Genomic DNA, 54,452 nt, shown 5'->3' with positions numbered 1-54,452 from the left:
GACCATGGAGCAGCTGGAGCAGCGCCAGGCCGAACTGGCCCAGGCCCTGGCCGCCGAGCGCGAGTTGGGCGAGCTCAAGTCGCGCTTCGTGAGCATGGCCTCGCACGAGTTCCGGACCCCGCTCACGGCCGTGCTCACCTCGGCCGCCCTCATCGGCAAGTACCCCGGCACCGACCAGCAGGCCCAGCGCCTGCGCCACCTGGGGCGCATCGAAACCTCCGTCAACCACCTGAACGCCATCCTGGAGGAGTTTCTCTCCGTCGGCCGCATCGAGGAAGGCGTCATGGCGGCGCAGGCCACCACTTTCGATCTGGCCGCGCTACTCACCGAAACCCTGGCCGACGTGGAGAGCCTGCGCAAGCCCGGCCAAACCATTGTGCGGCGGCTGGAGTGCCCCGCCCCGGTGCACCTCGATGCGTCGCTGCTGCGCAAAATCGTGGTCAACCTGCTCTCCAACGCCCTCAAGTATTCGGGCGACAACGCGGTGGTCACGGTCCGGGCCAACTGCCCCGGCCAGCAGCTGGTGCTGAGCGTGGAAGACCAGGGCGTGGGCATTTCCGAGGAAGACCAGACGCATTTGTTCGAGCGGTTTTTCCGGGCCCGCAGCGTTAGTACCGTGCCCGGCACCGGGCTGGGCCTCTACATTATTGCCAAGTACCTGGAGCTGATGGGGGGCACCATTGCCTTGCGCAGCACTTTGGGTCAGGGCACCACCGTCACTGTCACCATTCCCTATGAAAACGATTCTGCTCATTGAGGACGATGCCTTCATCCGCGAGAACACGGCCGAGCTGCTCACGCTCACCGGCTACACCGTGCGTACGGCCGTTAACGGTAAAACGGGGGTGGAAAACGCCCTGGCCGACCGCCCCGACCTGGTTATCTGCGACATCATGATGCCGGTGCTCGACGGCTTCGGGGTGCTGCACATCTTCAACCAGAACCCGCAGCTAGCGGGCGTCCCGTTCATTTTCCTGACGGCCAAAACCGAGCGCGCCGATCAGCGCCGGGGTATGGAGCTGGGCGCCGACGACTACCTGACCAAGCCGTTCAGCGAGAACGAGCTGCTCAGCGCCGTCAGCGGCCGCCTCGACCGGTTCCAGCACCTGCAACCCGACTACGACCTGCAAGCGGGCGGCCTGCACGCGTTTCTGGATGATGCCCGCGCCGTGGGCAGTCTGGATGGCCTGACGGTGGAGCGCAAGGCCCATCCGGTGCGCCGCAAGCAGGATATTTACCTGGAAGGCGATGAGCCCGCGCGGGTGTATTTCGTGCAGAGCGGCCGCGTGAAAACCGTGAAAACCACGGAGGCCGGCAAGGAGCTGATTACCGGTTTCTACGGCCCCGGCGAGTTCTTCGGCTACCTGGCCCTGCTGGGCCAGACGCTGCACACCGACTCGGCCGTGGCGTCGACGATTCGGAGCTGGTTTATATCGCGCCGGACGATTTTTCGCAGCTGCTACTGCGCAACGCCGCCGTGGGCGAGCAGTTCATCCGGCTGCTGGCGGGCCGTGTGAGCGAGCGGGAGCAGCAGCTGCTGGTGATGGCCTACAGCTCGCTGCGCCGCCGCGTGGCCGAAACCCTGCTGCGCCTATATGAGCCCACGGCCAACGATCCGGAAGCCACCATCCAACTCTCCCGCGAGGACATGGCGGCCATGGTGGGCACGGCCCCCGAGTCGCTGATCCGTACCCTGAGTGAGTTCAACCAGAGTGGCCTGATAGAGCTGACCCCGGGCAACATCCGGGTGGTGCAACCCGAAAAGCTCCGCTGTGCGCATTGGTAAGCGTTGCGCGTTGGAACGTGCGGCGGCAGAGCCGAAAGCAAGCCTAAAATAGCCCAATACGTGCCGGAAGAGGCGGCTCGTGCTGGCAGAATTTGCGCATTTGCCAGGTGTTGGCCAAGCCGGGCCAGGCGTTGGCTAGGGGCAAATCCCGAGCGTATTACTTTGCGCGCCTGGCACCGCATCAGGCCAGAGGCGCGTAGTTATGGGCAGTGGATGAGGCGCTTAATCAAGCCCTGTGATTTGCATACGCCTTTTGGCGTTTTTACTTCCCACGCGCGTAATGCGGTGCTCAAAATCTTTGGGGTCGTTCAGCGTTTTATAAAATTCGTCTAGGTAGCGGGTGGCAAAGCTTTTTTCGTCCGGATCGAGGTAAAGACACGACAAGTACACGTTATAAAACGCCGGCCGGCGGGCATTGAACAGGTCCCGAACTTCGGTGTAAGTCGCCGGCGGGAAGTCGAGGCCCCGATACAGCCGGTCCCGCACCGATCTGATGCCCAGTTGTTCGGGGGGCACGGCATACGGAGCCATTACCAGACCGCTATAATCGAAATCGTAAGGAACCGGCAACAAGGAAGTTAACGGGTTCGGGGCCATTACGCGGATGTTGTGCCGGTAAGGAACCGACCAATCAGTGTTGCCAATCATATACTGAAAAATAGCCATCGTGGCCGTTGCCTTGGCATCCATGCTTTCCATGCCAATAAAAAGCTTCTTTGAAATAGTCGTGGCCTGGTTGCGTAGCGCTACGGCCTCGGTGTTTTCCAGGAAAAAGGCGTAGCGCATAGTTGCCCGGCCCTTAGCCCGCGTATCGCGGTACTGGACCCGGCATAGCCTAACCCGGTAGCTAAAGTCAGTTAGTTGGTTGTAAAGCTTATACACGAAGTACTCGCGCAGCGTATGCGTATCGTCAAGGCAATGGGTTACGAGTTTGAGCGTTGTCACTTCGCCGAAAAGGGAGCTTTGCCTGCTGTCGGGCGGAAACAGTATCAGCAGTGGCGGAAACCCGCACACGGTGGGGTCTTTGCGCCGGTTGCCCCGCACCTGTACCTGCACGGCCAGGTGCTGGGTGGCCGCGGCGGCATCCCGATAAGTCAGAACGGCGGGGTGGGGTTGGGGCGAAGCGCCGCGGTCGGTGAGGACGTCGTTGAGCGGTAGCGAAAGAGTGAGTTCAACAATGCCTTCCTGCGCGAAAAAACTATTGCCGCCGGTGCGGCTAAATACCGGCTCCGGCTGCCCGGTCAGCGCCGTCGGGGGCTGGAAGAGCAGCAGGCCCAAGTTGGCCAGTACCATGGCAAGGTAGTGCATCACCGCAGTAGGGCGGCTCGGCGCCGCCGTTTAGGAGTGGCCGGTCTGGCGAAGCGCCCCGCACCGGTGCGGGAAACGGAAAGCCCGTTCGCAGGAATTACTGCTTGTTGTTACTGCAGTTGATTATCAGCGCTTGAATAAGGTGGTCATTACCTTGCCCTGGGCCTGGTCGAAGGGCAGCCCCAGCAAAAAAGCGGCCGTGGCCGGCACGTCTACCAGCGTGTGCGTATCGGTAACGGTACGGCCTTTTTTAAAATCAGGCCCCAGGGCCAGCAGGCTCACATGCCGGCACCCCTCGCAGTCGTCGCCGTGGTCGACGTACCCCGTGCTGATGCCGTCGAGGTGGCGGCCGTGGTCATTGGTGATGAAGAGCGTGGTGTTTTTTCGGTAGGCTTTGTTCTTGCTTAAAAAATCGTAGAGCTGCCGCACGTAGCGGTCGTCGCGCGCGATGCCGCGGAGGTAGAAGGGCCAGTTGGCGGCATGGGCGAAGCCGTCGGGCTCCATGAAGTTGATGAGCATCAGGTGGGGTTGATGCTGGGTCAGGATGCGCTTGGCAGCCTCCAAGGTCAGCGAGTCGGCGCGGTAGCCTGTGCCGGGGCCGTTCACGCCGCAGTCCGTCGAGGGCTGGTATTGGTCGTGCCATTCCGGGTTCAGGGTGTTGGCCAGGATGTGCAGTTTGTCTTTGCTGGCAACAATCCAGGCGGCGGTAGCAGGCTGGCCCGTGGCTTTGCGCCACCGCTGAAACAGCGAGGGTTGCTGTGGCAACTCCTGGCCGAAATTATCGATGGGCTGGTTGATGCCCGTAGTCAGGGCTACATGGCCGGAGTTGGTGTACGTGTAGGCGTTGTTGTAAAAGCTCGAAAAGAACACTCCCTTGGACTTGAGCGTGGTAGCCATGTTAGGAATCAAGCTCGGACTACCCCACGTTTCGGAATAGCGGGGCCCATCGATGACTACAATAATGATGTTCTTGGTTCGAAAAGACTTTTTGGTCGGCGGCGCAAAGGAAGTGAGCCCAACAAGCCAAAAACCAAGAACGTATTGCAGCCACCAGGGGCCAAGTGCCCTGCGGTGCCACCACTCGAAATTCGCAGGAGAATTCATGGCGTTTCATGGTGAAATGACCGGTTGCGGATGCATTGTTTCGTATAATTGATATGGAATATCTATGATAATTTACTAAAAATCAAAGACATTAAAAAGTGTTTCTACTTTGCGTAGCGTATTGTCCTTGCCCAAGTCCAGCAACCGGCAGGCCTAGGCAGGTTAGTAGCTACGATTGATTTAGCCCGCCGGAACTGCAGCAGGAGTGGGGGCGGGCAGCAGCTCGTTGGGCGGCGTCTGGCCGTCGAGCCAATAGCCCAGGGTCGCCAGGGCGGTGGAGGCTATATTGGTCAGGGCCTCGTGGGTGAGGAAGCCCTGGTGGCCGGTGACCAGCACATTGGGGCAGGCCAGCAACCGGGTCAGCAGGGCATCCTGGGGCGGCTGCTGGGAGTGGTCGTTGAAAAACAGGCCCTTCTCGTGCTCGTACACATCCAGGCCCAGATAGCCGAGCTGGCCCGCCTCTATAGCAGCCAGCGCCGCCTGCGTATCGAGCAGCGCCCCGCGGCTGGTGTTGATGAGCATCGCGCCCGGCTTCATTTTCGCCAGCTGCGCCCTGTTGATGAGTTGGCGGGTGGCGGGCGTGAGCGGGGCATGCAACGAAATAACGTCGGACTGGGCGCAGAGCGTATCCAGGGGCACGTATTCCAGCCCGTAGCGCCAGGTCAGCGCCGGGTCGGTCTGGATATCGTGGCCCAGCAGCCGGCAGCCGAAACCGTGCAGCAGGCCCGCCAGCGTAGCGCCGATGGTGCCGCAGCCAACGATGCCCACGGTTTTGCCGTGCAGGTCGAAGCCCACCACGTTGTCCAACCGGAAATCCCCGCGGATCATTTGTGCTCTGGCCTGCCGCAGCCGGCGGTTGAGGGCCAGCATGAGGGCCAGCGCGTGCTCGGCAATGGCGTAGGGCGAATAGTGTGGCACATTGGCTACGCGCAGGCCCAACTGGCGGGCGGCCGCCAAGTCTACCTGGTCGTGGCCGGCGGCGCGCACCAACAGGTAGCGCACGCCCACTTCCCACAGGCGCGCCAGCACTGGCGCGGAAGCATCATCGTTGACAAAAATGGCCACGGCGGAGCTGCCCGCAGCCTCTCCGGCCGTGGCCAGGGTTAGGGGAAGGGCCACGAAATGCAGCGCGTGGTGGCCCGTTGCGGCCGCCTGCGTGAGGTAAGGACGCTCGAATCCGTAAGCACTGAAAACGGTGATATCCATGAATAAGGGCGTAACGCTACCAGTCCCTAGGGGGGCAGTAGCGGTGGTTGGGCAGGGCCGCTAGGCGCAAGCCCGGCTGGCCCACTAGCAGGAGCAAGGTTACGGCAAAAAGGCCACCCGGCCTATGATAAAAATCAGGCGGCCACCTGAGCTTGCGCATGGGCCAAGCCGGGGCGCGTGTGGTTCTTGCTGTCACCATTTCGGCTTTGCTATGATGTCTACTCTGCTTGTACTCACCGACTTTTTCAGGGCCGCCGACCGTGCCCTCGACTACGCCACCAACCTGGCCCAGCCCCTTGGCGCCCGCCTGGTGCTGCTGCACGTGCGCCGCGACGCTCTGCTCGACCCCGAGCGGTTTACCGGCGGCCTCTCCAACCTCAGCCAGGAAGCCATTGATTTAGTGATGAACCAGCTGGCCGGCAACCTGGCCGTGCCCGTAGTAGCCGAAGTGGGCCACGGCCGGGTATCCGACGCGGTGGCCGATGCTGCCGGCCGCCACCACCCGGTGCTGATTGTGCTGGGCCGCCCCGACTACTCGGGCACGCCCGACGAGCTGGTAAACACCACCGCCCTCGACATTCTGCGCACCAGCCCGCGCCCCCTGCTGGTGGTTCCCCACAACGTGAATAGTAGTAGCAGCAGTAGCAGCCCCCGGCGGGTGCTATTGGCCGCCGATGGTGAGCCCTTCGGCCTGGGGCCCTACGCTGGCCCGGCCCGGCAGGTACTGGCAGCTCTGCACGCCGCGCTGACCGTGTTGCACGTGGCCCCCGACTCCGATGCCGCCGCCTTGGCCGCTGCCCTGGAGTCGGTGGTCCGCACCGGCCTGGAGGTAGAGCTGCCGACGCCCGTGCTTTCCATCAGCAAAGTGGCTGCGGACCCCGCCGAAGGCATCCTGCAAGTGGCCCAGCCCGCCGACTACGACCTCGTGGTGCTCATCGCCCGCCCGCGCAGCTTTCTGGGGAAGCTGTTTCACCGCAGCGTAACGGCCCGCGTGCTGCTGCACAGCACCGTACCCGTCCTGATTCTGCCCGCTACCGACTGACCAGCCCGAACTTCTTGCTGCGCAACCTGGCCTTGCTAATCGGCGGGCGGCTTGGGGGGCGTGGGGGTTTCCTGTTGGGCGGCTTGTGCTTGCTGCCGTTCTTCTTGCCTTTCAGCCTGCTTCTGCTGGGCCTTGCGCTTCTTTTTCTCCTGGCGCCGGAAATAGCCCCGCAGCAGGAAATTGTGTTGGAGCGCCTCCATGCTTTGGCGCAGGCTGGCCGTGCTTTGTTGCACATTGCGCAGGCTGAGGCGCACCTGGCGGGCAGCCGCGGTATCGGCCAGCAGCGTGTTCAGCGGCCCCGCGCCGGACTGCACCTGCCGTTGCAGGTCGGTGAGCGTGGCGGCCAGCGTATCGGAGGTGCCAGCCAGCTGCCGGGCAGCGTGGTCTACCTGGCCGGCAAAGTCCTGGTCGGTGAGCAGGTAGCCGAGAGGGCCGCGGCCCTGCTGGATGCCGCGGGCGAGCTGCTTCGCGTCGTGGGTGAGTTGCTGCACGTCTTGGGCAGCCGTGGCCAGCCGGGCCGAGGTCAGGGCGGCGCCCCGGGCGCTTTGGCTCACGTTGGCGGCTAGTTCCTCGTTGCTAAGGAGCTTCCAAAGCGCCTCGCTGCCATTGATTTTGTCGGTGATTTCGCGCAGCCCTTTGGTAATGCCAACCAGGTTTTTGTTGGATTTTTCGAGCGTGCCGAGCATAGCGTCCAGGCCCGGAGGCGTGGCGGTTTGCAGGATGTCGCCGGGCTGTACGGGCGCGGCCGGGCCGGGCCGGGCGTTCAGGTTGATGATGGTGTTGCCCACCAGCCCATCGGTGCCGATGGCGGCCACGGCATTTTTGCGCACAAAAGCCCGCACGTCGCTGTTCAGGTTCATTTCCACCCGCACGGTGGTGTCGTTGAGGATGCTGATTTTCTTGACGGTGCCCACCGTGATGCCGCCCAGCCGCACGTTGTTGCCCGTGAGCAGCCCGGCCACGGTGCGGAAATCGGCCCGCACCATCATGCTGTGGCTGAACAGGTTCTGCTGGCGGCCCAGCAGAAACAGCACGAACAGCACGCAGCCTAGCCCCGCCATCACAAACAGGCCGAGGCGTACATTATTACGGGTGGAGTCGGCGGGCATAACGCAGAGGAAAAACGGAGAGAAACAGGGGCGGAGCCACCGGCAAGCAGCCGCTGGTTCCGCCAGTCAAATGAAAAACTCGTTCACGCGCGGGTCGGGATGCTGCTGCAGCTGCTCGTAGGTGCCCTCGGCGTAGCAGCGGCCTTCCGCCAGCAGCGCCACCCGGTCGGCGGTCAGGCGCACGCAGTCCATGTCGTGGGAGATGATGAGGGCGGCGGTGTTATACTTCTGCTGCACGTCCCGGATGAGGTGGTCGATTTCGCGGCCCGTCACCGGGTCGAGGCCAGTGGTAGGCTCGTCGTAGAGAATGATTTCGGGGCGCAGGATGAGGGTGCGGGCCAGGGCAATGCGCTTGCGCATGCCGCCCGAGAGCTCGGCCGGCATCTTGTCGGCCGTGTCGCCCAGGCCCACATCGTCGAGGGCCTGTTGCACCAGCGTCTCTTCCTCGGAGCGGCCGTGGGCCATCCATTGGCGGCGCAGCGGAAAGAGCAGGTTCTCGCGCACGGTCATCGAATCGTACAGCGCGTTGCTTTGGAACAGGAAGCCCAGGCGGGCCCGTAGCTGGTCGAGCGCATCGTGGGGGAGGGAGGCCACATCATGCCCCAGCACCGTAATGCGGCCGGCATCGGGCCGTAGCAGCCCAATAATGCACTTTACCAGCACCGACTTGCCGGAGCCCGATTTGCCCAGCACCACCACGTTCTGGCCCGGCTGCACCAGCAGCGAAAAGTCTCGCAGCACGTGGTTGTTGCCAAACGATTTGGCTACGTGCTCCAGCCGCACCACTGCCTCGGCGGCGGGGCCGGAACCAGGGGCGGCGTCGGCGTCGGGTTGGGTGCGGGAGTCGGGGAGCATGGCCGCGCGTCAGATAAGGCCCAGCAGGCCGGTGATCTGCACGGCCAGCAGGTCGAGCAGGAAGATGACCAGCGACGAAACCACCACCGCCGTGTTGGCGGCCTGGCCCACACCCTCGGTGCCCTTGTTGGCGTGGTAGCCCTTGTAGCAGCCAATCAGGCCAATGGCAAACCCAAAAAAGAAGGTTTTGAGCACGGCCGGCAGCACGTCGCCGAAGGTGAGCCCGCTCAGCACGTTGTTGGTAAACAGGGCCAGCGTGGTCACGCCCTTGGTATTGATGCCCAGATAAGAGGCGTACAGAGCCAGCGCATCGGCCAGAATGGTGAGCAGCGGCAGCATGAGCGTGGTGGCCAGCACCCGCGTCACGACGAGGTACTTGAACGGGTTGGTGCCCGATACTTCCATGGCGTCAATCTGTTCCGTCACGCGCATCGAGCCCAGCTCGGCCCCGATGCTGGAACCGATTTTGCCGGCGAAAATCAGCGCCGTGATGATAGGCCCCATTTCCCGGATGATGGTCAGGCTCACCATTGTCGGAATCCAGGATTCGGCCCCAAACTGGGCCATGGTGGGGTGGCTTTGCAGCGTGAGCACCAAGCCCATAATAAAGCCCGTGATGCCCACCAGCGGCAGCGACTGGTAGCCAATAACGTAGCATTGGCGCAGGAACTCTGGCAGCTCGTAGCGCGGGCGCAACCCCTCGCGCAGAAACCGCCCGGCGAAGCGCGTCATCGCGCCGGTTTCGGCCAGAATCGGGCTATCGGATAGAGACATGGGGGTAGAAGTGGCGCGTAGCCGGCTGCAGGGGCCGGAGCCGGGTTCAGCACGAACCGGCTACCCGCAAATAACCACTTCGCCCAGGGCCGCCGCCATGACCAGCATTACCCGCCGGCATGAGGAAGATCATGGTGGTGCGGGCCGGCGTAGGCACCTGGTTTATTTGCCTATAGCTGAATAGGAATTGTTGATTCGGGGCCACCAGCGTTTCGGTGGCCAAGTCCCGCTATTGTCTACGCTGCGAAGCATAATGCAGGAGTGAAGCTAAGCGCCGCCCACCAATCACCCGTTCGAAACGCCCGGCTGCCAGGCCGGGTAGTCGGGCGTTTCTTTGATTGGTTTGGCTGGCACGCCCAGCCGAGCAGTGGTACTAGGCCACCGTGGCAAGAAAAAATAAAACCCCGAAGGCGGGTCGGCCTTCGGGGTTTTAAGTGAGGGGGAGAGAAGGACCAATAGTGCGCTGTTTGAGTCAACAAGGCTGCTTCAAACAGCGCATTTACAACTTCATACTTTCACGTCGTAGCGGTCGAGCATCATCACCTTATCCCAGGCCTTCACGAACTGCTTCACGAAGCGCTTCTGGCCATCGTTGCCGGCGTACACTTCCGCCACGGCGCGTAGTTGGCTGTTGGAGCCGAACACGAGGTCGGCGCGCGTTGCCGTAAAGCGTTGCTTGCCCGTCTTGCGGTCGTCGAGCGAGAAGGCCATGCCCTTACCGTCGGTCTTTGTCCAATCAAAGTCTGTGCTCGTTAGCACGGTGAAGAAGTCGTTCGTGAGCACGCCCACCCGGTCGGTGAAGATGCCGTGCTGGCAGCCGTCGTGGTTGGCGTTCATGGCCCGCAGGCCACCCACCAGGGCCACCCACTCGGGCGAGGTGAGCGTGAGCAGCTGGGCCTTGTCGAGGAAGAGCTCCTCCGGGGCTACGTCCTGCGCAATGGCCTCAAACTTCGGGTCGAGGTAGTTGCGGAAGCCATCGGCTACCGGCTTGAGCCAAGTGAACATCTCGATGTCGGTTAGCTCCTGGGTGGTATCGCGGCGGCCCGGCGTGAAGGGCACAGCGGTGGTAAAGCCCGCATCGGCGGCCGCTTTTTCGAGCGCGGCGCAACCGCCAAGTACGATCAAATCAGCCAGCGACACCTTCTTGTCACCCTTTTGCTCGCCGTTAAATTTGTCCATTACCGAGCGCAGCGCCGCGATAACCGGCACCGTGCGGCGGTTAATTGCCCAGTCTTTCTGCGGGGCCAGCGCGAGGCGCCCACCATTGGCACCCCCGCGCTTGTCGCTGTTGCGGTGCGTAACGGCGGCGGAGAAGGCGGTGTACACCAAGTCTGAAACGGAGATACCCGCTGCCATAATCGACTCTTTCAGCGCCGTGATATCGGCCGCGTCCACCAGCGTATAGTCGGCCACGGGAATCGGGTCCTGCCAGAGCAAGTCGTTCTGATTCACCTTTTCGGGGCCGAGGTAACGTTCCAGCGGGCCCATGTCGCGGTGGGTTAGCTTGTACCAGGCCTTGGAAAAGGCCTGGGTAAAGGCATCGAAGTCGTTGAGGAATTTCTCGCACACCGCCCGGTATTCGGGGTCCACCTTCAGGGCGATGTCGGTCGTCATCATCATCAGGTCGTTCATTTGGCCTTCGATGTGGGCGTCGGGCGTTTTGGGGGCGTTCTTGTCCACTGGAGTCCACTGCAACGCGCCGGCCGGACTCTTGGTCTGCTCCCATTCAAATTTGAACAGGTTGATGAGGTAGTCGTTGTCCCACTGCGTTGGGTTCGGCGTCCAGCTACCCTCAATGCCGTTGGTCATCGTGTTTTCGGCGTTGCCCGAGCCCTTGGGGTTGTGCCAGCCCATGCCCATGGCCTCCATCGGCGCAATTTCGGGGGGCATCCCGATTTCGGCCGCCGGCACCATGCCGTGGCTCTTGCCAAAGGCGTGGCCACCGGCAATCAGGGCCACGGTCTCTTCATCGTTCATGGCCATGCGGGTGAATGTAACCCGAATATCCCGGGCCGAGCCCATGGCGTCGCCTTTCCCATAGGGGCCTTCGGGATTCACATAAATCAGGGATTGAAAGGAAGCTGCCAGCGGGTTTTCCAGGTCGTAGTCGGCGTCGCCGTTCTGGCCGCGCCAGCGCTTGTCGCGCGTCACCATGGCATCGGGCGTGTTCTCTTTTTTGGCGTCCCATACCTCCGGGCCCCAGTAGGTAGCGTTGTCGGCCTCCCAGGCATCGTGGCGGCCGCCGGCGAATCCGTAGGTGGGGAAGCCCATGATTTCGAGTGCACAGTTGCCGGTCAGCACGATCAAATCGGCCCAGGAGAGGGCGCTGCCGTACTTTTGCTTGATGGGCCAGATGAGGCGGCGCGACTTGTCGGTGTTGCCGTTATCCCACCAGCTGTTGATGGGCGCGAAGCGCTGCAGCGCCTCCCCGGCGCCGCCCCGGCCATCGGCAATGCGGTAGGTACCGGCCGAGTGCCAGGCCATGCGAACCATCTGCGGGCCGTAATTGCCGTAGTCGGAGGGCCACCAGTCGACCGAAGAGGTCAAAAAGCCCTTGATTTCCTGCTTGAGTGCCTCCAGGTCGATGGCGTTGAACGCCTCGGCGTAGTCGAAATCTTCGCCGAGCGGATTGGCGCCCGCGGCGTTGTGGTGCAATAGCTCCACCCGCAGCCGGTTGGGGTACCAGTCGGAAAGGGTGGGCGAGTCGCCTTCCACGCCGCCGATCCGGTCGCCGCCGAAGGGACATTTGCCCTCCATTTTAAACGTTTCGGTATTGGTTTTGTCGTTGCTTATGTGGTGCATCTCGCTCGTGTTATTCGTGGTGATTTCCATTCAGGTTAGCGGCTCCAGTGAGCCGTCGGAAGCGTTGCGCAATAGCACCGCCATGGGTTAATTAGTCTGCCGGGCATTGTATAGTCTCCATCGAGGGGCTGCATGACATGGCAAGCCTGGAAGAATGGTTGCCGGCATGCCGTTGCGAAACGGTTCAGCTTTATAGTAACCCCGCAACCTGCAACTAGTTAACTATTCCGGTGCCTGCCTACGCCTAATAACCGGCCGGCCGGCCTTTCTTATGCCGTTATTGCTCATGAGCATCACGTTATAAAATTTCGGCCACCAGGATAAAAGCCCGCGTAACAACCTGCTATACTGCATCAAGGCTAGCAGCGGTGCTTTGGCTGCTTTGAGCGGCATCGGCCCACAAGGTAGCGGCCGATAGCAGCGGTTCTATCCGCCGCCTTTACCCGACGGGGCAGCAGCTACAGTCGCTGTAAGCGGTAGCTGACCACACCACCACCACCACCGTACGCGGCAGCCCCGCCCAGATTGGCGCGGCTACCAAGTGACAGCATGATATGAGCAGCGCTACACTGGTTCGCCCGCTCAGGCCCGCCCCAGCCGGACGCGGAACGTGGCCCCTTCGCCCTCCGCGCTGTCAACTTCAATACTGCCCCCTGAAGCCTGTACGATGCGGTTCACTAGGTATAGCCCCACGCCCGAGCCGGCGGTATGGTCGTGAAAACGGCGAAAGAGCTGAAACAACTCCGGCCCGTAGCGGGCGGCATCGAATCCCAGGCCGTTGTCTTCGACTACGAGCACGGGCTGGCCATGGTCGAGCCACAGCGAGAGATGGATGCGCGCCGGCCGCTCAGGGTCGGCATACTTGAGGGCGTTGCTGAGCAGGTTGAGCAGAATGGTGCGCAGGTTCATCCGGGCAAAGGCCACGGTTGGCCGCACCGCAAAATCGACCGTAATGCGGGCCCGCGCCGCCCGCACCTGGGGCTCCAGCGCGTTCACGACTTCCTCCGTCAAATCGGCCAGCGAAACTTCTTCCGCCGCTGCTTCGCCGGCTTGCTGGGCTTGCCCCAGGGCGGCGAGGTCGTCGATGGTGCAACCCAAATGCTGGAGCGTATCCTGCACCAGAGGCACGAGCAGATCTTCCTCGGTGGGGTCGATAAACGTAATGCTGCGGCGCAGCTCGTCAAACAGGCCCACCAGGTTGTTGACGGGCTGCTTCAGATCGTGCGAGGCCGCGTACACGAAGTTGTCCAGGTCCTGGTTGGTACGGGTCAGGCGTTCGTTGGTCTGCTTGAGTTCGGTAATATCGATGGCAGAACCCACGTAGCCATACAAGTCGCCGTTGGGATAATAGCTGGGGGCACCCTGGGCCTGTAGCCAGCGGTACTGGCCGTCGTGGCGCCGCATGCGGTGCTCCAGCAAGTATATCGTACGGGTTCGAATAGCCGTTTCCAGCGTAGCTTGGGCATGCGCAAGCTCCTCGGCCGGCAAAAAAGCCGCCCAGCCCGTGGCCACATATTGCTCCAAACTTACGCCCACAAAATCGAGAAAGGCCTGGTTGGCGTAGCGGATAGTCGAATCCGGATTGACCGCCCACACCTGGTTGGGCGCGGCGTCGGCCATGATGCGGAAGCGGGCTTCGCTTTCCTGCAGCTCGGCCGTGCGCTCCCGCACCCGGGCTTCCAGCTCCAGATTTATCTGCTCTATCTGCTGGCGGGCCTGCACCTGCTCAGTTACTTCAATGCCCACGGTGATGATGCCAGTGACCTGGCCCTGGGCGTCGTGCAGCGGCTGGTAAGTGAAGCTATAGTACCCAAGTGTGGGCTGGCTGTCGGTACCACGCGCCAGCTGTGTGGGCCGTTCCTGGAAGGCCAGGGGCTTACCGGTTCGCAAGGTCGTTGCCAGCAGTTCTTCCAGCCCCTGGCCCGCCATGTCGGGTAAGGCCTCAAACAGCGGCCGGCCCAAAGCCGGAGCCACCGGCCGCCCCCAGACGGCCGCGAGCAACGGATTGGCCAGCTCCACCACAAAATCGGGCCCCCGCAGAATAGCAATGGGCACTGGCGCCTGCTCGAAGGCTCGCCCTAGGGCGGCACGCTGTTCTTCAGCATCGGCGCGGGCGGCTTTTTCGCGAGCCTGGCTTTCGCGCAGGGCCTGCTCCACGGGCGAGCGGGGCTGGTCGGCCGTGTCGGTGAAACTTACCAGCAACCCCTCGCCCGAGCGGCGGGCAGCCAGGCGGTAGTAGTTGTCGTGGCCATCGGTTTGGTGGTTGACGTTGTGCTCCCGAGGCTGGCCACTGACAAATGCCTCCACATGGAAGGCGAAGGTGCCGTGGGCCCTGCTATGGGGCCACTGCTGGTTGTGCGTTAGCGTCGGCTCCTCCGGCATGCGCATCATGCGCTGCGCCGCCGGATTCAGGTAAGTAAAGGTGAAATCGATAATCTCGCCCGAATCGGTCGGGTTGTAAATGGGCGTGTAATAGATGACGCCGGTCAGCGAAACGCCGAGCAGGTCGCCGAGTAGCTCCTCAGCGGGCAGCGAGCGAAGAGAAAAGGGCACCGGCGTGGCTGGCATGTTAGAGCAGGTTCGGGAATGGAGGTAGCTGCACAGGGCCGCCAACCATCAGGTTGCAGGCCTAAGCACTACGGCGCGTTTGGGTTCTACAGTTGGCCGATGCCCAAACGTACTGTGGTGCTTGGGCCTGATGGTGAGGACCCAGCTATTGGTTTAGCCCACTGTTGAGCGGCTTTGGACCTCTCCGATGAAGCTGGTAGAATACTGCTGCAAAGAAGAGAAAAAAAAGGAAGTCGTTGAGGCCATAAACTGAATAGAAGACTCCGGCGAATAAATCCTGGTCATACACGGCTGCTACGTCGTGGGTCGTAATCCAACGAAACCAGACCACCGCATACACCAGTTTCTCGACTACGAACGCGCCCACTACCCATTTCACGTGCTGGTAGCTGGGGGCAACCGCCAGAAAAACCAGCCCCCAGACAACAATCATCAGCAAGCCAAAATTGGACATCACCACCGGGTCAGTTTCGGGGATAACGGCATTGGTAAAGGCCCGCGACAATAGCAGTACGGCCAGAATATTCACGAGCCCAGCGGCGATGAATCCGTTGCGGATAAAGGTGTTGCTCATAGATGGTGGGTGGTTGTTCTTGGATGCCGCCAGTAGTGTCGCCCATGCGAGCAGCAAGTCTGCTGCTTTAGGCATTCCCAAGGTATCTGGATAGCATCGAAAAGCATGGAGCACCCGTACTTCCCGGACAGCTGACTCTTGCTGGGGGCATTGCGCAGAGAAAGTAGATGCCTTTACAGTACTACTCAGAGCAGAAGTAAGCCCCCCAGTCTAGGTAAGCCGATGTATGGTCCAGGGGCAGTTAATAGAAAGCGTCCTCCTAGCTGTTTTTGGTTTCTCAAAGTAGGCTTGAGGGCAAGGCCAGCAGGCCAGCGGCAGCCACGGTAACCGCTGGGCAGGTGCATCAACAGACGGTTTGTTTTATGCGGCCCTGATGCGCCGCCGGAGTCTTTTAATGCACGACGCCCCCCCCAAAAAAACAGTGCGGCCTGCCCAGTAGCAGTTAGGCTACCGCGCAGGCCGCGCTGGCATCGTCAATTACCTGCCGCTTACACGGCCGGTATAAGGTACTTAATTGTGGTCACCGGCATTGGAGCCGATAATACCGGGCTCATTTACGCCCCGGATGAAGCCTTGACTATCGCGCGGTACCATGGCTTCGTCAACGTTCTGCTGCTGCTCCTCCGTCATGTACTCATTGGTAACGGAACTGGCATCCTCATTTTTTGCGGCCACCTCGGCTTCTGCCTGAGCATGGTGCAGCGTGAAAAGCGGATCACCTTCTTTCGGCACGGCTATTTTGTTGGGCTCGTTGGCCTGGTTGTCCTTCTTCTGGTTATCTTTTTTTGCATTATCGCTCATAAATATCAGCGGGCCGACCGGGATGTAAACGGCCACCTGCTACCTTTTACTACGGCACGGACGGGCCGCAGGTTAAGGGTAGGTGCATAGTTGTGGGAGGGCATGGCATATCCTCTTCTGACTTACGAGCCACTTTATGGAACAAATAATCCATGGCAGCACCCGCCCGACTTCGGTTATCCATCGCGCCGTCTAGGCCAATTAGGAAAGCTCAACCAAACTGGAGAACTCAACCCTAAAACGATAGCCAAAGGCGTGCCCGTGCTACCACTACCAATGCGCCCATGGGGCGGCCTAAGCCCGCACCCGAGAGGCGTTGAACGAGGCCGAACAACTGGGCCCTGCGCCGTTAGCTGGCTCCGAAAGTGGCAGTTGCTTTGGGAGAGGTGGATGTGGTTGCGGGAATGGTAAGAGCGTAAGAAAAAGTGAAAAAATTATTGTATACCGTGTAGTCTAAAGCCAAACGCTCACAGTTGGGTAAATCTATTGGTATGCTTATGAGCTATATCGTATTCGATGGTTAAATCCAATAAGTAAGCCTAACAGTGGTAGAACGACAACCATCGTATTTACCAGTGCATTGGATGGATACAAATTTTTAATTAGCCAAAGAGTACAGAAGAAAGTGATGCCCCCCAACGTAATACCCATCAGTGCCTGTACCACCTGCTTAACAAAGGCTATTTCTCGTTTATGCTCCCGCAAATACCGGTATCCAACAGCAAAAATACCTCCAATCATACATATTAAGCCAGTGATTAAAGAGTATAGAATAGAAGCATAGAGATCCACCAACGGCTCAATATTGCCTATTATGAGAGCTGCAACAAGTGCTCCACCTAATCCGGCGACGAGTCCAATAATAGCTTCACGCAGTGCTAAAAATACCACGTCTACTCTAGCTGCATTAGTCATACTATCTGGATTATAAATTAACGAAAGAGCTTTTTATTCCTCGTAGGTTTACTCGTTTAGTAAGCCAAAATATATAGAAAAAAGGAACCCGGTCAATCAAAACCGGGCTCCGTTATTTTATAATACTTCAACCGTATCCTGCTCTCTACTTTATACCCCCAACCGGTTCCGCTTCCAGGCTGAGCCGGTGGCAGCGGGCGTTTCGGAAGCGGCGGCCGTAGCACCCGGCTTTTTCTCCGTCAGGAGCATGGCGGCCAGCACGGCGGCTACCTCGGCGGTGGCCTGGTCGGGGGCAGCGGGCTTCAGGGCGTCGGCCGGGAAATGGTCGCGGATGAAATTGGTGTCGAAATTGCCGCTCACGAAGGCGGGGTGGTTGAGCACATAGGTCCCGAAGGCCAGCGTGGTTTCGATGCCGGTAATCTGGTACTCGGCGATGGCGCGCAGCATGCGGGCAATGGCCTCGTCGCGGGTCGCACCGTGCACTACGAGTTTGGCAATCATGGGGTCGTAGTAAATCGGGATGTCCATGCCCTGCTCGAAGCCGTCGTCCACGCGCACACCGGGGCCCTGGGGGCGCACGTAGGTGGTCAGCGTCCCGATGTCGGGCAGGAAGTTGTTCTGCGGGTCTTCGGCGTACACGCGCAGCTCCAGCGAGTGGCCGGTTATCGTCAGGTCTTCCTGGCGGAAGGGCAGGGGCTGGCCCTCGGCCACCCGAATCTGCTCCTTTACCAGGTCGAGGCCCGTGATTTGCTCCGTCACGGGGTGCTCCACCTGCAGGCGGGTGTTCATTTCCAGGAAGTAGAAGTTATGCTTATCGTCGAGCAGAAACTCCACGGTGCCGGCTCCGGCGTAGTTGCAGGCCCGGGCCACGTCAACGGCGCAACGGCCCATTTCGGCCCGCAGCTCGGGTGTGAGTACTGAGGAAGGCGCTTCCTCAATCACCTTCTGGTGTCGGCGCTGAATGCTGCATTCGCGCTCAAAAAGGTGCACGATGTTGCCGTGCTCGTCGCCCAAAACCTGAATTTCGATGTGGCGCGGCCCAGTCACGAACTTCTCGATGAACACGGCCCCGTTGCCGAAGGCCGACACGGCCTCGTTGATGGCCAGTTGCATCTGCTCCTCAAACTCGGCGTCGGAGTTCACGATGCGCATGCCCTTGCCACCGCCGCCGGCCGAGGCCTTAATCAGAATAGGGAACCCCACCTCGGCGGCAATGCGCCGGGCTTCCTGCACGTCGGAAATGGCCTCGGCGGTGCCAGGCACCAACGGGATATTGTAAGCCTGTACGGCTTGCTTGGCCGAGAGCTTGTCGCCCATGATGTTCATGGCCTCGGGCGAGGGACCCACGAAAATCAGCCCGGCCTCCGTGACCTGGCGGGCGAATTCGGCGTTTTCACTCAGAAAACCGTAGCCCGGGTGAATGGCATCGACGCCCAGCTGGCGGCAGACTTCCAGGATTTTGTCGCCCCGCAGGTAGCTGTCTTTGCTGGCGGGTGGGCCCACGCACACGGCCTCGTCGGCGTAGCGCACGTGCAAAGCATTGCGGTCGGCTTCCGAGAAAATGGCCACGGTGGCAATGCCCATTTCCTTGGCCGAACGCAGCACGCGCAGGGCAATTTCGCCACGGTTGGCAACGAGCAGCTTCTTGATTTTTGTCATGGGTGGGATGGAGGCAGGGTAGGATGAAATCCGAACGTCATGCTGAGCGGAGCGGAGTCGAAGCATGACTACCGCTAACTAATCAATTATGATTGCAACGAAGCGGTAGAGATGCTTCGCTGCGCTCAGCATGACACGTTTTTTGTGGGGCTTTTTAGCGTTTCTTTCGCCCAAAGAAACGCCATTCCGACGGCATCAAAAAACGGCCGGCGCCAATTCGTGGGTGGTTGGATACCGGGCGGGCAAGAATTACCTTTGCGGATTGCCATAACTTTGTACATTAAGCAGTGGTTATGAGCTCAAGCTACAACTGCTGTTTCTGTTTCACATTCAACCCGTCCCCTCGTGGATCTATTTGAAAAGATTGCCGCCAACCGCGGCCCGCTGGGCACCCACGCGCATTATGCGCATGGTTACTTCGCTTTCCCTAAGCTGGAAGGCGAAATCAAGCCCCGCATGATTTTCCGCGGTAAAGAGGTGCTCACCTGGAGCCTGAACAATTACCTGGGCCTGGCCAACCACCCCGAAGTGCGGAAGGCTGACGCCGACGCGGCCGCCGAATTCGGCATGGCCCTGCCCATGGGCGCCCGCATGATGAGCGGCAACTCCAACCTGCACGAGCAGCTGGAAAGCGAGCTGGCCGAGTTCGTGATGAAGCCCGACTGCATGCTGCTCAACTTCGGCTACCAGGGCGTGGTATCGATTATTGATGCTATGGTGGGCCGCCACGATGTTATCGTGTATGATGCCGAGTCGCACGCCTGCATCATCGATGGTGTACGCTTGCACGCGGGCAAGCGCTTCGTGTACGTGCACAACGACATGGCGGGCCTCGAAAAGCAACTGGAGCGGGCCCAGCGCATCATCAACGAAACCGGCGGCGGCATTCTCGTGATAACCGAGGGCGTCTTCGGCATGTCGGGCAACCAGGGCGACCTGCAAGGGGTGCTCAAGCTGAAGGAGAAATTCCAGTTCCGGTTGTTCGTTGATGATGCCCACGGATTCGGCACAATGGGCGCTACGGGGGCCGGAACGGGCGAAGAACAAGGCGTGCAGGATGGTATCGACCTTTATTTTTCGACCTTCGCCAAGAGCATGGCCAGCATCGGCGCGTTCGTGGCGGGCCCCGAGAACGTAATTGAATATTTGCGTTACAACATGCGCAGCCAGATTTTCGCCAAAAGCCTGCCCATGCCGCTTGTGGTGGGCGCTTTGAAGCGACTGGAGCTGCTGCGCAACCAGCCCGAGCTGAAGGAAAACCTTTGGACCGTGGTGCGGGCCCTGCAAAGTGGCCTGCGCGAAAAAGGCTTCAATATCGGTACCACCACCTCCTGCGTAACGCCAGTGCTGCTGAGCGGTCAGCTAACCGACGCGGCCCAAGTAACCTTCGATTTACGCGAGAATCACGGTATTTTCTGCTCTATCGTGGTATATCCGGTGGTGCCCAAAGACGTGATTATGCTGCGCCTCATCCCGACGGCCGTGCATACGCTCGACGACGTGGCCCAGACCATTAAGGCCTTCGTAATTGTGCAGGATAAGCTGGCTAAGGGCCTTTATGCCAAAGCTGAAGTGCCTGCGGTGCTGCTAGGCTAGATTGGCCCCGCAGAAGTACAAAAGCCAGCTCTCGACCCGGGGGCTGGCTTTGTGTTTTAGGATTATTTGATGCCGGGCGCAACGGGTGTTAGCTTGGTAAGCAGGCAAAGGGGAGTAAAAACGGGCTCATTATGCTGGAAAGGGGGATTGATAAAAATAATTGATTAATTGCTTGTATTTGAAATCCCTGTATATTGGTGCCAGATAAAATCTTTTCCACACCCTTTACCCCCTCCCTAATGAGCAATTTTAGCCAATTGAAGGACCTCGTGATGTCGCTGGAAGGTGACTTCGAGAAGTTCTATGACAAGCAGAACTCGGCCGCTGGTACCCGCGTGCGCAAAGGCATGCAGGAGCTAAAGAACATGGCCCAGACCATCCGCACCGAGGTGCAGAACCAGAAGAACGAAGCCGCTCCAGCTGCTCCGGCTAAAGCTGCTCCGGCCGCTAAAAAAGCTGCTCCTGCCAAGAAAAAGTAGTTGGTCGGGCCGCTTTTAGCGGTCCATTCCAATCCTAAATAAAGAGACCCTGCCGGCTACCGGCAGGGTCTCTTTGCGTTCGGGCATCGGGGCCGGGGCCGGAGTGCCTACACCAGCTTCAGCAGGAAGTAGTTCTTCTTGCCCTTCTGGGCCACCACATACTTGTCTAGCAACAGGGCCACATCAGTAGCCTGCTGGTCGAGGGTGGCTTTTTCGCGGTTCAGGCTCACGCCCCCGGCCTGAATCATCTTCTTGGCTTCGCCCTTCGAAGGAAAGATGACCCCGCCGGTAGCCTCGCTCAGCAGGCTGATGACGGTGTGCTCGGCCAGTTCCGCACGCGGTACCTCTACCTGGGGCACGCCGGCAAATACGTCGAGCAGGGTGGCTTCGTCGAGGGAGGTCAGCTCGCCGCCGCCGAACAAAACCTGGGAGGCCGCCTGCGCCGCCTCATAGGCCTGCGGGCCGTGCACGCGGGTAGTCACGTCCTGGGCCAGGGCCTGCTGGAGAGTGCGCCGGTGGGGAGCCAGGGCATGCTCAGCTTCCAGGGCTTCAATTTCGGCCTGGCTTAGCAGCGTGAACACCCGGATGAGGCGGGGCACGTCGGCGTCGGCGGCGTTAAGGAAGAACTGGTAGAATTGGTAGGGGCTGGTCAGGGCGCCGTCGAGCCAAACGGTGCCGGTTTCACTCTTGCCGTACTTGGTGCCGTCGGCCTTGGTGATGAGCTGGCCAGTGAGGGCGTAGGCTTTGGCTGGTTGTTGGTTGCTGGTTGTTGGTTGTTGGGCCGCTTCATCCAATTCACTGCCCATGCGGCGGATGAGTTCGGTGCCGGTCGTGATGTTGCCCCACTGGTCGGAGGCGCCCATTTGCAGGGTGCAGCCGTAGGTGCGGAACAAGTGCACGAAGTCGTAGCCTTGGAGCAACTGGTAGCTGAACTCAGTGTAGCTGATGCCGTCGGCCCCGGAATCTTCGGAGCCGCCGATCCGGCGCTTCACCGAATCCTTGGCCATCATATAGTTCACCGTCAGGTGCTTGCCTACTTCGCGCAGGAAGCCCAGGAAGCCGAAGTTCTTGAACCAGTCGTAGTTATTGACCACCTGCGCTCCGGTGGGCGAATCGTCGAAGACCAGGAATTTTTCCAGCTGGGCCTGAATGCCGGCTTGGTTGCGGCGCAGCGCGTCCTCATCGAGCAAGTTGCGCTCGGCCGATTTTCCCGAGGGGTCGCCGATCATGCCGGTAGCGCCGCCCACCAGGGCCAAAGGCCGGTGACCGGCCCGCTGCAGGTGCACCAGCAACATAATGGTGGCCAGGTTGCCGATGTGCAGGGAAGGCGCAGTGGGGTCGAAGCCGATGTAGCCGGTGATGGGCGCACTTTTCAGCAAATGCTCTTCGGTGCCGGGCATCATGTCGTGAAACATCCCGCGCCAGCGCAGTTCGTCGATTAGGTTCAAGGTCAATTAAGAATTAAGAAGTAAGAATTAAGAATTGAACCGGGCACTGCGGTTTGCCCGCTCTGCGGAGTAAGGGTGGCAACCCGCAGTGCCCGGTTCAATTCTTCCCAAGCGGTTCGGCAAAGGTAAGCGGCAGCCCGTACCTTTGAGCGGGAAGAGTTACCGGCCAGGTTTCACCACCAAGGCCGGTCAATTCTTACTTCTTACTTCATACTTCGTAATTCCGAATTGACTCTCTCTCCCGACGAAATCCTGGCCCAACTCAAGCAGCGACAGTTCGCGCCCGTGTATTTTCTGCAAGGGGAAGAGCCCTACTACATCGACCTGATTGCCGGGTTGCTGGAGAAAAACGTGCTCCAGGAGCAGGAAAAAGGTTTCAACCAGGTCGTGCTCTACGGTAAGGACACCGACGTGGCCGGCATCCTGGGCCAGGCCAAGCGGTTTCCAATGATGGCCGAGCGCTCCGTCGTCATTGTTAAGGAAGCCCAGGCCGTGGCCGATCTGGAAAACGACAAGGTCTGGCCGTTTCTGGAAGCTTACCTGCTGCGGCCGCTGCAAAGCACCGTGCTCGTATTCTGCTACAAGCACAAAACCCTCGATGCCCGCCGCAAGCTCGGCAAACTGCTGGTCGGTGATAAAAAGACGCCCGCGCCCGCCGGCACCGTGCTGCTCACCAGCAAGAAGCTTTACGACAACCAGGTAGCCGGCTGGCTCACGGCCTACGTGCGCTCCAAGGGTCAGCAAATTACGCCCCAGGCTACCAATATGCTGGCCGAATACATTGGCGGCGAGCTGAGCCGGCTCACCAATGAGGTGGATAAGATGCTGCTCAACCTGCTGCCCGGCCACTCCATCGATGAGGACCTGGTGCAGCGGATGGTGGGCATCAGCAAGGAGTACAACATCTTCGAGCTGCAGACGGCCTTGATTCGGCGCGACGTGCTTAAGGCCAACCGCATTCTGCTCTACTTCGAGGCCAACCCCAAAAACAACCCGCTCATCCCCAACCTCACGCTGCTCTTCAACTACTTCTCGCGGCTGCTGGCGTTGCACCAGAACCCCAACCCCAGCGAGGCCGACTGGCTGAAGCTGGGCCTGCGTAGCGCCTTCCAGCGCCGCGACTACCAGACGGGCCTCAAAGTGTTTGACTTCGGCCGCTGCCGCGACATCGTGCACCTCATCCGCCGCGCCGACGCCCAAAGCAAGGGCATCGACTCGGGCTCGATGGGCGACGGCGAAATCCTGCGCGAACTGATCTGGCTGATTCTGCACCCGGTGCCGCTGCACGCCGTAACGGGGTAAGGGGGCGTAGCTGTGCCCGCCGCGGTAAAAAGTGCCAAGCTGGGAAACGGAAACCCAGGAGAAATGAATGACCAAGCCAGCAAGCCGTTGGGCGGGGGCGGAGCGCACGACAAGCGCTGCTGCCCCCGCCCAACGGCTTGCTGGCGTACGGCTTGCCATATGGATTGAGCGCTATGGGGTAAAAGTGAAAAAAGAGGGCCAGCGTTGGGTTATCAGAAACAATGTTGCTACATTTGATGTAGTTACATCGATTAGTTATTCAGCGCTTCCCCAGGGCGGCTATGATGCACGTTCGGTGGCTACCGGATTCTTTGCCATAACCCATTTCCCCTCTTTCATTATGCACATTCTAAACGTCATTTCCAGCCCCCGCGGCGGCGCGTCGTACAGCATCAAGCTCGGCGACGCCATCGTAGAGAAACTTCAGGCCGCCAACCCCGACAGCACCGTAACGGTGCGCGACCTGGCCACCAACCCCTTCCCGCACCTGGAGGAGGCCAAGCTGAAGTCCCTGTTCACGCCAGCGCCCGCCCGCACGCCCAAGCAGCAGGAGGCTGCCCGCCACTCCGACGACGCCATTGCTGACCTGCAGGCCGCTGATGTTATCGTGATTGGCGCCCCGCTCTACAACTTCGGCATCCCCTCTACCCTCAAAGCCTGGATCGACCACATTGCCCGGGCTGGCATCACGTTCAAGTACACCGAAAAAGGCCCCGAAGGCCTGGTAACGGGCAAGAAGGTGTACGTAGCCATGGCCAGCGGCGGAGTGTACTCCGAAGGCCCCTACGCCGCCTACGATTTCGTGGCTCCCTACCTGAAAGCCGTCCTCGGCTTCCTGGGCATGACCGATGTAACGATTTTGCGCGTGGAGGGTACCTCGATTCCCGGCCAGGAAGAAATTGCGCTCCAGAAAGGTATCGACAGCATCAGCGTATAAGGCAGCATGCTCTGTGAAAAGCGGCTGCCCGGCAATGGGTAGCCGCTTTTTTGTGTCGTATGATTGAGTGCCTAGCGGGCGTGGGCAGGGAGTAGTGGGCTGGCGTTTGAACTGCGGGAAAAATTTCCGCTTTAGAGAGAAAAATTTCCCTAACTTCGTTTCATTAAACCGCTGTCCGGATGTCTGCTGCTGCCCAACAACCCAAAATAACGGTGCCCATGCCGGCCGCCCTGCGCAAAAGGTGGGCGGCCTGGGGCGTGACCGGGCAGGATGCCTATGCCCTGGTGATGGCTGCCCGCAAGGGCGTGCCGGCTGCCACCGCCTTCGAGGTGGCCGAGGCCTACCAGTTGCAGGCCCCCGAGCTGGAGGCCATCTACGAATTGTCGACCAAAACGCTGCGCACCTACTCGCAGGAAAACAAGCCGCTCAGCGCGGCCCGTAGCGAGAAAACGCTTAAAATCATCAGCCTCTATCAGCGGGGGCTAGAGGTGTTCGGCGAGGCGGCGGCTTTTCTGCGCTGGCTGGCCAAGCCCGCCCACGGCCTCAACCAAGAGGTGCCCCTGCGTCTGCTCGAAACCAGCGGCGGGATTGATCTGGTGGCCGAAGAGCTTGCCCGCATCGCCTACGGCGACCTGTCCTGAGCCGGAAGCGCCTATGCTGGTTTACCGCATCTGTCTGGCCAAGTACGCCGATGATTTGTTTGCCTCAGGCTACCGGGCCCGCTGGAATTACCGCGACCAGTTCGTGATTTACACGGCCGCCAGCCGGGCACTGGCCTGCCTCGAAAACGTAGTGCACCGCAGCGGCGAAGGCCTCACCGACCCGTTTCGGGTGCTGGTCATCGAGATTCCCGACGACTTGCTGATGGAGGAAATTGTGCCTGCCCAGCTGCCGCCCGACTGGGAGGGGGCCAGCCGGTACGCCGTTTGCCAGCCGCTGGGCGACGCCTGGTATCGGCGCCGGGGTTCGGCCGTACTGCGCGTTCCCTCATCCATTGTGCCCCAGGAGTTTAATTACATCCTGCACAGCCGCCACCCCGATTTTAAGCGTATCCGCATTGTGCGCCGGGAAGAATTTCGGTTTGATGCGCGCATTAAAACCGACGACGCGGCCTAGCGGAGCCGGCTGGGTTCTTTCCACTGCTGCCTTTCCTTTTTGCCTTTCCCCATGCATGTTCTCGATATCATCGCCCTATCGCCTCAGGAAACGTTTCTGGTGGGCTACCCCACGGAGAAGATGCTGCCCGGAGCCTGGGAGCTGCGCCGCAACGGCGAGGCAGTGGCCACCGTGGACGTAACCGGGGAGGCCGAAACGGAGGCCGATCAGAAAGGCAAGCTGGCTCCGCCGAGCGTGGTGATGTGCCGGGGCGCGGTGGACAAAAAGCAGTTCGATTTTACCCGCGACGAAGTGACGCTGGTGCGGGTGGAGTAAAACGAGTGTTACGGCCGCCCCAGGAACTCCAGGAATGCCCGGTTAAATTCCTCGGGCATCTACTATTCTTGGGGGCATCATGGCAGGCTGCGGTCCAGGGCGCGGGTACGCGCCTCTTCGATGACATGGCGCGCCGCGGCCACAACCCGCAACTGATGCCGGAATGGTGGCTATTCGGGTAAACGTGCGTTGGGCGCCGCTGCCGGACGCGGTTCGGAACTTCCGGGTTTGGGTGGAGCTCGGCCTCGCGGAGCTGGAGGCGCAATAGGGCGAGGTACTGGTCGAAAGGTATGGGCGCTATTGGCGCGGGTAGTGGCTTCATGCTGGTGCAGCGGGCCGGAAACAGGGTAGTCACCCAGCAAATCTCCTTGGGTTAGCGGCGGCACTGCCGACTTTCCTGTGGGGCTACGTAATCAATTTGGCTTGCCAGCGGTTATGCCTGCCTGCCGCTGGTCGAACGTCGCCTGCTGGCCCCACGCGTTTATGTGACCCCGGCAACCGGGCCGCCTGAACTGCTCCTTCTTCCTACTCCATGTCTTCTGTTTCTTCTTCGCTGGCCTTTTCCGTGCTCGATCTGGCCCCCATTAATGCTGGCAGCACCCCGGCCGATACCTTCCGCCGCAGCCTCGATCTGGCCCAAAACGTGGAGCGGCTGGGCTACACCCGCTACTGGCTCTCGGAGCACCACAACATGGCCAGCGTGGCCAGTTCGGCCCCGGTAGTGCTTATCGGCCACCTGGCGGGCGGCACCACCACGCTGCGCATCGGCTCCGGGGGCGTGATGCTGCCCAACCACGCCCCGCTGGTGGTGGCCGAGCAGTTCGGCACCCTGGCCACGCTGTATCCGGGCCGCATCGATCTGGGCCTGGGTCGGGCCCCGGGCTCCGACCAGGTAACGGCCCAGGCCATCCGGGGCAGCCGCTTCGGAGGGCCCCAGGATTTCCCGCGTGACATTCAGCAACTGCAGGCTTACTTCTCGACCACCAACCGTACCAACGCCGTGCGCGCCATTCCGGGCGAAGGGCTGGACATCCCGCTCTACATCCTAGGCTCCAGCACCGACAGCGCCTACCTAGCCGCCGCCCTGGGCCTGCCCTATGCCTTTGCCAGCCACTTCGCCCCGGGTCAGCTCCTCCCGGCCCTGGAAATCTACCGCCAGCACTTCCGCCCCTCGGCCCACCTGGCGGCGCCCTACGTTATTGCCTGCGTGAACGTGGTAGCCGCCACCACCGACGCCGAGGCTCAGTGGCTTTCCACGTCGCTACAGCAGTTCATGCTCGGCGTTATCAAGGGCCGGCCCGCGCCGTTGCAGCCCCCCGTGGAGTCCATGCACGGGCTGTGGGAACCCGCCCAGCAGCACGCCGTAGGGCAGATGCTGGCCTACGCCTTTATCGGCAGTAAAGCCACCATTCAGCGCGACCTGCAGGAGTTCGTGGACCAGACCCAGGTGAACGAGCTCATGGCCGTGTCCAACATCTTCAGCCACGAGGCCCGGGTGTATTCCTACCAGCTGCTGGCCGAAGCCCTGCGCGCCCTGCCCCAGAAGCAGGCCGAAGCTGGATTGGTGGGCGCGGAATCCCGGTAGGCCGCTTCCGGGTGCTGCCCCGTGTGCCCCTGGGCTTTGCCGCTCGGTGGGTTGCTGTGTCTGTAAACGGCAAAGGGTTGAATAGACGGGCGGCAGAGTTTGCCGCGAAGATTGTGCCTGGCTTCTCTGCTTACCTTCGGCGCATTGCACGGTAAGTCACCCAACTGGTATCGTCCTTAAAAAGACGAAGCCCCGGCTGCATCAACAGCCGGGGCTTCAGGAAGGGGGCATTGGCGTCTAGTAGCCTCACTGTTAACCGCTAGTTGCGTTTAAAAAGACCCCAAATAAATCCTCCAACTCAAGCAAACCTAAAAGTTAAAGAAGAGCGGGGTGGCTACTGAAGTAATACGTGGCTTATAAGGGGCGATGCATGCGGGCTGCTTACTCGTAAAACGTACCATCCTCGTGGTAACTGAGCCACAGGCAGTTCTCGCAAACCAGGCCCATCCGTTATGCTAACCGCCAACACTTCGCGGCCAGTTGCGTCGAAAAGCTGAGCCCGACGGGCAGCGGTTGGCGTAGTGCCAGGCAGTTGCAGGAAAATACTGGTTGTAGCCGGGTTTGGGTATACCCGTAAGCGACTCGTAACAGTAGTGGCAGCAGTGGGGGTGGCTGTGACCGTGGGGTTATTTTGCAGAAAAGTTGCTACTGCTCCCGCTGTGTAGTTGGCCACCGTTAGGTCGAGGCGGCCATCGGCATTTACATTAGCCACCGCCACGCTACGGGGCGAGCCCGCTACAAAGTAGCCTGGCCCAAGGGTGAGGTGACCATTGTCGTTGCCGACGATTGTTATTAGCTGGCTCTGATCATCCAGTGCGACAACTTCCGGGCGGCCATCACCATTTAAGTCGGCTACAGCTAGGCTCGTGGCCCTGATTACGTCCTGGGTTTCGAATTGGTACACCCCTGCGCCGTTGTTGCGTAGCACACCTATCGCCCCACCGGCAATTAGGAGTTCAGGGCGATTATCATTGGTAAGGTCGGCGGCGTAAATTGCATTTGGAAACCCGACTCCTGTCACAATAACTGGGGGGGCAAATTGGGCGTTGCCGCCTTGGTTGCGCAATACGGCCACCGTGCCAGCCATGAGGTGGGCGACTGCCAGATCGGGGCGCCCGTCGCCATCTACATCGGCTGCCGTAAGGGCTGAGGAGTAGGCCCCTGTAGGCAGAATTACCGGGCTTGCAAACTGTCCATTGCCTAAGTTTAGGAGTAAGGCCACTGAATTGTTAGCCGCGCCCGATACTGCCAGATCTGGTCGGCCATCAGCGTTGAAGTCGGCCGCTACGATGCCATTGGGAGTACCGGCCAGCGCAATACTAGGCGCAGGCGTGAGGGTGCCCGCTTGATTGAGTAATACCGACAAGGAAGCATCTCTGCGGTTGGCCGTAACCACATCGAGCTGACCATCCCCATTCACATCGAGGAGCACCAAATCTTCGGCTTCCATGCCCACCGCATATGTAGTGGCGGCGAATAATTGGCCATCCGCTTGGCGCAGCAGCACCGACACAGTGCCAGGAGTAGGCCCGGAACTGCGGTTAACGGTTACTACATCGGGCCGACCATCGTTATTGAGGTCCGCCTGCACTAGTTTTAGGGGCCCCAGGTTGATGGCAAGCGTCATAGAAAAAGCCGTTTGCAGGGAGCCAGTGCCTGTACCTTGAAGTACTGTAAGCGCTGTATTGCGGCTTTGTACGAAGTTGGCTGTTACTACATCGGGGCGGCCGTCGCCGGTGAAATCGGCCACCACTAGGTCGTAGGGCTCCACGCCGGCGGCAAACGTACCGGCTGCGCGGAAGGTCCCCGTACCACTCCCTATTAAGACGGTCACATCATAGCTTTTGCTGTTTGAGCAGATCAAGTCCAACACCCCGTCCGCGTTTAGGTCAGCGCTGGCTAGCCCTGTTGGTCCCTGGCCAGCCGCGTAGGCGATGGGAGGTGCGAAGCCCGCGGCGGTAGCCAGCATTACTTGGATTGACCCACCCTCAAAGTCGGCCTGGGCTACATCGGGTCGGCCGTCGCCATTGAAGTCCGCCACCACCAACTCGATGCCCCGTTGCGCCCCAGCATAGCGGCCCACCGAGACCAAACTGCCAGCGCCAGTGTTGCGCAAAACTTCAAACGAGCCCGTCGTCGCATTCGACACTACCACATCAAGCCGGCCATCGGCATTCATGTCCGCTACCACTAGGGCCTCCCCACCCGGTAGCGCGATAGGGGGCAGCTTTTGTACGAAGGTGCCGTCGCCTTGACCACTGAAAATAACTAGCTCACTGCCAGAATTAGTGAGTCGTAGCACCGCCAGGTCGGGGTCGGCGTCGCCAGTTAGTTCGCCTACGGCTAATTCATAGCCCGGCGCTGCAAGCGGGTACCGATCAGCGGCCTCAAAACCGCCCCTACGGTCATTGAGCAGCACCGATAGGGCCCCGCCTCCGTAGGATGTGGTAGCCAAGTCGGGGTAGGAGTCTCCGTCAAAATCGGCCGTTACGATGGCGTTAGGAGTTGCTGCTACCGGGTAAGTGCGCGGGGTGCCAAAAGTGTTGACTGATCCGTTGAGCAGTACGCCCACGCTGTTGCCCACTAGGTTAGCCGTGGCTACATCGAGGCGGCCGTCGCGGTTGAAGTCGGCGGTGACGACGGCACGGGGCGTTTCGGGGTAAAGAGCGCCAACGCCGTAGCCAATGGGCTGCGGAAAAATTGGCCCTGATTGGCCGTAACCGGAAGCCGCTACCAATAGCAGCATACTTAGTGAAGCGTAAGTAAAAAGTTTAAGCATACTGGTGAAGTTAAGAAGGGTAGTAAGCAAGCTTGTTTGTTTAAAATGCTAATTCACGAGAAAAAAGCAGGGAGTAAAACTACTTAAAATAGTCTCACTGATAGAGACTTGATAAAATATTTATAGATAAATCCTATATATAAATATTTTGCGTAAAAAGGCCGAATAAAAGGAATAAATATGAATATTATGTTGTTGCTTCACCATATCCAGTAGTTATTTAGTAGACGAGTCAACCCTATGGACATGTACTTAATAAACTACTAATTCAGACTGCCACATAATTATGTGCAGTCAACTACATCATGTTGGTGAAATTTAGTTGAAAGAAGCAGCGGAGGTTCGTACGATGGAGGCGAAGCACAGCTGACTTACTGTTGGCACACACCAAACCCGTCCCGCTAGCGTTAAAAACGCACCTAAAGCTCATTCCGGGGTAACCCCGCCCGAACTTTTCGCTACTTTTGGATTCCTCCCAACGCCGCTGGCGGCGCTTGGGGCTCCTCCGCGCAACGACTCTTAGATGAACCTATTCCCCCGTCTGGCGCTGGCCGCCACCCTGAGCGCCGCCGCCCCGCTGGCCGCCCTGGCCCAGCAAACGCAGGTGTTTACCAATGATGAACGCTTTTTCCAGGAAGGCCTGGAGCTGTTTGATAAAGGCCAGTACGGGGCCGCCCAGCAGGCGTTCCGCCAGTTCCAAAGCCTGACCGAGCGCCGCACCGGTGTGCTGGCCCCCGGCCGCCTCGCCGACGCCGAGTACTACGACGCCGTGGCTGGCCTCTACCTGTTCCACCCCGATGCCGAAGACCGCATCCTGGGCTTTGCCACCGACCACCCGACTCATCCCAAGGCTACCCAGGCTTACTTCGAGCTGGGCAAGTTCTACTTCAACAAGAAGGACTACGCCCGGGCCATCGACTACCTCCAGAAGGTGGGGCCCGACAACCTGAGCGAGGACCAGCGGGCCGAATCGGAGTTCAAGCTTGGCTACAGCTACTTCGCCCAGAAGGAGTTCGACAAGGCTCGCCTGCAGTTCGACCGCAACAAGGCCAGCAACCACCAGTACCGCTACGCCAGCTCCTACTATGCCGGCTACCTGGCCTACCGGGCCGGCGACTTTGCCGGGGCCCGCAAGGACTTGGCCGTGGCCGAGCAGAACGACGCCTACAAGCCCGTAGTGCCGGCCGTGATGAGCCAGATTTACTACAAGGAGGGCGACTACGACGGGTTGATTGCCTATGCCACGCCCGTGCTGCAACAGACGCCGCCACCCCAGAGCGCCGACGAAATTCAGCTGCTGGTGGGCGATGCCTATTACCAGAAGGAAGATTTTAAGGAGGCGGCCGGCTACTTCGATAAGTACGCCGCCGGCCGCAAGAAGATTGAGCCCGAGGTGCAGTACAAGGTGGGCTACGCCAACTTCCGGCAGGGCGACTACAAGGGCGCCATCGGTAGCTTCAAGAGCGTGGCCGCCCGCCGCGACTCGCTGGGCCAGAATGCAGCTTACCATTTGGGCCTGAGCTACCTGAAAACCAATCAGAAGCAGCTAGCCCTAAACTCGTTCGGGGCTGCCCGCCAGCTCACCTTCGATAAGGTCATCACCGAAAACGCCACGCTCAAGTATGCGCAGGTGAACTACGAACTCGGCAACGGCCCCGAAACCATTGCCGCGTTGCGCGACTTCCAGAAACGGTTTCCGCGCTCCAAAAACCAGCCGGCCGTTGATGACTTACTAAGCGAGAGTTTTCTCAACTCCTCCGACTACGCCCAGGCGCTCAACTACCTCGACAAGCTCGACGACCGCAGTGCCAAACTCAACGCCACCTACCAGCGCGTAGCCTACCTGCAAGCCGCCACGCTCTACAACGACAACCGCTACCAGGACGCGCTGCCGCTGCTCGACAAGAGCCTCAAATACCCCGAAGACGATGCGCTGCGGGCCGCCGCCCAGGTGCTGAAGGGCGATATTTACTCTTTCGGCCAGCAGTACCCGCCCGCTATAACGGCCTACACCGCCGCCGCCCGCACCAGCCGCCGCCGGGGCGCCTCGGAAACCGACTACGACCAGCAGGCCCGCTACGGGTTGGGCTACGCCTACTACAACACCAAGGACTACGACCGCGCCCGCCAGCAGTTCCAGGCCTGGCTGAGCGACTCCGACGCCAAGCCCGCCGACGCCAACTATTACGACGTGACCCTACGCCTGGGCGACTTGGCTTACCTGGCCAAGCAGTATCCCCAGGCCCTGGAGCAGTACGAGAAGGTGATTCGGGCCAACGCCGGCGACAAGGATTACGCCTACTACCAGAAAAGCGTGGTGCTGGGCCTCATGGGCCGCCGCGACGAGGCCGCCGCCACCCTGAGCACCCTGCTCAAAACCAGCCCCACCTCCCGCTACGCCGACGACGCGGTGTATCAGCAGGCCCAGCTCGACTACGAGGCGGGTTCGTTCCAAGCTGCCGTCGATGGGTTTTCGCGGCTTATCGCCAACCGGCCCAACTCGCCGCTTGTACCCCTGGCCCTGCAGAAGCGGGGCGTGGCCTACCAGAACCTGAGTCAGCACGACAAGGCGGCCGACGACTTCAAACGGGTGCTGAGCCAGTTTCCGCGTACCAAGTCGGCTCAGAGCGCTATTTACAGTCTGCAGGAAAGCTTGAGCGCCCAGGGTAAAACCGAGGAGTTCGACCAGTACCTGGCTCAGTTCCGCCAGCAGAACCCCGACAGCAAGGCTGCCGAGAGCGTGGAGTTTGAGGCGGCCAAGTCGCTGTATTTGGCCGAGAAGTATGCTCAGGCTATTCCGCGTCTCGAAACCTACCTCAAGCAGTACCCCAGCACCGTACTGGCTGCTGATGGCCGCTACTTCCTGGCTGATTCCTACCTGCGCGAAGGCCGCAAGGCCGAGGCACTTACCCGCCTGAAAGCGGTGGCCGAGGAAAACAAAAGCGAGTTCGTGAACCGGGCCATCGGCCGGGTGGCCGACTTGGAGTTTGAAAACAAGAACTACCCCGAAGCCGCCAAGTACTACGCCCGCCTGCGGGAAGTGTCGCAAAACAAGCGCGAGGTGGCCAACGCTGGTATCGGGCTGCTGAAAAGCTCCTACGAGGCCGGCGACCTGGGCACTACCCGCCGAGTAGCCGAGGAGCTGCTCGCCCAGGGCGGGGCCGCGCTAAACGCCACCAACCTGGCCCTGCTGTATCTGGGCAAGGCCAGCCAGAAGGCCGGCAACCTCGACCTGGCCGTTACCGAGCTCACTGCCGCCGCCACCAAGGCCAAGGACGAGAGCGGGGCCGAAGCCCAGTACCTGCTGGCCCAGACGCTGTTCCAGCAGAAAAAGTATCCCGAAGCCCTCGATGCCGCCTATAAGAGCAACGCCGATTTCGCTGGCTACGACCTCTGGCTGGGCCGGGCCTTTTTGCTGATTGCCGATACCTACAAGGAGCAGAACGAAATATTCCAGGCCCGGGCCACGCTCAATTCCATCATCGACAACAAATTCCCGGTGCCCGAAATCGTGGCCGGGGCCAAGCAGCGCCTCGCTACATTGCCCGCCGACGGCACCACCGCAACGCCCGTCACGCCTGCCCCGGCTGGCAAGACGCCCGCTAAAACCACCAAGTCCAAAACCCCGATCCGCAGCTCGCTGGTGCCGGCCACCGATTCCACGGCCAGCCCCAGCACGGTCCCGCGGGAAGAGTAGGACGACGGGCTGCTTCGCTCCGGACCGCCGGCCCCAACCAGGGCGGCTACCGGCCGGCGAAGCAGTCCTCAGTTCCGTTGGCCACTTCTTCAGTAACGGTTGAATTCGGCCGACACATTAATCTAATAATCAGCATTAAATAGGGGAGAGGCGTAGCTGATCTGAACTATCGGTAGAACGAAAATTCAGGCTCCTGAGCCCCCCAGCCCCATACCCAATGACAAACAAACTCCTGGCCGCCGCCGTCCTGCTGACCGCCGCCCCGGCCACTGCCGCCTGGGCCCAGACGACGCCGACCCGCGGCAAGATTGAGGACGCCGAAATCGAGATTGTGAAGGAGCGGGTGAACGAGCTGCCCACTGCCACGCGCAACTTCGAGAAGGTGAAAATTGAGGCCCCGGCCAAAACGCCCGCACCCCTGAGCTACACCTACCCCGACTTCCGGCTGCCCGCCGACAAGCTCAACCCGGCTGTGCGGGTGCTCACCATCCGGCAGGAGGAGTTGCCCGAACTCACCGGCAACTACCTCAAGGCCGGCATCGGCAACTACGGCACGGCCTACGGGCGCGCCTATCTGCACAGCACCCGCTCGGAGCGCGGCAGCTACGGCCTCGATTTCAAGCACCTCTCCTCCAGCCGCGGACCCGTGGACAAGGACAATTCGCGCCAGAGCCAAACTAGCTTGGGCCTGAGCGGCGAAACCTACAACGGCCCGCTGGTGCTAGGAGCCAAGGTGGATCTGGGCCGGGAGCGGTACAATTTTTACGGCTACGACCGCAACGTGCCCGATCTGCCCAAGGCCGACAGCCTCAAGCAGGTGTTCAAGCGAGCTGGCCTGAAGGTGTACGCCCGCAACCGGGCCCGCGACGCCGCTTTCCAGTACGATCTGGGCCTGGGCTACAACTACTGGTCCGATGCGTTTGCGGCCAGCGAGAGCAACGTGTACGCCACGCTGCGCTCCAACTACCGCCTCGGCGAAACCAACCGCGTGCGCGTCGATGGCGACGTGTCGTTTATTTCCCATAAGGATTCGGTAACCGACCGCCGGCCCTTCGTGCAGGTGACGCCGGCCTTCGAAACGACCCTGAACCGCTTGGCCCTCTCGGTAGGGGCCACATTGGGCTACACTGGCGACACCATCAACAACGCCCGGCAGTTCAACATTTACCCCGCCGTACGGGCCGCCTACACCGTTACCGAAGACAAGCTGGTGGCATACGCCGGCCTGGGCGGAGCCATTCAGCGCGTCACGATGTACGACCTGACCACCGAAAACCCCTGGCTGGCCCCCAACGTGCGCGTCGCCGACACCCGCCGCGGGCCCACGGTGTACTTCGGCTTCAACGCCACGCCCGCCCGCGCCCTGTCGGTAAACGCCCGCGTGACGCTTTCCAACGACCGTAACCTGTACTTCTACAACAACTCGCGCCGCGACTCCACCAAGTTCGAACTGGTCTATGATCAGAAGTCGACCCAGCTCGTGAACGTCCACGGCGAGGTGCTCTACAACGCCGCCGAGAAGCTGCGCCTGGGCCTAAAGGCCGATTACAACGGCTACAACGTGAAAACGCTGGCCGAAGCCTTCCACCGGCCGTCTTTCCAATCAACGCTCTTCGGCTCGTATAATTTCTACGAGAAGCTGCTGGTCGGGGCCGAGCTCTACACCTACAGTTCCAGCTACGGCGCCGGCTACGCGCCCCGTTTCCCCGGCTCGCCCGACCGCACGGGCCGCCAGCTCGTGCGCCCCACCGACACGGTTATCGACCTAAACCTGCGCGGCGACTACCGCCTGATGGACAACCTGTCCATCTTCGCGATGGGCAACAACCTGCTGGGCCGCGATAACGCCCGCTTCCTCAACTACCCGGTGAAAGGTATTAACGTGCTGGCCGGGGTCACGTATCAGTTTTAATTTTTGATCAGTAGAACGGTGAATGAGCGGTAGAAAAGCAGTGGGGCAATAGCCTTGCTGCGTGATGATGAAGAAGCTGATGGACGCCCATTGGAGGAGCAAGGCCAACTGCCCAGCGCCTTTACCGATGCCGGATAACAGCCGTTTTTCGTACATTTCCGCTTCTGCTACCGTTCTTACCGCTACTTCCGCCTCCCTTCGCCTATGCTCGCCGACCATATCCGGACCCTACTGCAGGACCACGATTGCGTGATTATCCCCGATTTCGGAGGACTGATTGCTGATTATGCGCCGGCCCGCATCCACCCGGTGCGCCACACGCTGGCCCCGCCGGCCAAGCGCGTGGCCTTCAACCAGAGCCTGACCCGCAACGACGGCCTGCTGGTAGACGCGCTGAGCGCGAAGCTAAACCTGAGCACGAGCCAGGCCCGGCAAATGGTGCTGGAGGCCGTGCAGCGCATGAACCAGGAGCTGGAAGCTGGCCGCCGTACAGACTTAAACGGCGTGGGCACCTTCCGGCAGGCGCCCGGCCGCGGCCTGGAGTTCGAGTACACCGGCTCCGAGAACCTGCTCGGGGCAAGCTTCGGGCTGCCCGAATTGGTATCGCGCCCCGTGCGGGCAACTGATGCAATGCTGGCCCGTGAGCGGCCCGCGCCCGGCCCGCAATTGCGCGGCCGCACCAGCCGGGCCGCCTGGACCTGGCGCACGCTGGGCATTGCTACCATCGTGGGCCTGGTATTGTCGGCCGATTATATGTTTGCCGACATGCAGGGCTACCTGCCCAACGCCCTGCGCCTGCCGCAGCTGAACGTGGCCTCGGCCTCCGCCCCGCGCCAGCAAGCCAGCCTAAGTAGCGCCGCCACCACCCGCACCCAGTCGCCGGCTGAAGTTCCGGCCGCTGTAACGGAAACCGATTGGGACACAGCAGCACCCGCTGCGGCCCCAACGGCTGCTTTACCGGAAACTACCACCCCAGCGGCCGCCGCGCCCGTAGCTTTGCAGCCCGCCGCGAAAACTGTGGTAGTGCCCGCGCTGAAACCCGTGGTAGCTACCGTAGTACCGGCCGCCGCCATCAAGCCCGCCATCAAGGCAGTTGCCACCGCCGACCAGGGTACGCGCAAGCCCGCTGCTAAACCCGCTGCCAAGCCCAAGCCCCCGGGCTGGGAAAAAGCGGCCGCTACCAATGCAACCTCCGTGGCCTCGGCGGCGACCATTAACAGTCGCACGGGCCGTTACTACGTGATTGCCGGTTCCTACACCAGCTTGGTTAACGCCGAGAAGGGCCGGCAGGCGTTGCTACGCTTGGGCCATCCGGCCCGCGTAATTCTGCCTGCGCCCGGCAGCCGCCAGTTCATGCTGTCGGCCGCCGACTTCCCCGACCGCACCTCAGCCGACCGCCAGGCTAACATCCTGCGCAAGCGCATGGGCGATTTGTGGATCAAGCAGTATTAAGTTTAAGGCGTAGTTGCTAGTGCGTCGTAAGCCATTCCGGGCCCCGAAAGAATTGTAATGCTAGCTAAATAAGGTAGCTGCCGGAGTAGATGAATAGGCTTTCGGCCTTTTCTCCCATCCGACAGCACGCTTTCTTCCTTAGCATGACGTTTTTTCTCAAACCCGGAAAACGCCCGTAGCCCGCCCTAGCAACCAGGTACAAAAACAAGCACCACCAACGAAGCACTACGAACCCCTGCATGACCCTTCTGTCTTTGTTTTTGCAACTCCAGGTCGGCGACCCTACGGCGACTCCGGCTGGCTCGCCTGCCGCTGCCGACTCGGCCGTAACGGCCGCCAACCAAGCCGTAGCGCAGGCCTCGGGCCTCTCTCTGATTGACTTGATTTTTGCCGGGGGCTGGATTATGGTGCCGCTGTTTCTGCTGCTGTTCCTGACGGTCTACATCATGATTGAGCGCTACCTCACCATCCGCAAGGCGGGGGCGGTGCCCGAATCGTTCATGCCCGGCATCGGCAACCTCATGGTAAAGGGCGATTTGCAGGGTGCCAAAATGCTCTGCGCTCAGAACCCAACGCCCCTGGCCCGCATGATTGAGAAGGGCATCCGCCGGGTGGGTCTGCCGCTGAACGAAATCGAAACCAGCGTGGAAAACGTCGGTAAAATCGAAATCGCCCGCCTCGAAAAGAACATCAACGTGCTCGGCATTGTGGCCGGTATCGCGCCCATGCTCGGCTTCGTGGGTACCATCATCGGGGTAATTAAGATTTTCTACGCCATCAGCTCGACCGGCGACTTCGGTATTGCCCAGATTTCGGGTGGTCTGTACACCAAAATGGTAACCTCGGCTGCCGGCCTCATCATCGGCATCATCGCCCACATAGGCTACCATTGGCTCAGCATCATGGTCGAGCGCATGGTCTTCCGCATGGAGCACTCGGCCGTCGAGTTCATGGATATCCTGCAGGATAATTAGTGAATGAGTGACTCGGTGAATGAGTGAATGACGTTCCTCTTTCTATTCATTTACCGAGCTAGTCAACCCCTCATTCACCGAGTCACTCATTCACTCATTCACCGCATGAATCTCAGCCGGCGCCGTAAAATATCTTCCCACGTCGAGACCAGCTCGATGAACGACATCATGTTCTTTCTGATGCTGTTCTTCCTGATTGTGTCGACGATGGTGAACCCGAACGTGATTAAGCTCATGCTGCCCAATGCCCGCTCGGGTAAGCAGGCCATGAAGCAGCCCATCACCATTTCGGTAGACGCGGCCGGTACCTACTTCCTTGACCGCACCCCCATTACGCCCACCGAGCTGGAGCCCGAGCTGGCCCGCCGCATCCAGGGCCTGGAAAGCCCCACAGCAGTGTTGCGCGTCGATGCCTCGCTGAATGTGCAGAAGCTGGTCGATATCCTCGAAATTGGCAACCGGCTCAAAATCAAAATGGTAATGGCCACCCAGGCCCAACAGGGAAAATAGATTGGTTTTTGGTGATTGGTTTTTTGTTGTTGGTCGTTGTGAAAAAACAGTCAGTCAAGCCAGGAAAACAAAAGCCAAAAGCCAAAAACCCTTTACCATAAACTAAAAACCAACCATGGAATACCGCGAAGAACACCGGCGCGAGGCCTTGCTTGGAACCGTGATTTTTCACGTGGCCCTGGCCGTGCTGTTCTTTTTCGCTGTTTTCAAGGGTCCCGACCCACCACTGGAAACGTTGGGCGGCGACGGCGTAGAGCTCAACTACGGGGTAGATGAAGTGGGTTCGGGCGACATCCAGAGCCAGGCCCCGGCCAACGAATCCAAGAACCGCGAGGACAGCCGTCCGCCCGCTGCCCGGCCCGACCCCACGCCGCCTCAGCCCACCGCCCAGGCCACGCCTACGCCGCCCACCGAGCAGCGCCTAGTAACCAGCGAGGCCGAGGAAAGCCCGGTTTCGGTACCGCCCACGCCCAAAACTGCTCCGCCCCGGGAGGAAGTAAAACCCGAGCCCGTGCGCCCCAAGGTAGACCAGCGGGCCGTGTTCACGCCCCGCGCCAACCGCGCCGACGGCGGCGGCAACGGTGTGAACGGCACCAGCAACGCGCCCACCGGTAACAACAATGGCGACGACAAGGGTGCCGTCGGCGACAAGGGCGACCCCCGCGGCACCTACGACGGCAAAGCTTACTCGGGCGAGCCCGGCAGCGGGGGCAGCGGCAGCAGCCCCGGCAGCGGTGGCCTCGAAATGAGCGGCTGGGCGGCCGTTAACACGCCGCGTCCCGCACTCGTCGACAATAGCTCGGGCTTTGTGAAGTATAAGATCCGCATCAGCCCCGATGGCGACATTGAGGCCATCACCAAGGTGTCGGGTAATGTGTCGCCGGCCCAGGACCGGGTTTGTAGAGATGCGCTGGAGAAGGTGGAGTTCCGGCGCACCAGCGCGGCCGAGGGGGGCGCCACCGGCTTCTACACGTTCCGCTTCACGGTACGGTAGGGTTCTGAGCTGTTAGTTGAGAGCCACTAGCTGTTGGCTTTCGTTCTGCTTTACTCTGGCCCTAAGCGGCTACTTGCGCTGTTTGAGCTGTTAGCTAACAGCTAGTAGCTCTCAGCTAACAGCTCAAATAAAATGACCTACCAGCAAACCCTCGACTTCCTGTACGCCCAGCTGCCCATGTTCCAGCGGGTGGGGGCGGCGGGCTACAAGCCGGGCCTGCAGCGCACCGAGGCGCTGGCTGCCGCTACCGGCCACCCCGAGCGGCAGTTTCGGAGCGTGCACGTGGCCGGCACCAACGGCAAGGGCAGCTCCAGCCACCTAGTGGCGGCGGTGCTGCAGGCGGCCGGCTACCGGGTCGGCCTTTATACCTCGCCCCACCTCAAGGAATTCACCGAACGGATTCGCCTGAACGGGCAGCCGCTGGAGCCGGCGTTTCTGGTGGAGTGGGTGGCGCAGTGGCGCGGGTTGTTCGCGGAAGTAGAGGCCTCGTTTTTCGAGATGTGCGTGGCCCTGGCTTTCGACTATTTCGCCCAGCAGCAAGTGGATGTGGCCGTGGTGGAAGTGGGCCTTGGGGGGCGGCTCGACTCCACCAATATCCTGCAGCCGCTCGTTTCGCTCATCACCAACATCAGCCTCGACCACCAGGCGCTGCTCGGCGAAACGTTGCCGCTGATTGCCGCCGAAAAAGCCGGCATCATCAAGCCTGGAACCCCGGCCATCATCAGCCAGACCCAACCCGAAGTAACGGCCGTGTTCACCCAGAAGGCCCGGCAGGAGGGAGCCCCGCTGCTCTTCGCCGACGAGCACTACCGCGCCGAGCTGCTGCGCGAGCCGGCCCCCGACGAGGCCAGCCAACTATTGCGCCTCTGGCACGATGGCGCGGTGCTGCTCGATGAGGTGGAGTTGGGCTTGGTGGGCGACTACCAGCGCCTGAACCTGCCTGGCGTGCTGGCCACGGTGGCCGAGTTGCGCCGCCAGGGCTTCGTGCTTACGGAAGCCCACTTGCGCGCAGGCTTACGCGAGGTTACGCGCCTGACCGGCCTGCGGGGCCGCTGGAGCATTCTGGGCCGCCGGCCGCTGATGATTTGCGACACGGGCCACAACGAGGCGGGCATCCGGTTTATCGTGGACCAACTGGCCCGTTTGCCGAAGCAGCAGCTGCACTTCGTGCTGGGCGTGGTGCAAGACAAAGACGTGAGCAAGATGCTGGCCCTGCTACCCCAGGATGCCACTTACTATTTCTGCCAGGCCACCATTCCGCGGGCATTGCCTGCCGCCGAGCTGGCCCGGCAGGCCACCGCCTTGGGCCTGCGCGGCCAACCCTACGGCCCGGTGCCAGCCGCCGTGGCCGCCGCCCGCGCCGCCGCCGGCCCTGAGGATGTCGTGTTCATCGGGGGTAGTACCTTCGTGGTGGCCGAAATTGAAGAGCTGTAGGCACTGGTTTTGGGTGGCTGGGTTATGGCTTTTAGCCCGTGAAGCCAGCCCCACAAACGCAACCAAAGCAAACTGAGCGGGCACGTTCAGCGGCAACCAAAAACTAATAACCACCGACCAATAGCCGACAAGTGAGCAGAAGTAAACAACGGCGCTTTGCCGCCAACGCCGAGCAGGCCTCTATCGTGGAGCCCGGCAAGGATACCTACCAGCAATTACGCGGCCGCTGGCACGTCGATTTTTTCGAAAACCAGCACCCCATAACGCTCGAAGTGGGCTGCGGCAAGGGCGAGTACACCGTGGGCCTGGCCCAGCGTTACCCCGACCGCAACTTTCTGGGCCTCGACATCAAGGGCGACCGAATCTGGAAGGGTAGCAGCCGGGCCCTGGAAATGGGCCTGACCAACGTGGGCTGGCTCCGCACCAAGGCCCACGAGCTGGCCGAGCATTTCGGCCCTGGCGAGTTGCACGAAATCTGGATTACCTTCCCCGACCCGCGCCCCCGCGACCGAGACATCAAGCGCCGCCTCACGTACCCGCGCTTCCTCGACCTCTACCAGCAGGTGCTGCGCCCCGGCGGCCGGCTCCACCTCAAAACCGACAACGAGGACCTGTTCGATTACTCCCTCGAAACGGTGCAGCAGCGCCCCGGTGCCACCGTGCTGGCCCACACTAAAGACCTCTACGCCACGCCCGAGCTGCTGCCCCACGCCGAAGACATCCAGACTACCTTCGAGCGAAAATACCGCGAATTAGGCGTGCCCATCAAGTATCTGCAGTTCCAGCTGAGCTGATAATGAAGCCGTTTGGAAAGCACCCGGAATTAATCAGAACGAGATGCTTCGGCAAGCTCAGCATGACGTTCTGATTAGTTCACCTATTCCTCCAGCTGCTCGAATACGGCTTCCATTTCGTCGAAGTCGCGCAGGCCGGGCTTGATTTCGTCGCCGCCTTCCAGCACAATGCCGGCGGGGCGAAGTTGCTCGACGTAGGCGCGCAGGGCGGTTGGGGCAAAACCTGCGCCCAGCCATAACGGATAAGCACGAGCCTGTTCCGTAAGACGGTTGATTTCGGCGGGCTTGGGCAGGGGAGTGGGCGGAGAAGCCAGCACGAAGCCCAGGTAGTGCGGGGCCAGATCCTCGAAGCGGCGGGTGACGTCTTCGGGTAGCATATCAAGCACCCAGGCGAAGAGATAAAAGGCTGGGACCGTAAGTTGAGCCAGCTCCTGAGCTGGGCGGGCGCGGTGCAACAACACGGCATGCAGGCCGCATTCCAACACGAGGGCGTTGATGTCGGCCACGGGCAGCGTGTCGAACTCGCCTACCAGCTGCACACCCGACACCCAGCCGCTAAGTTCTTTAACCACGGCGGGCGTCAGGTGGTCGGCAAAAGCCGGATCTAGGCGGAACGTGAGCGAATCGGCGCCCATGCCGGCGCAGTAGCGGGCGTCGGAAAGGTTATTGATGCCGCGCACCATCACGGGAACAAGTAAGGCCATTTGTGAATGAGTGACTCGGTGAATGAGGGAACCGGATAAGCGGCAAAGATACGCTCATCCTAAACTTGCCGGTATCCGGTTCCCTCATTTACCGAGTCACTCATTCACCGAAAGCGTATCTTTGCCGCTTCGGCCGGAACCTTTCACGCTCCGGGCGCAATTGCAACACATATGAACACAACGAAAGGACGGGTGCTGGTAGCCATGAGCGGCGGCATCGACAGCTCGGTGGCAGCCGTGATGCTGCACGAGCAAGGGTATGAGGTGGTCGGCATGACCATGAAAACCTGGGATTACGCTTCGGCGGGTGGCTCTAAAAAAGAAACCGGCTGCTGCTCGCTCGATAGCATCAACGACGCCCGCCAGATTGCCGTGGACCTGGGCTTCCCGCATTATATCATCGATATTCGCGAAGAATTCGGCGACTTTGTCATCAGCAATTTCACCGAGGAATACCTGGCCGGGCGCACGCCCAACCCCTGCGTGCTCTGCAACACCCACATCAAGTGGGATGCCCTGCTGCGCCGGGCCGACCAGCTGGGCTGCGAGTTCATCGCCACCGGCCACTACGCCCAGGTGCGCCACGAAGACGGCCGTTACATTATCAGCAAGGGCATCGATGACAACAAGGACCAGAGCTACGCGCTCTGGGGCGTGAGCCAGGAGAGCCTGGCCCGCACGCTGTTCCCATTGGGCGAGTTGCGCAAAACGGCCATCTACGACTTCGCTCGCGAGCGGGGCTTCACCGAGCTGGTGAACAAACCCGAGAGCTACGAAATCTGCTTCATCCCCGACAACGATTACCGCGGTTTCCTGCGGCGGCGGGTGCCGGGCCTGGAGGCGCGCGTGGCCGGCGGCGAGTTCGTGCTACGCGATGGCACGGTCATCGGCAAGCACGAGGGGTATCCGTTTTACACGATAGGGCAGCGTAAGGGCCTGGGCGTGGCCTTGGGCTTCCCGGCCTACGTAACGGCCATCGACCCGGAAACCAACCGCGTAACGCTGGGCAATTTCGACGACCTGGCCAGCACCCGCACGGTGGTGGGCAAGCTGAATATGGGCAAATTCGCCTCTTTGGAAGGACGCGGTTTGGTGCCGAGTACCACCAAAATCCGCTACAACCACGACGGCTCCCCGGCTTTCCTGGAGCAGTTGGGCGATAAAATATACGTGTACTTCGAGGAAGCCGTGCACGCCGTAACGCCCGGCCAGGCCGCCGTGTTCTACGACGGGCAGGACGTAATCGGGGGCGGCTGGATTGAGCGCCACACCATCGGGGAAATCCCCGAACCGCTGGCCGAGCTGTCTGCGTAGGTAAGCAGCCGTTGCGGGGCGTTGGGTCCGGCAACGGCTACTTTTCTTCTTTAAGCGTTAAGCTGATTATTCGTTTTACCTGCTATGATGAACATACGATACTCCTGCGCTGGCCTAGCCCGCACCACGCGCGCTATATGCGCTACGGGGTTGCTACTGGCCGGCCTGGCCGGTTGCCAGAACACCACCGAAACACCGGCCCCGCTGCCCGACTATTACCCGCTGGCGGCGAATAGTTACCGCATCTACGATGTGGCCGACACCACCTGGCGCAACGACGTGCCCACGGCCAGCCGCTTCCAGTTTCGCGAGCAGGTGGCGGGCGAACCCACCACCGACGCCACCGGCCAACAGGTGTACCAGGTAGTTCGGTCGCGTCGGGCCAAGGCCGCCGACGCCTGGCGGGTCGATTCGGTGCTCACCGTGACGGTAGCCCCGCTCAGCGTGACCGAGCAATTCAACAACCGCCGCACCGTCGTGCTGGTGCAGCCGGCCAAAGAGGGTAAGAGCTGGAGCTTCAACGCCTTCAACGGTCTGGACTCGGTGCGGGCCGTAACGCGCTTTTACCAGCAGGTAGATCAACCCTTCAGCATCGTGCGCGACGGCAAAACCTACCGCTACGAGAATACCGTCACGACGGCCAACGACTTCAACAACAGCCTCAACTCGGTGAACGCGGCCTATATTGCCACCCAGCGCACCACCTTCGCGGCCGGTGTGGGTCCGGTGTACCGCGTCAGCCGCCGCTTCGACAACGACTGCTCGGGCGCTGCCGGCTGCCGGCTGCCCTTTTTCCGGCGTATCGGCCAATCGCGTAGCGAGGTGCTGATTGAAAGCGGGAAATAGAACCCTGTATCAGGAGCGCCAAGAGGGCTGGTAGCGTACGCTGCCGGCCCTCTTGGCGCTCCGGCGCTGCCTCATCCGTTCTGTCGGCTTCTGTGCGTATCTTCCGCTCTCCCAATTTTGCCTTCTCACCAATGACTGCTTTTCGCTGTTTTCTTACCGCCGGACTTAGTGCGCTGCTAGCTCTGCCGGCTGCCGCCGGTGCGGGCCCCGGCCATCCATCGGCTACGACGGCCACTGTGCGCAAGCACTTGGTTTATTTCAAGGATAAGGCCGGCACGCCGTTCAGCGTTGCGCAGCCCGATGCCTTCCTGTCGGGGCGGGCCTTGCAGCGGCGGCAGCGCCAGCAGATTGCCGTGTTGCCCCGCGACTTGCCGGTTAGCCCGGCCTACGTGCAGCAGGTGAAGGCCGTGGCCGGGGTGCAGTACTGGTACAGCTCGCGGTGGTTCAATGCCGCCATCGTAGCCTGCGACTCGGCCACGCTGCTTAAAGTGCAGGCGCTGCCCTTCGTGCGCTCGGCCCAGACGCTCAACCGCGCCCAGCTTGGCACTGCCACCCAACCCAAAACGGAGTTGCCCGCCGCCGCCGACCAAGTGGCCGGCACCCGCAGCCAGTACGGCAAAGCCTACGCCCAGGCCCAGCAGGTGGGCGCGGTGCAAATGCACGACGCCGGTTTCCGGGGCGAAGGCATGCAGATTGCCGTCTTCGACGCCGGCTTCCCGGGCGTGAATACGGCTTCCGTGTTTGCCTCACTGCGCCAGGATGGCCGGTTGCTCAACACGTTCAACGTGGTCGAGAAGAGCACCGATGTGTTCCAGCGCGACAGCCACGGCACCAACTGTCTGGGCATTATCGGGGGCGACGAGCCGGACCGCTACCAGGGCACGGCCCCCAAGGCCGCATTTCGCCTCTTCATCACCGAAGATCAACCCTCCGAACACCCGGTAGAGGAAGCCAACTGGCTGGTGGCGGCCGAGTACGCCGACTCGGCCGGGGTGGACATTATCAGCTCCTCGCTGGGCTACAATACCTTCGACGCGCCCTCGGCCAGCTATTCCTACGCCGATATGAACGGGCGCACGGCTATTTCGACCCGTGCTGCCACGGTGGCCGCCCGGGTGGGCATGGTAGTAGTGAACTCGGCCGGCAACGAGGGCAACAGCAACTGGCGCTACATCGTGGCTCCGGCCGATGCCGACTCCATCATGACGGTGGGCGCGGCCGATTCTCTGGCCTTTGTGGCCGGCTTCAGCTCCCGCGGCCCCACGGCCGATGGCCGGCTCAAGCCCAACGTGTCGGCCATGGGCGTGGCCACGGCCATCGTTACGGCCGGTGGGGCCATTACTCGGGGCAATGGCACTTCCTACTCGTGCCCGGTGGTGGCGGGGCTGGTGGCGGGCTTCTGGCAGGCCAACCCCCGCCTCACGGCCCAGCAGGTTATCAGTTTGCTGGAACGCTCCGGCTCGCTGAGCACCAACCCTAACAACGACCTGGGTTATGGGATACCCAACTTCGCCCGGGCCTACAACCTGGCTAACCCCGGGGCTCCGCTGGCCACCCGTGCGCCGCTGAGCCGCCCCGATTTTTTCGTGTACCCTAACCCAATTCAGGGCGCCGACAACCTGTATTTGCAGCTAGACGCGGGTTTCCGCGCCGCGCCGCTGGAAGTGCGCATGTTTAACGCCCGCGGGGCCCTGGTGGCTCAACAGCGGATAGCGGCCACGGCGGCCGGTACCGTGCGGCTGGATGCGGCGGATCTGCGCCCGGGCGTATTTACCTGCCTCGTCAGCAACGGCCGCGAGCAGCGCTTGGTACGCTTCGTGAAGCTGTAACCGGCTCCCGTCAAACCCAACGAGCGGCCGCCCCCGATAGGAACGGTCGCTCGTTGGGTTTGACGGGAGCTGCCCGGTAAAGACCTCGCCCTAAATCTGGTAGGTCATTCCTCGGCGGGTGATGGTGGGGCAAAAATTAATGCCCGGGCCTTGCTGCCGACGGTAATTACCGACCCAGCTTGTCCTGCAGGAAGGCTAGGGTCAGCGCCCAGGCCTCGGCCGCGGCGGCTGGGTTGTAGCTGCCGCGGGCGTCGCAGTGGAAGCCGTGGTCGGCATCGGAAATAACCGTGTTGATGTAGGGTTGGCCGGCCGCGTCGAGGGCGGCCGTTACCTGCTGCCGGTGCTCCGGGCTGATGTGCTCATCGAGCCCGCCCCAGAAAAACAGGTGCGGGGCATGCAGGTCGGGGGCCATAGCCGTGCGCGTGTGCAGCCCTCCGCCGTAGTACGATACGCCCGCCGAGAGCGGCAGCACCGCGTTGGCCACGAACGAGACCTGCCCGCCGAGGCAGAAGCCCAGGGACCCGATCCGGTCCGGGCGCACGTTGGGCTGGCCCTGGAGCCAGTCGTAGGCCGCCTGGGCGTCGTGGGTCATAGTTTCGGGAGTCACGGCCTGGTAGTGGGCCATCACGCTGGGAAAGTCGTCGTAGGAGAATTCCTGGCCCGGCTCGGCGGTGCGGTGGAACAGTTCGGGCGCTACTACCACGTAGCCAGCAGCGGCCAGCCGGTCGGCTACGCTGCGGATGTAGGCATTGACGCCAAAGGCTTCCTGAAACAAAATAATGCCGGGCGCGGCGGCGACCCCTGGGGCCGGGCCACGTAGGCGTGCAGTTCGGTGCCGTCGGCAACGGGCAGTACAACGGAGTGGGTGGTGGTATCCATAAGCAGCAGTAAAAGGGGAGTAGTTGAGTGCCGACAACTACAAGCGCAACCGGATGTTTCGCCCGGCAGGGCGAAAGGGCTACGCGGACGGGCACAACAGCAACTATGATAGCTAATGAAATTAGTTTTGATGATGCGAGTATTGTTAGTAATTTGGCATTGCTTTCCGGCTGCCGTATGTTGTCAGCCGAGGCCTGGTTAGCCGGGCAATAAGGCGCAACCGTTTACTATACAGCTCACCCTTCTTTTTCTTCTCCTATGCTACAGATGATGGTTTCCAAGCGCCTGGGGCGCCGCCAGTTTCACTTCACGGTCCAGGGCGCTACTTTCCACGAAACAGTGGCCGAGTATGATCGGCTCAGCTTCCCCGACGTGGCCAAGTGTGGCCTCTGTGGCTCCGACAACCTCGACCTGACCGCCCGCGAGGCCCAGGGCAAGTTCAAATATACCAGCCTCAAGTGCCTCGACTGTCGCGGTGATGTGACTTTCGGCAAGCGCCAGGACGACGACCAGACCGTATTCCTGCGCAAAACCGAAGACGGCAAGCTCGACTGGCGGGCCTACGAGAAGCCGGCTTAGCTCAATTGGCAGGTAACATTGTCATGCTGAGCGGAGCCGAAGCATCTCTACCGCAATGCTAATCACTGTTCCAGCAAAGCGGTAGAGATGCTTCGGCTCCGCTCAGCATGACGTGCTGTTTTGCTCCTTCGCGCCGCTGCCCGAGACATCTGACTCCGGGCAGCGGCGTGTTTTTTTTCCGCCTTTTGTAACTGGCGCCCGGTTCGGCATACCAAGCCGGCCGGCCGGGCGTTGGGCAGGGGTAGGGCCGAGCCGGGTAACTTCCCGGGTGCCGGTTGCCATCAAGCCATTGCTAACGCGTACTTTCGCGCTATGAACCCGACGCACCGCAAAGCCCCGCTGCTGGCTCCCTCACTTCTCGCCGCCGACTTCGGCAACCTGCAAGCCGAAACTGAGCGGCTGGCCAGCTCCGCCGCCGACTGGCTGCACTTCGACGTCATGGACGGCCGGTTCGTGCCCAACATCTCGTTCGGCATTCCGGTACTCGAAGCCGTGCACCGCTACGCCAAGCAGCCCATCGACGTGCATCTGATGATAGCGGAGCCCCAGCACTACCTGAGTGCCTTCCGCGACGCGGGTGCCAGCATCCTGACGGTACATTACGAGGCCTGCACCCATTTGCACCGTGTTATTCAGCAGATCAAGCAGCTTGGCTGCCGGGCCGGGGTGGCCCTCAACCCCCACACGCCGGTGAGCATGCTCGAAGACGTGGCCGCCGACCTCGACGTGGTGCTGGTGATGTCGGTAAACCCGGGTTTTGGGGGGCAGAGCTTCATTCCGAATACCTTGCGCAAGGTGGCCCAGCTCAAGGAACTGCTCGTGGATAGCGGCTCCCAGGCCCTGATTGAGGTGGACGGGGGCGTCACGCTCGACAACGCGCCCGCTTTGGTGGCGGCCGGGGCCGATGTGCTGGTAGCAGGCTCGTTCGTGTTCAAGAACGGCGACCCGGTGGGCACGCTGGCCCGGATGCGCGCCGAGCTGGCCCCGGAAGCACTCGAACCCAACAACTAACCCTGCGCGGATGCTGCTACCTCTCCGCGTTTCGGCCCGCTTGTGGCTGCGTTTACTGACTGGGCCGGCCCCGGCCACCGCGGCGCTCCTGCTGCTGGCTTCCGGTCCGGTACTGGCCCAAACCACGCGGGTAACCGTGGCGGGCACCGTGCGCGATGCCGCCGGCCAGCCCCTTGAGCAGGTAACCGTGGGCGTGGAAGGCCAGCCCGGCGGCACGAGCACTGACGAGCAGGGCCGCTTTTCGTTGCCCGTAACGCGGCCCGCTGCCGGCGCCGCCGCGCCCGTGCTGGTGTTGCGCCGCCTCGGCTTTCGCCCCGAACGGCTCCCGCTCAACCTCAACCAGCCAATTCGCCCGCTGGCCGTAACGCTCCAGGACGATGCCAGCGGCCGGGCCCTCAACAACGTGACCGTGCGGGGCCGCACCGACGCCGCCGACACCCGCGAGCAGGTCAGCATCATGCAGCTGGAACCGCGCACGGCCAAGGAAATTCCCTCGCCCTTCGGCGACTTCTCGGCCATCCTCAAAACGCTGCCCGGCGTGGCCAGCACCAACGAGCTGACCAGTACCTACTCGGTGCGGGGCGGCAACTATGAGGAAAACCTGATCTACGTGAACGGCTTCGAGGTGTACCGGCCGTTTCTGGTGACTACGGCCCAGCAGGAAGGCCTGAGCTTCGTGAACCCCGATCTGGTGAACACGATAGAGTTTTCGACGGGCGGCTGGCAGCCTAAGTACGGCGACAAACTCTCGTCGGTGCTCAACATTGAGTACAAGCGGCCCAGCACGTTCGGGGCCTCGGCCACGGCCAGTCTGGTGGGCGGCACAGCCCACGTGGAGGCGGCCTCACCCAACCGCCGCGTCAGTTACCTGGCCGGGGTGCGCTACAAGAACGCCACCTACGTGTTCAACTCGCTCCAGCAGGCCCAGGGTGGCTATAATCCCACGTTCTACGACGGCCAGAGCCTGATTACCTTTCATCTCGGGCCCCAAGGCAACGAGGAACGCACGTCGGTGGGCGTGTTCAATACCTTCGCCCACAACGATTTTCGCTTCAACCCCGAAAGCGGCCAAAGCTCGTTCAGCACCGGCACCAACCAACTCTCGCGCCTTTACATTGCCTATGAAGGGCGGGAGCGGATGCAGTACGACACCTACCAGGGCGGACTGAGCCTGAGCCATCTGGTGCGGCCCAACCTGCGGCTGGAGCTGCTGGGCGGGCTGCTGTACTCGCGCGAGTTTGAATACCGCGACGTGGAAGCGGGCTACAGCATCGCCCAGATTAACCGCGACCAGGACTCGCCCGACTTCGGTACCGATATCAACCGCCGGGGCGTGGGTACGCTCTTCAAGCACTCGCGTAACTCGCTCGAAGCCCGCATTGCCACGCTCGAAACCCGCGGCACCTGGACGCCGGGCTACCGCAGCACCGTGCGATGGGGCCTGAAGGCGGGCCGGGAGCAGATCCAGGACGCGCTCAACGAGTACAGCTTCGTCGATTCGGCCGACTACGTACCCGAAGCCCGCCGCACCCGGCTGGTGTCGGACCTGGATCTGAGCAGCACCCGCACCCAGGGCTACGTGCAGCACACGCTCCGCTTCGACTCGCTGCGCACGCTCACCTACGGGGCCCGCCTGAGCTACTGGACGGTGAACGGGCAGACCACGTTCAGCCCAAGAGTGCAGTATGCGTTTCGGGCCCGTGGCAACCCGCGGCTGAGCTGGAAGGCGGCGGTGGGTGTCTACCACCAGCCGCCGTTTTACCGGGAGCTGCGCTACCAGGCGGCCGTGGCAGGCAACCCGCAGGTGCAGGAGGGCGTGCTCAACCTCGATTTGCAGGCCCAGCGCGCGTTGCACTTCATTGTGGGCAACGAGCTGCGCTTTACGAGCTGGGGCCGGCCGTTCCGGTTTACTGGCGAGGCCTATTATAAGTACCTGACCGATGTGGTGCCCTACGACATCGACAACGTGCGCCTGCGCTACCTGGCCAACAACAACGCCAAGGCCTACGCCGCCGGCCTCGACGCGAGGGTGAGCGGCGAGTTTATCCCTGGCACCGAATCGTGGTTTAGCCTGGGCCTGCTCACGACCCGCGAAAACCTGACCGGCGACTCGCTCAACGTCTTCGACCAAACGACCGGACAGCTCATCGGCCGCGAGCCGAAGGGCTACATCCGCCGTCCTTCCGACCAGCGCCTGAACCTGGGCGTTTTCCTGCAGGACAACCTGCCCGGCGACCCGTCGGTGAAGGGCTACGTGAACTTGATATTCGGCACCGGCTTGCCCTTCAGCCCGCCCGGCCTGCCCGATTTGCGCGGCACCAGCAAGCTCACGCGCTCCTACAAACGGGCCGATCTGGGCTTCACTAAAGTGCTGAGTTTACGCTCGGCCGCCGAACGCACCGCCAGCGGCCGCACCGTGCAGCTCCAGACGCTGTGGATGAGCCTGGAAGTGCTCAACGTGCTCGGGGCCGACAACCTGGCCGGCTACAACTACATCCAGGACCTGAACGGCTTGACCTACAGCATCCCCAACTTTCTGAGCCGCCGCTTGGTCAACCTGCGCATCATCGCGCGGTTTTAGAAAAGAAGTGAGAAATAAGAGGTGAGAAGTGAGCTGGATGGCCACACCAGCCGTACCCTTTCTCACTTCTCCTCCGCATGCACGTCCTTAAATAGGAGCATGTCGGTGAGGCGCTCTTCCATTTCGGGGTCAAAGCCGCAGGTGGCCTCGAAAGTGGCGGGGTTGCGGTAGGTGCCGAACAGGTAGTCCCAGACAACCAGGTCGCCGTAGTTGTGGCTGTGCTGCTGGTACTGGTGATGGACGCGGTGCATTTCGGGCCGTTGGAATACATAGCCCACCCAGCGGGGCGTGCGCACGTTGGTGTGGTAGAAAAACTCACCCAGCGCCGTGCAGAGCGTGTACACGGCCCCGGCCGCCGGGCTCAGCCCCAGCACAGTGTACACCAGCAACCCGCCCAACAGCGAATTGACAGTCATTTCGAGCGGGTGCTTGTAGAAGGACGTGATGACTTCGAGGCGGCGGGGGCTGTGATGAATCTGGTGGAAGTGCAGCCACAGGAAGTCCTGGGTATGGCGCCAGCGGTGCCACCAGTAGAAAATGAACGTGGCCACCACGTAGGCCAGCGCCCCGCCCGCCACCGGCCCCAGGTGCCGCGACACGTGCAGCAGCGAATACGCCGAAAACCACTTTTCCCAACTCAGGCCCGCCACTACGACTACCAGCAGCTGCGCCCCATTAATAAGCAGCACCCGCAGCGGCCAGGTGGCCACCTGCGGCAGCTTCCAGCCGGGCACCACGCGCTCCAGCACGAAGCAAAATACAAAGGCCGCCAAAATAATTACCAGCATCGGCGGGGCACCGAATTTGGGCAAGGCGACGCCGCAGTCCAACAGCGGCAGCAAAAATAACGACTTCATCGGAGCAGGGTTAAAGGTAAAACCATGCTCCAAAGGTGCGGGCGCTGGCGGCCGAAATGCTTGATATATGTCAAGAACGGCGGGCGCGCAGGCGGCTTAGGGTTTCGGCAGTGAGGCCCAGGTGGGAGGCCAGCAGCTTGAGCGGCACACGTTGCAGTATATCTGAAAAATCTTGGAGGAGCCGCTCGTAGCGCTCGGCGGCCGGTAGCATCCGCAGGTGCAGGGCGCGCTGCTCGCTGAGCACGTAGTAGCGCTCAGTAAGCACCCGGCCGATGAAGTTGAACACCGGAAACTGCTGGTAGAGCGCCTGCACCTGCGCATGGCTCAACGACCATAGTCGGCAGTCTTCCAAGGCATTCAAGTATTCGTGGGACGGTTGGCGGGAGAAAAAGCTAAGGATGGATACCACGAAATTCCCCTCCGGCATAAACCACGACGTCACCTCCCGGCCTTCTTTCAAATAGTAACTCCGTAGCAGCCCGGTTTCCAGGAAATATAGCCGTTGCGCCACGCTACCCGGTGCCAGTAGGTTCGTGTGGGCCGGCACTATTTCCGGCCGCACCAAACGGCGCAACTCGGCCTCCAGCTCTGGTGACAGCGGATGAATAGCGCGGCATGCCGTCAGCAAAGATTCCATGTGAGCCAAGATAAACCATAAAAAACAGCCGCTGCCCAAAGCAACGGCCGTCACCCGCTGCTCACTTTATTCATTGAGGGAGAGGCTCTATAAAGAGTGTCAGCAGGTAGATTAAGCCTGGTCCTGGCAACTACTCTCTAGCGTACCCGCAATCATTATTTTGTGATTTAAATAATTATATTTAGTATTATAGCAGGTATAAATTGTCATGCACCACAATTTAGCTGATCCAGATTGGTGAAGCAAAAGAAGCTCGCTTTCTTACTTCCGGCCTTCCGTTGCCCTCAGATCCTTGCTGGCAATTGGCTTGTTGCCAGTAGTTTCCATCTATTTTGTCTGTTGGTCCATCCTATGTTCAACCCGTATCCGCCGCTCATATCCGTCATTTTGCCGGTTTACAACCAGGAGAAGTTTGTGGCCGAAACCATCGAGAGCGTGCTGAGCCAGCACTTCACCGATTTCGAACTGCTGTTGCACGACGACGGGTCGAGCGATGGGTCGGCGGCCATCATCCGCAATTATGCGGGCCGCGACGCGCGCATCCGGGCCAGCTATGGGCCTAATGCGGGGCGGTGCGCCGCGACGAACCAGTTGGTGGAGCAGGCGCGGGGGGAGTGGTGCGCGTTTCTGGATGCCGATGATGTGATGCTGCCCGAGCGGCTGGGCACGCAGCTGGCCTACCACCAGGCCCACGCGGAGGTGGACGCCAGCAGCTGCCACTGCCACTACATCGACGAGCAGGGCCGGTATATGGGGGTGCAGCGCTACGGGGGCCTGCGCACGGCGGCGGAAGGGCGGCAGGCGCTGGCGCGAGGCGAGACGGTGCTGGTGGCTTTTACGGGGCTCATGCTCAGCCGGGGCGTGTACGGGCGCAGCGGGGGCCTGCACAACCGCTTCTGGCCCTGCGACGACATGGAGTTCTTCAACCGCTTGCTAGAACAAGGCTACTCGCTGGTCATTCTGGAGCAAGTGCTTATGCGCTACCGCATTCACACGGCCTCCATCACGACGAGCGACCCGAGCAAGATGTACGACATGATCGACTACACCGTGCATTGCATCAGCCGGCGGCGAGTGGGGTCGGCAGGAGAGGCGCAAATTTCCTTTGGGGAGTTCATGGCCATGCGGCAGCGCGATGCCTGGTGGGTGAAGGCCAAGCGGCAGCGTTACCGTTATGCGAATGTGTTGCAGCGCGAAGTTGGTTTTTACCTCAATACGAGGGACTATTTCAGTTTCAGTTGGCGGTTAGTCACTGTGCTGCTGCTCTCCCCGAGGTTAACATTGAGTGTCATTTTTAGCGGCCTATCGAAACGTATTTCGTTGGGGGCCAGCGTTTCTTCCTTTTCCTGATTTTCTATGCCGCCGCTCATATCCGTCATTTTGCCGGT

At 61.1% G+C, this 54,452-nt stretch carries 44 protein-coding genes and 1 pseudogene; 27 read left to right on the top strand and 18 right to left on the bottom strand.

The features are described from left to right. The 3 genes from CDA63_RS15065 to CDA63_RS21785 all read left to right on the top strand — a co-directional run. On the top strand, window positions 1–757 hold a 757-nt coding region (locus tag CDA63_RS15065), incomplete at its 5' end, for a sensor histidine kinase (RefSeq protein WP_133074288.1). Further along, entirely contained in the window at window positions 735–1,517 is a 783-nt protein-coding gene (locus CDA63_RS15060) for a response regulator (RefSeq protein WP_317044057.1), read from the top strand. The genes CDA63_RS15065 and CDA63_RS15060, both read left to right, overlap by 23 nt. Then, entirely contained in the window at window positions 1,478–1,786 is a 309-nt protein-coding gene (locus CDA63_RS21785) for a Crp/Fnr family transcriptional regulator (RefSeq protein ID WP_317044056.1), read from the top strand. The genes CDA63_RS15060 and CDA63_RS21785 overlap by 40 nt, the downstream gene beginning before the upstream one ends. A gap of 222 nt (window positions 1,787–2,008) precedes the next feature. Here CDA63_RS21785 and CDA63_RS15055 read toward each other — a convergent pair whose 3' ends face one another. From CDA63_RS15055 to CDA63_RS15045, 3 genes are all read right to left on the bottom strand, one after another. Beyond that, the gene (locus CDA63_RS15055; RefSeq protein WP_088465285.1) at window positions 2,009–3,094 is read right to left on the bottom strand and encodes a hypothetical protein; all 1,086 of its coding nucleotides are present in this window, start codon (window positions 3,092–3,094) and stop codon (window positions 2,009–2,011) included. 126 nt (window positions 3,095–3,220) lie between these two features. Then, the gene (locus tag CDA63_RS15050; RefSeq protein ID WP_088465284.1) at window positions 3,221–4,198 is read right to left on the bottom strand and encodes a sulfatase-like hydrolase/transferase; all 978 of its coding nucleotides are present in this window, start codon (window positions 4,196–4,198) and stop codon (window positions 3,221–3,223) included. Between the two features lie 180 nt (window positions 4,199–4,378). Then, window positions 4,379–5,404 (bottom strand): 2-hydroxyacid dehydrogenase, encoded by a 1,026-nt coding sequence (locus CDA63_RS15045; protein ID WP_088465283.1) that lies wholly within the window; start codon window positions 5,402–5,404, stop codon window positions 4,379–4,381. A gap of 211 nt (window positions 5,405–5,615) precedes the next feature. On the opposite strand from CDA63_RS15045, the gene CDA63_RS15040 reads away from it, so the two are divergent. Next, a complete protein-coding gene (locus CDA63_RS15040) occupies window positions 5,616–6,446 on the top strand; it encodes a universal stress protein (protein WP_165768314.1) in 831 nt (276 codons plus the stop codon). 35 nt (window positions 6,447–6,481) lie between these two features. On the opposite strand, the gene CDA63_RS15035 is transcribed toward CDA63_RS15040, so the two are convergent. The 9 genes from CDA63_RS15035 to accC all read right to left on the bottom strand — a co-directional run bounded on the left by CDA63_RS15035 (window position 6,482) and on the right by accC (window position 18,503). After that, complete coding sequence (locus CDA63_RS15035; protein ID WP_088465281.1) at window positions 6,482–7,555, bottom strand: MlaD family protein; 1,074 nt, start codon at window positions 7,553–7,555, stop codon at window positions 6,482–6,484. 66 nt (window positions 7,556–7,621) lie between these two features. Then, entirely contained in the window at window positions 7,622–8,410 is a 789-nt protein-coding gene (locus CDA63_RS15030; RefSeq protein ID WP_088465280.1) for an ABC transporter ATP-binding protein, read from the bottom strand. A 9-nt stretch (window positions 8,411–8,419) separates the two neighbouring features. Further along, the gene (locus CDA63_RS15025; protein WP_088465279.1) at window positions 8,420–9,184 is read right to left on the bottom strand and encodes an MlaE family ABC transporter permease; all 765 of its coding nucleotides are present in this window, start codon (window positions 9,182–9,184) and stop codon (window positions 8,420–8,422) included. A gap of 507 nt (window positions 9,185–9,691) precedes the next feature. Then, window positions 9,692–12,016: a catalase/peroxidase HPI gene (gene katG, locus CDA63_RS15020; protein ID WP_242434691.1), complete on the bottom strand. Its 2,325-nt coding sequence runs from the start codon at window positions 12,014–12,016 to the stop codon at window positions 9,692–9,694. Window positions 12,017–12,568: 552 nt separating this feature from the next. Continuing rightward, window positions 12,569–14,539 (bottom strand): sensor histidine kinase, encoded by a 1,971-nt coding sequence (locus CDA63_RS15015; RefSeq protein WP_165768313.1) that lies wholly within the window; start codon window positions 14,537–14,539, stop codon window positions 12,569–12,571. A gap of 160 nt (window positions 14,540–14,699) precedes the next feature. After that, window positions 14,700–15,203: a hypothetical protein gene (locus CDA63_RS15010; RefSeq protein ID WP_242434690.1), complete on the bottom strand. Its 504-nt coding sequence runs from the start codon at window positions 15,201–15,203 to the stop codon at window positions 14,700–14,702. 435 nt (window positions 15,204–15,638) lie between these two features. Further along, the gene (locus tag CDA63_RS15005; protein WP_088465276.1) at window positions 15,639–15,965 is read right to left on the bottom strand and encodes a hypothetical protein; all 327 of its coding nucleotides are present in this window, start codon (window positions 15,963–15,965) and stop codon (window positions 15,639–15,641) included. A 459-nt stretch (window positions 15,966–16,424) separates the two neighbouring features. Next, a complete protein-coding gene (locus tag CDA63_RS20545) occupies window positions 16,425–16,844 on the bottom strand; it encodes a hypothetical protein (RefSeq protein WP_126546887.1) in 420 nt (139 codons plus the stop codon). A 150-nt stretch (window positions 16,845–16,994) separates the two neighbouring features. Further along, on the bottom strand, window positions 16,995–18,503 hold the full coding sequence (gene accC / locus CDA63_RS15000) for an acetyl-CoA carboxylase biotin carboxylase subunit (protein WP_088465275.1): 1,509 nt from the start codon (window positions 18,501–18,503) through the stop codon (window positions 16,995–16,997). A gap of 345 nt (window positions 18,504–18,848) precedes the next feature. Between accC and CDA63_RS14995 the strand changes: the two genes are divergently transcribed. Together CDA63_RS14995 and CDA63_RS14990 are read left to right on the top strand one after the other, a co-directional pair. Then, a complete protein-coding gene (locus CDA63_RS14995; RefSeq protein WP_088465274.1) occupies window positions 18,849–20,099 on the top strand; it encodes an aminotransferase class I/II-fold pyridoxal phosphate-dependent enzyme in 1,251 nt (416 codons plus the stop codon). Between the two features lie 239 nt (window positions 20,100–20,338). After that, window positions 20,339–20,509: pseudogene (locus CDA63_RS14990) on the top strand (histone H1); the annotation flags it as partial. Window positions 20,510–20,685: 176 nt separating this feature from the next. On the opposite strand, the gene tyrS reads toward CDA63_RS14990, so the two are convergent. Then, the gene (tyrS, locus tag CDA63_RS14985; protein ID WP_088465289.1) at window positions 20,686–22,026 is read right to left on the bottom strand and encodes a tyrosine--tRNA ligase; all 1,341 of its coding nucleotides are present in this window, start codon (window positions 22,024–22,026) and stop codon (window positions 20,686–20,688) included. Between the two features lie 228 nt (window positions 22,027–22,254). Here tyrS and holA point away from each other — a divergent pair, with 228 nt between their 5' ends. From holA to CDA63_RS14955, 6 genes are all read left to right on the top strand, one after another. Beyond that, a complete protein-coding gene (holA, locus tag CDA63_RS14980) occupies window positions 22,255–23,328 on the top strand; it encodes a DNA polymerase III subunit delta (RefSeq protein WP_088465272.1) in 1,074 nt (357 codons plus the stop codon). A gap of 340 nt (window positions 23,329–23,668) precedes the next feature. Beyond that, window positions 23,669–24,265, top strand: coding sequence for an FMN-dependent NADH-azoreductase (locus tag CDA63_RS14975; RefSeq protein WP_199797541.1), 597 nt, complete (start codon window positions 23,669–23,671; stop codon window positions 24,263–24,265). 179 nt (window positions 24,266–24,444) lie between these two features. Then, the gene (gene parS / locus CDA63_RS14970; protein WP_242434689.1) at window positions 24,445–24,906 is read left to right on the top strand and encodes a type II RES/Xre toxin-antitoxin system antitoxin; all 462 of its coding nucleotides are present in this window, start codon (window positions 24,445–24,447) and stop codon (window positions 24,904–24,906) included. A gap of 13 nt (window positions 24,907–24,919) precedes the next feature. Beyond that, window positions 24,920–25,381: an RES family NAD+ phosphorylase gene (locus CDA63_RS14965; protein ID WP_088465270.1), complete on the top strand. Its 462-nt coding sequence runs from the start codon at window positions 24,920–24,922 to the stop codon at window positions 25,379–25,381. Between the two features lie 51 nt (window positions 25,382–25,432). Continuing rightward, the gene (locus CDA63_RS14960; RefSeq protein ID WP_088465269.1) at window positions 25,433–25,696 is read left to right on the top strand and encodes a hypothetical protein; all 264 of its coding nucleotides are present in this window, start codon (window positions 25,433–25,435) and stop codon (window positions 25,694–25,696) included. A 532-nt stretch (window positions 25,697–26,228) separates the two neighbouring features. Beyond that, window positions 26,229–27,281, top strand: a complete 1,053-nt coding sequence (locus tag CDA63_RS14955; protein ID WP_088465268.1) for an LLM class flavin-dependent oxidoreductase — start codon at window positions 26,229–26,231, stop codon at window positions 27,279–27,281. Window positions 27,282–27,615: 334 nt separating this feature from the next. Here CDA63_RS14955 and CDA63_RS14950 read toward each other — a convergent pair whose 3' ends face one another. Further along, a complete protein-coding gene (locus CDA63_RS14950; protein ID WP_126546886.1) occupies window positions 27,616–30,060 on the bottom strand; it encodes an FG-GAP-like repeat-containing protein in 2,445 nt (814 codons plus the stop codon). A 523-nt stretch (window positions 30,061–30,583) separates the two neighbouring features. Here CDA63_RS14950 and CDA63_RS14945 point away from each other — a divergent pair. The 8 genes from CDA63_RS14945 to trmB all read left to right on the top strand — a co-directional run bounded on the left by CDA63_RS14945 (window position 30,584) and on the right by trmB (window position 41,827). Next, window positions 30,584–33,757, top strand: a complete 3,174-nt coding sequence (locus CDA63_RS14945) for a tetratricopeptide repeat protein (protein ID WP_088465266.1) — start codon at window positions 30,584–30,586, stop codon at window positions 33,755–33,757. Window positions 33,758–33,974: 217 nt separating this feature from the next. Further along, window positions 33,975–35,669, top strand: a complete 1,695-nt coding sequence (locus CDA63_RS14940; protein WP_088465265.1) for a porin family protein — start codon at window positions 33,975–33,977, stop codon at window positions 35,667–35,669. 204 nt (window positions 35,670–35,873) lie between these two features. Beyond that, window positions 35,874–37,121: an HU domain-containing protein gene (locus tag CDA63_RS14935; protein ID WP_088465264.1), complete on the top strand. Its 1,248-nt coding sequence runs from the start codon at window positions 35,874–35,876 to the stop codon at window positions 37,119–37,121. Between the two features lie 239 nt (window positions 37,122–37,360). Continuing rightward, window positions 37,361–38,095, top strand: coding sequence for a MotA/TolQ/ExbB proton channel family protein (locus CDA63_RS14930; RefSeq protein ID WP_088465263.1), 735 nt, complete (start codon window positions 37,361–37,363; stop codon window positions 38,093–38,095). Window positions 38,096–38,200: 105 nt separating this feature from the next. Further along, window positions 38,201–38,605 carry an ExbD/TolR family protein gene (locus tag CDA63_RS14925; protein WP_088465262.1) on the top strand — a complete coding sequence of 135 codons (405 nt, stop codon included), beginning with the start codon at window positions 38,201–38,203 and terminating at the stop codon, window positions 38,603–38,605. A 115-nt stretch (window positions 38,606–38,720) separates the two neighbouring features. Next, window positions 38,721–39,599, top strand: a complete 879-nt coding sequence (locus CDA63_RS14920; RefSeq protein ID WP_088465261.1) for a hypothetical protein — start codon at window positions 38,721–38,723, stop codon at window positions 39,597–39,599. Between the two features lie 132 nt (window positions 39,600–39,731). After that, window positions 39,732–41,033 (top strand): bifunctional folylpolyglutamate synthase/dihydrofolate synthase, encoded by a 1,302-nt coding sequence (locus tag CDA63_RS14915; RefSeq protein ID WP_088465260.1) that lies wholly within the window; start codon window positions 39,732–39,734, stop codon window positions 41,031–41,033. 131 nt (window positions 41,034–41,164) lie between these two features. Beyond that, on the top strand, window positions 41,165–41,827 hold the full coding sequence (gene trmB, locus CDA63_RS14910; protein ID WP_088465259.1) for a tRNA (guanosine(46)-N7)-methyltransferase TrmB: 663 nt from the start codon (window positions 41,165–41,167) through the stop codon (window positions 41,825–41,827). Between the two features lie 83 nt (window positions 41,828–41,910). Here the strand turns inward: trmB and CDA63_RS14905 are convergent, their stop codons facing one another. Further along, window positions 41,911–42,531, bottom strand: coding sequence for a beta/alpha barrel domain-containing protein (locus CDA63_RS14905; protein WP_126546885.1), 621 nt, complete (start codon window positions 42,529–42,531; stop codon window positions 41,911–41,913). A 171-nt stretch (window positions 42,532–42,702) separates the two neighbouring features. Between CDA63_RS14905 and mnmA the strand changes: the two genes are divergently transcribed. From mnmA to CDA63_RS14890, 3 genes are all read left to right on the top strand, one after another. Then, window positions 42,703–43,845 carry a tRNA 2-thiouridine(34) synthase MnmA gene (mnmA, locus tag CDA63_RS14900; RefSeq protein ID WP_126546884.1) on the top strand — a complete coding sequence of 381 codons (1,143 nt, stop codon included), beginning with the start codon at window positions 42,703–42,705 and terminating at the stop codon, window positions 43,843–43,845. Between the two features lie 84 nt (window positions 43,846–43,929). Continuing rightward, on the top strand, window positions 43,930–44,691 hold the full coding sequence (locus CDA63_RS14895; RefSeq protein WP_126546883.1) for a hypothetical protein: 762 nt from the start codon (window positions 43,930–43,932) through the stop codon (window positions 44,689–44,691). 131 nt (window positions 44,692–44,822) lie between these two features. Next, window positions 44,823–46,520, top strand: a complete 1,698-nt coding sequence (locus tag CDA63_RS14890) for a S8 family serine peptidase (protein ID WP_088465256.1) — start codon at window positions 44,823–44,825, stop codon at window positions 46,518–46,520. Between the two features lie 166 nt (window positions 46,521–46,686). On the opposite strand, the gene CDA63_RS14885 is transcribed toward CDA63_RS14890, so the two are convergent. Next, the gene (locus CDA63_RS14885; RefSeq protein ID WP_088465255.1) at window positions 46,687–47,436 is read right to left on the bottom strand and encodes a dienelactone hydrolase family protein; all 750 of its coding nucleotides are present in this window, start codon (window positions 47,434–47,436) and stop codon (window positions 46,687–46,689) included. A 230-nt stretch (window positions 47,437–47,666) separates the two neighbouring features. Between CDA63_RS14885 and CDA63_RS14880 the strand changes: the two genes are divergently transcribed. The 3 genes from CDA63_RS14880 to CDA63_RS14870 all read left to right on the top strand — a co-directional run bounded on the left by CDA63_RS14880 (window position 47,667) and on the right by CDA63_RS14870 (window position 51,570). Then, window positions 47,667–47,978, top strand: coding sequence for a hypothetical protein (locus tag CDA63_RS14880; RefSeq protein WP_088465254.1), 312 nt, complete (start codon window positions 47,667–47,669; stop codon window positions 47,976–47,978). A gap of 312 nt (window positions 47,979–48,290) precedes the next feature. Next, on the top strand, window positions 48,291–48,989 hold the full coding sequence (gene rpe / locus CDA63_RS14875; RefSeq protein WP_088465253.1) for a ribulose-phosphate 3-epimerase: 699 nt from the start codon (window positions 48,291–48,293) through the stop codon (window positions 48,987–48,989). Window positions 48,990–48,999: 10 nt separating this feature from the next. Beyond that, a complete protein-coding gene (locus CDA63_RS14870) occupies window positions 49,000–51,570 on the top strand; it encodes a TonB-dependent receptor (RefSeq protein ID WP_088465252.1) in 2,571 nt (856 codons plus the stop codon). A gap of 62 nt (window positions 51,571–51,632) precedes the next feature. On the opposite strand, the gene CDA63_RS14865 is transcribed toward CDA63_RS14870, so the two are convergent. After that, window positions 51,633–52,427, bottom strand: a complete 795-nt coding sequence (locus CDA63_RS14865) for a sterol desaturase family protein (protein ID WP_317044055.1) — start codon at window positions 52,425–52,427, stop codon at window positions 51,633–51,635. 70 nt (window positions 52,428–52,497) lie between these two features. After that, window positions 52,498–53,064 carry a Crp/Fnr family transcriptional regulator gene (locus CDA63_RS14860; RefSeq protein ID WP_088465251.1) on the bottom strand — a complete coding sequence of 189 codons (567 nt, stop codon included), beginning with the start codon at window positions 53,062–53,064 and terminating at the stop codon, window positions 52,498–52,500. A 351-nt stretch (window positions 53,065–53,415) separates the two neighbouring features. Between CDA63_RS14860 and CDA63_RS14855 the strand changes: the two genes are divergently transcribed. Then, a complete protein-coding gene (locus tag CDA63_RS14855) occupies window positions 53,416–54,414 on the top strand; it encodes a glycosyltransferase family 2 protein (protein WP_088465250.1) in 999 nt (332 codons plus the stop codon). Window positions 54,415–54,452 lie beyond the last annotated feature (38 nt).

Source organism: Hymenobacter amundsenii (assembly GCF_002204745.1).
In the GTDB taxonomy this organism is placed as follows: Bacteria; Bacteroidota; Bacteroidia; order Cytophagales; family Hymenobacteraceae; genus Hymenobacter; species Hymenobacter amundsenii.
Note: the sequence above shows the minus strand (reverse complement) of the source record. Positions and strands in the feature narration are given on the sequence as shown.

Coding starts and splice junctions, on each gene's coding strand:
- CDA63_RS15060 (WP_317044057.1), top strand. CDS start 735: ATGAAAACGATTCTGCTCATTGAGGACGATGCCTTCATCCGCGAGAAC.
- CDA63_RS15055 (WP_088465285.1), bottom strand. CDS start 3,094: ATGCACTACCTTGCCATGGTACTGGCCAACTTGGGCCTGCTGCTCTTC.
- CDA63_RS15050 (WP_088465284.1), bottom strand. CDS start 4,198: ATGAATTCTCCTGCGAATTTCGAGTGGTGGCACCGCAGGGCACTTGGC.
- CDA63_RS15045 (WP_088465283.1), bottom strand. CDS start 5,404: ATGGATATCACCGTTTTCAGTGCTTACGGATTCGAGCGTCCTTACCTC.
- CDA63_RS15040 (WP_165768314.1), top strand. CDS start 5,616: ATGATGTCTACTCTGCTTGTACTCACCGACTTTTTCAGGGCCGCCGAC.
- CDA63_RS15035 (WP_088465281.1), bottom strand. CDS start 7,555: ATGCCCGCCGACTCCACCCGTAATAATGTACGCCTCGGCCTGTTTGTG.
- CDA63_RS15030 (WP_088465280.1), bottom strand. CDS start 8,410: ATGCTCCCCGACTCCCGCACCCAACCCGACGCCGACGCCGCCCCTGGT.
- CDA63_RS15025 (WP_088465279.1), bottom strand. CDS start 9,184: ATGTCTCTATCCGATAGCCCGATTCTGGCCGAAACCGGCGCGATGACG.
- katG (WP_242434691.1), bottom strand. CDS start 12,016: ATGGAAATCACCACGAATAACACGAGCGAGATGCACCACATAAGCAAC.
- CDA63_RS15010 (WP_242434690.1), bottom strand. CDS start 15,203: ATGCCTAAAGCAGCAGACTTGCTGCTCGCATGGGCGACACTACTGGCG.
- CDA63_RS20545 (WP_126546887.1), bottom strand. CDS start 16,844: ATGACTAATGCAGCTAGAGTAGACGTGGTATTTTTAGCACTGCGTGAA.
- accC (WP_088465275.1), bottom strand. CDS start 18,503: ATGACAAAAATCAAGAAGCTGCTCGTTGCCAACCGTGGCGAAATTGCC.
- CDA63_RS14975 (WP_199797541.1), top strand. CDS start 23,669: ATGCACATTCTAAACGTCATTTCCAGCCCCCGCGGCGGCGCGTCGTAC.
- parS (WP_242434689.1), top strand. CDS start 24,445: ATGTCTGCTGCTGCCCAACAACCCAAAATAACGGTGCCCATGCCGGCC.
- CDA63_RS14965 (WP_088465270.1), top strand. CDS start 24,920: ATGCTGGTTTACCGCATCTGTCTGGCCAAGTACGCCGATGATTTGTTT.
- CDA63_RS14960 (WP_088465269.1), top strand. CDS start 25,433: ATGCATGTTCTCGATATCATCGCCCTATCGCCTCAGGAAACGTTTCTG.
- CDA63_RS14955 (WP_088465268.1), top strand. CDS start 26,229: ATGTCTTCTGTTTCTTCTTCGCTGGCCTTTTCCGTGCTCGATCTGGCC.
- CDA63_RS14950 (WP_126546886.1), bottom strand. CDS start 30,060: ATGCTTAAACTTTTTACTTACGCTTCACTAAGTATGCTGCTATTGGTA.
- CDA63_RS14945 (WP_088465266.1), top strand. CDS start 30,584: ATGAACCTATTCCCCCGTCTGGCGCTGGCCGCCACCCTGAGCGCCGCC.
- CDA63_RS14940 (WP_088465265.1), top strand. CDS start 33,975: ATGACAAACAAACTCCTGGCCGCCGCCGTCCTGCTGACCGCCGCCCCG.
- CDA63_RS14935 (WP_088465264.1), top strand. CDS start 35,874: ATGCTCGCCGACCATATCCGGACCCTACTGCAGGACCACGATTGCGTG.
- CDA63_RS14930 (WP_088465263.1), top strand. CDS start 37,361: ATGACCCTTCTGTCTTTGTTTTTGCAACTCCAGGTCGGCGACCCTACG.
- CDA63_RS14925 (WP_088465262.1), top strand. CDS start 38,201: ATGAATCTCAGCCGGCGCCGTAAAATATCTTCCCACGTCGAGACCAGC.
- CDA63_RS14920 (WP_088465261.1), top strand. CDS start 38,721: ATGGAATACCGCGAAGAACACCGGCGCGAGGCCTTGCTTGGAACCGTG.
- CDA63_RS14915 (WP_088465260.1), top strand. CDS start 39,732: ATGACCTACCAGCAAACCCTCGACTTCCTGTACGCCCAGCTGCCCATG.
- CDA63_RS14905 (WP_126546885.1), bottom strand. CDS start 42,531: ATGGCCTTACTTGTTCCCGTGATGGTGCGCGGCATCAATAACCTTTCC.
- mnmA (WP_126546884.1), top strand. CDS start 42,703: ATGAACACAACGAAAGGACGGGTGCTGGTAGCCATGAGCGGCGGCATC.
- CDA63_RS14895 (WP_126546883.1), top strand. CDS start 43,930: ATGATGAACATACGATACTCCTGCGCTGGCCTAGCCCGCACCACGCGC.
- CDA63_RS14890 (WP_088465256.1), top strand. CDS start 44,823: ATGACTGCTTTTCGCTGTTTTCTTACCGCCGGACTTAGTGCGCTGCTA.
- CDA63_RS14880 (WP_088465254.1), top strand. CDS start 47,667: ATGATGGTTTCCAAGCGCCTGGGGCGCCGCCAGTTTCACTTCACGGTC.
- rpe (WP_088465253.1), top strand. CDS start 48,291: ATGAACCCGACGCACCGCAAAGCCCCGCTGCTGGCTCCCTCACTTCTC.
- CDA63_RS14870 (WP_088465252.1), top strand. CDS start 49,000: ATGCTGCTACCTCTCCGCGTTTCGGCCCGCTTGTGGCTGCGTTTACTG.
- CDA63_RS14865 (WP_317044055.1), bottom strand. CDS start 52,427: ATGAAGTCGTTATTTTTGCTGCCGCTGTTGGACTGCGGCGTCGCCTTG.
- CDA63_RS14860 (WP_088465251.1), bottom strand. CDS start 53,064: ATGGAATCTTTGCTGACGGCATGCCGCGCTATTCATCCGCTGTCACCA.
- CDA63_RS14855 (WP_088465250.1), top strand. CDS start 53,416: ATGTTCAACCCGTATCCGCCGCTCATATCCGTCATTTTGCCGGTTTAC.